The sequence below is a fragment of the Chryseobacterium sp. genome, assembly GCF_008014695.1.
In the GTDB taxonomy this organism is placed as follows: domain Bacteria; phylum Bacteroidota; class Bacteroidia; order Flavobacteriales; family Weeksellaceae; genus Kaistella.
The window spans coordinates 403,700-459,657 of the sequence record NZ_VOXE01000004.1 but is presented as its reverse complement, the minus strand read 5'-3'; the positions used below and the strand labels follow the sequence as shown (position 1 = coordinate 459,657).

Below are 55,958 nucleotides of genomic sequence, written 5' to 3'. Positions count from 1 at the left end.
AATACGCTAAACGTTAAAAATCAAAAAGAGATTCACATCAATCTTTACCACAACCAGTGTGAATTTTTTGCCCTGGATCATAAAAAAGTGGTCCTTTACAACAATCTCGATGTAAATTCGGAGGTCGATTTCCTTTATTTTATCATGTTTACTTTAAGCAAGATCGGTTTCGGAATTAATGAGACCCAGTTTTTCGTCTACGGCGAGACTACTGAAAACGAAACGTTCATCTCCGAACTCCGGAAATTTGTTAAAAACCTGAAAATCGTTTTTGACAATGTCCCGAATAAAAATTTCGTATTTTTATAGATTCAAAAGGTAATAACACTGTCCCACTATGGAGACATGACTTTTGAGATCATCTAACACAAAATTTCTTTACCATTCACGGTAAAAACAGCCTATGTATAGAATCATCAGCGGAAAATGGAAATCCAAAAGAATTGCCGCCCCTAAAAATTTCGATGTCAGACCAACCACCGACTTTGCAAAAGAAGCACTTTTCAGCATTATTGAAAACCGTTTCGGTATGGACATTACCTCCAGTTCAGTACTTGACTTGTTTGCCGGAATCGGTTCCATTTCTCTGGAATTTACTTCCCGCGGCTGTCAGGACGTGACTTCAATCGAAATGAACGCCAGACACGCAGGATTCATCAGTTCTACCGCTACCGAACTGGAAATGGATAAGCAGATCAATGTACAGCGCGGCGATGTTTTTGAATATCTGAAGAAAAACAGAAAACGCAAATCATACGAAATCATTGTAGCGGATCCTCCATTTGAAACAGAACAAAATAAATACGAAGAACTGATTTCTCTTGTTCTGAACAACCCGTATTTAAAGCCAAATGGCCTATTTATTCTGGAACATCAGAGCAGAACAAAACTCGAACACCCAAATCTTCTGGACACCAGAAAATATGGAAACGTGAGTTTTTCTTTCTTTAAAGCGAACGAACCTAAATCTGAAGAGGAAGTGGATAAGGAGGAACCAGAAAATTCTGATGCTAAAAGTCACGATCAGCCTTCAGAAATCTAAATTTTAAAATTCGCAGTTCCCATTGCGGAATTCTACAGCGTTTTCAGTTCCAGATCAATCGTCCTTCCGAAGAATTTCTTTGAAATTTTTTCAAAGTTTTTTGTAAGATCCGATAGGTAGAAATGGTATTTCGGTTTCGGATTGTTCCCGTTGAGCAGCTGGTGTTTTTCCAGAATAATTTTCAGCTGACTGGCGACGATGTTCGGTGAATCAATGACGCGCACACGGTTCCCGTAATACTGTTTGATCTCATCAATCAAAAGCGGGTAATGTGTACATCCTAAAATCAGCGTTTCAATATTCTTCAGCTTGCGGTTACTCAGGTAATTGTAAATAATCGCGTTGGTAATCGGGTGGTTTTTGAAACCTTCTTCAATGGCTGGAACCAAAAGCGGCGTCGCGAGTTCATCCACTTTGATGAATTTATTGTGTTTGCGGATCGATTTTTTATAAAGCCCTGAATTTACGGTAGCTTTCGTCGCAATTACGCCAACATTATTGTGAATTTCGTAGGAAACTTTTTCAGCAACAGGGTTGATCACATCAATCACCGGCACCTTTTCCGCTACAATTTCCAGAACTTCCTGCAGCGCATTTGCTGTCGCCGAATTGCAGGCAATAACAATGGCTTTGCAGTTTTTTTCCAGTAAAAAGTTCGTAATTTTTGTCGAGTATCCAACAATTGCTTCGCGCGACTTGTCGCCGTAAGGAAGGTGTTTGGTATCGCCGAAATAAATCAGATCTTCATGCGGAAGCAGCCGCTTGATTTCCTTCGCTACGGTTAAACCGCCGACTCCGGAATCAAAAATTCCGATTGGCTGGCTGGCGGAAAGATGACTGAAATCCTGTTTTTTCTTTTTCAAAGGGAAGAAGTTTAGATGCAAAAATAGTCATTTCTGACGGTAAAAAAGAGGTTAAATTTACGGAAACAAAGATGAAATTTTCAAAGTAAAAATTTAAACCATAAAAAGATCCGACGCGATTCCGTCAGCCATGAACCAATGTCTTTCCGGTATTTTCAGATGGTTGTTTTCGGTGATTAGAATTCCGTCTTCCACTTTATTCTGGATGTCTTTTTGAAATCTTTCCAGCATTTCGCTGCTGAATTTTTCTTTCATGGACGCCAAATCTACTCCCCAGAAAGTCCTTAAACCAATCATGAGCATTTCATTGAACTGATCTTTTTCTGAGAGAATTTCAGTTTCTTTTGGAATCCGGCCGTGATTTAATTGATCAATGTAAAGCTTATTGTTCGCAATATTCCAGCTTCTTTCATTTCTGCCGTTGTAGGAATGTGCAGACGGACCGATTCCGAGATATTCCTGATATTTCCAGTAAGCAGAATTGTGTCTGGAATGAAACCCCGGTTTTCCGAAATTCGAAATTTCATAATGATCAAAACCGTGATCTTTCAAAAAACCCGTCATATAATAAAATTCCTGATTCTGCTCTTCCTCTTTCGGCGCCTGAATTTTATTCTGAATAATCCACTGGTTCAGCGCGGTTTTGGGCTCAACGGTGAGCGCATAAGATGAAATGTGAGGAACTTCCAGTGCGATTGTTTTATTCAGGTTCTCCTTCCAGATTTCGAAACTGGAAGTTGGTGAACCGTAAATCAAATCGATGCTGATGTTTTCAAAACCGTAATCCTGTGCGCGTTTAATGGAAGCTTCCGCTTCGGCGGCGTTATGAGCACGGTTCATCATTTTAAGATCTTCATCAAAAAAACTTTGGGTACCAATCGAGAGACGGTTGATTGCTGTCCCGGCCAACTGTTGAAGGAAATGTTTATCAAGATCGTCAGGATTGGCTTCCAGAGTGATTTCAATATCAGAATCGAATGTAAAATACTTCAGAACTGCATCAATAATAGATTTCAGGTCATCAACCTCCAGTACAGAAGGAGTTCCCCCACCGAAATAGAGGGATTTCAGGTTTCGGTTTTCCAGTTCATCTTTCCGCAGAAAAATCTCTTTTTTCATGGAAGCAATCATCTCCTCTTTAAATTTTAAAGAAGTGGAGAAATGGAAGTTGCAGTAGCTGCATTTCTGTTTGCAGAAAGGAATGTGGAGATATATCATAAAAAAAGCTCCGAAAACCGGAGCTCAAATTTATTTAAAAATAAGCGAATATTAATATCTGAACCCTCTTCTGTTGATAAAGTTGTCGAAATTAAGTCCAACACCGATCATGAAACTGTTCCCGCCGTAATCCTGAATGTCGGAAAGTCCGATGTTATAAGTGGCGCTGAACACGTAACGGTCAAGTTTTGCCTTGATCACTGGTGCGATACTCAAAGTCTGGTTATCGAATCTGTTCTGAATATACCGGTAACTTGCTCCGGCTGAAAACGAATTGAACTCGTTATGAACGGTTGCCATTAAGTTTCCGTCGATCATTATCGAAGAATTGGTATTTAAATTCACCAAAACGGATGGAGTAACATACATGTTTTCAGCAAAATGCCAGTCGTAGCCAAGATTTAAAAAGATTTTAATCGGAGAAGGCTCAACTGCATTCACAATAGACTGATCGTTGTTCAGTGCAATGTCATTTACGGAAGCCCCACCAAAAACGTTGCGGTATTTAGCAGCAACTCCAAAATTGGCATACACCATAAAAATATCGCTCTGTTCGCCCTGAAGAAGCGGGTCTGAACCGTTTTCTGTATTGATCGCTGAATAGTCGAAATTCATGCTGTAGGCAGTAACACTTGTACCGAATGAAAACTGATCCTGTCTTTCTCCTTCATCGCTTAACGGAATGAAGTAAGAAGCACCGGCAGTAACACCGTTTGCTGAAATCGGACCGTTGGAATCCCGGAAAAACTGTAAACCTGCACCGACACGGTCAAAAACATTGGCATGAATACCAATAGACTGCACATTTGGAGATTCGCTAAATTTAGAAAATTGTTTCTGATAATTCAGGTTCACATGAAAATTATCAGTTTCCCCATAATGGGCTGGATTGAATAAAAATTCACCATCCATAAGATATTGCTGGTAGTATGGTAAGGTCTCCTGCGCGTGGTATGCAGTGGATAACAAAGTCATACATACAATAGCATATAATTTTCTCATAACAAATCTTGATTTCAATTGAACAAATATAAAAAAAAACTTTAAATAATGTCAGTTTTGCAAATAATTTCTCCATTTTTTTATGGCTTCCTCCATATCGTTAGGCATCGGACTCTCGAAATACATTTCTTTTTTGGTCGTGGGATGAATGAAGCCTAAAGTATGCGCGTGGAGTGCATGTCGGGGTAATATTTCAAAAACGTTGTGTATAAACTGCTTGTATTTTGGCAGGTTGATGCCTCTTAACGGGATATTTCCCTCATAGCGTTCATCGTTGAATAAAGTATGTCCGATGTATTTGAAGTGAGCCCTGATCTGATGGGTTCTCCCGGTTTCGAGTCTGCATTCCACCCAGGTCATGTACCTGAAACGTTCCAGGACTTTATAATGCGTTACGGCATGCTTCCCGATTGTTTCATCCTGAAAGACGGCCATCTGCATTCGGTTTTTCAGGTGGCGCGCCAGATTGCCGCGGATCGTTCCTTCATCTTCCGCAACATTTCCCCAGACGAATGCCCAGTAAATGCGTTTTGTTTTTCTGTCGAAAAACTGTTTCGCGAGATAACTTAAGGCATATTCATTTTTCGCCACGACCAAAAGCCCGGACGTGTCTTTATCAATTCGGTGAACCAGACCTACCCGGTCCAGATCTGATTTTTGATTATTTTTTTCGAAATGGAAAGCCAACGCATTGACCAAAGTCTTATCCCAGTTTCCGTGACCCGGATGAACGACCATTCCGGCTTCTTTATCCACAACAACCACATCGTCATCTTCATATACGATCCGGATTGGAATGTCCTGTGGAATAATGTGGTTTTCACGTGGAGGGTGTGCCAGCAGTACCGAAATTACATCGCCCGGTTTTACGCGGTAATTCTGTTTAACCGGTTTGCCGTTTACCATTACATTTCCGGCTCTGCAGGTCTGGGAAATTTTATTTCTTGAAGAATTCTGACGAAAGGTGATCAGGAATTTATCGATTCTGAGAGGTTCCTGCTTTTTATCGACTGTAATATTCAGATGTTCATATAAACCGCTGCTTTCTCCCTCGTCGGTTTCCGCATCCAGCATTTCTTCATCTAAAAATTCTTCATTCTCGTCTTGCATTTCAATTTTCTTTAAACAAATAGGGCTTTTGGAAAGTACCGTTATTCTATCACCAATTTCTTCGCCTTTGGTTTTTCTGCTGGAGCAGGCGTTTTTGTTGGGGTACTTGTAGAAGTTTTAGGGGGTGTAGTTCCAGTATTTTTTGGTTTTTCCTCAGCTTTTGGTTTGGTTTCAGCCGGTTTTGTCTCCGTTTTTTTAGTCACAGCCGGTTCTGTAGGAACCGGTTCGGTGTAAGCGGGAACTTCTTCATATCTGATCGGTGGAAGGGTAGTGTCGATCTTTATCCGGTAGATGGCATTGAGCTGCGAGATTTTTCTGCCCATTTCAGCAGGAGTTTTTTTGCTGGCCCAAATGTCGATCTGCATTCCCTGATCACGGAGATCAAAAGATGCCGGATCCTGATAATATACGATGTCGGAATCGTCGCTTCCTCCGTCTTCATGCTCTACCAAGCCGATTTCAAAAAGATTGTTGGCGATAATGGCTTTGGCTTCCTGCACAGTTAACCCAACGAGATTGGGAACTGCAATATTTCTTCTCGGTCCTGCACCGATTACCAGATCAATGGTGGTAAATCTCGGAAGTAAAGTTCCGGGTTTTAGGGTAGATCCGTTGAGCATCATCCTTAAAACCGCATCTCTCTGTATACTTGGTTCAAAAATAGTGTCTCCGACTTTAAGGCCTACCTGTTCAAGCTGTCTGAAGGCTAAGCCTTTGTAACGGTCGATAATATCGGGCACGGAAACCGGAGCATAGCTTTTTGGATTCACCCTCAACATTACTGTTCTACCGTTTTTTACGCGGGAACCCGGAGAAGGGTATATTTTTAAAACCTGAAGCGGCCGGTATCTTGGATCGTATTTAAAACTGTCGACCTCATAATCAAGACCGGAATCTTCCAGAATCTTTATAGCATCATGTACTGATCTGTTGATGACGTTTGGAACAGGAATTTCTTTACCGTGATTGGTATGGTATTCCAGCCAACGGAAAGTGAGCCAGACTAATCCCACGAAAATAGCTGCAGCAACAATAAAATTCACCAAAACCTTCCAGTGGAAAAGCGATTTAAGCATAATCTGAAATCTTATAAATGTAAGGGCAAATATAGGTAATAATTTTAAAAACGTCTTTTTTGAAACTTAATTTCAGGGAATTGTGCAGAATTTATCGTAAAAATAAAAATCATCACCCAAAATCATTTAAATTTGCCTCTATTCATAAAAATAAGCCATGGGCAAGAAAAATATAGCCGTTGTGATGGGCGGTTATTCCGAGGAATACAAAGTTTCCCTTAAAAGCGGGCAGCTCATTTTTGATTCTCTGGACCGAGACCTGTATAATGTGTATAAAGTGGTCATTCTGAAAGACGAATGGTATTTTGTAGACGACAGGGCACAGAACATCCCAATTAATAAAGCTGACTTCTCGGTAAAGCTGGAGAGCGATTACGAGGTGAAGTTTGATGTGTGTTTCAATATCATCCACGGAAGACCAGGTGAGAACGGTGAACTTCAGGCATACTGGGATACTGTTGGCCAGAAATATACCGGTTGTGATTTCTACCAGAGTGCTTTAACATTCAATAAAAAAGATACGCTTGCCGTACTTTCAAAATACGGAATTCCGTCAGCAAAAAGTGTTTATTTAAGAAGCGGTGAATCTTTTGACGAACATCAGATCATCGAAGACCTTGGACTTCCGCTCTTCGTGAAACCAAACCAAAGCGGTTCTTCGCTTGGAATCACCAAAGTAAAAGAGAAATCGGAATTTAAGAAGGCTGTAGCTTTTGCTTTTGCCGAAGACGATGAAATTTTAATTGAAAGTTTTCTGGATGGAATGGAAGTTTCCGTCGGAGTGCTTGATTATAAGGGCGAAACAATTGTTTTGGGCATTACCGAAATTGTTCCGCACAAAGAATTTTTCGATTATGAAGCGAAATACGAAGGTGCTTCGGAAGAAATAACACCCGCAAGAATTGATGATGAAACACGCAGAAAAGTGGAGGAAATTGCCATTAAAGCGTATGAATCTTTGGGAATGAGCGGTTTTTCCAGAAGCGAATTTATCATCATGAACGGCATTCCGTATATGTTGGAAATGAATACCAATCCCGGTTTTTCACCGGCTTCCATCCTGCCGCAGCAGGCGGCAATCTATGGCATTTCAATTAAAAATCTTTGCGGAGACGAAGTGGAAAAGGCTTTGGCAAAAAATAAAAATAAATAATGAGAGTTGCTGTATTTCCGGGTTCATTTGATCCCATCACCCTTGGACATTACGATATCGTGGAAAGAGCGACCCCGCTTTTCGACAAGATCATTATCGCCATCGGGCAGAATTCGCAGAAAAAATACATGTTCTCCCTGGAAGAACGGATGGAATTCATCAAAAGGACTTTCGCGCATTTTCCGAATGTGGAAGTGGACCATTTTGAGGGTCTCACCATTGATTACTGCCACAGTAAAAATGTCAATTTTATCTTACGGGGATTGAGAAATCCGTCAGATTTTGAATTTGAGAAGGCCATCGCACAAACGAACAGAGAACTGACGAAGGATAATAAGATTGAAACTATTTTCCTCCTGACTTCTGCGAGCTATTCATTTATCAGCAGCAGCATTGTGAGGGAAATCCTGACTTTTGGCGGCCATTATGAGCTGATGGTTCCGGAAGCAGTGCGCGTGTTCAAAAACAAATAAAATCTTGGAGGTTCACGAAAATTTTAATTTCGTTATCGAAATTCTGGGAACGATCTCTTTTGCAATGTCGGGAAGTTTTGCGGCCATGCAGAAACGCCTTGATCCTTTCGGGGTTTTGATTATCGCTTTTGTAACTGCAGTAGGCGGCGGAACGGTAAGGGATCTGCTCCTGGATGTTCCCGTCTTCTGGATGCACGACTTAATCATGTGTACTGTGATTTTCGCCACTTGTATACTCTCGATGCTCTTTAAATCCATTGAAAAAAAGTTTCAGGTCACTCTTTTTATTTTTGACAGTTTCGGGTTGGGACTTTTTACGATTGTAGGAATCCAGAAAGGGCTGAATGCTGATCTGCATCCCTTAATCTGCCTGACCTTAGGGACCATTACCGGCTGTTTCGGCGGAATCATCCGCGATATCCTGCTGAACAGAATTCCATTGATTTTCAGGAAAGAAATTTACGCCACGGCGTGTATTGTAGGCGGAATGGTTTTTATGTTTCTGGCGGAATTTACATCACTTTCTTACACTTTTATCCAGATATTCACCATCCTTCTTATTGTAGCGATCAGGACTCTGGCCGTAAAATACCATTGGCAGATGCCGAAGTTTTATGGAGTGGAGCAGAATTCGGAGATGTAATTGGTAATAACAAAGAAAAAAGAGCCAAGCATTAATAATCAAGAACCAAAAAAGGCAAGAAAAAACAGTTGAAGCGAATTCTTTTGCTTCTTTTCGGCGCTGGCTTCGCTCGCGCCTCTTCACAAAAAAAATCCTGAATTTTCAGGATTTTTTTATTCATAATTGAGGGTTTATTCTAAGAGAATTTCCCGCGCTGTCTCATATTAGGGTTGTGCATGTGTTTCTGCATCGACGGCATTTTCAGCTGGTCTTTCATCATTTTAATTTGGTCCGTCATCATTCCGGCGGAATCCAGTCTTTTTGCTTCTTCAAGGAGTTTAATTGCTTCCTGTCTTCTCCCTTTCTGCATCGCACCGGCAGCAATATTCAGGGTGGCCATGGCGCGGTCATGTTTCATGTTCAAACCGTATTCAAGGGCTTTTTTCATGAAAGGTTCCACTTTTTGCGGATTTTCCTGGGCCAAAGTCAGACCCTGAAGATAATAATAGTAACCGTACTGCGATTTATGCAACTGTGACTGATAATTGTTGATTTTGGTAAGCCAGGAGGCGGCTTTTGCCATATTCTGTTTTCTTAAAAACCAGAAAGCGATAAGGATGTATTCGTTTTTGAAAAAAAGGAAAACAGGAATGGCTGAAAGGATTACCACTACGATTCCCCAACCGATATTCCGGTTCATCATCAGATAAACTCCGGCGGCGATCATCAGCGCTGCAATAACGAATTTTATGTATTTGTTCATTGTTGAATTTTATGAGTGCAAAGATAATAATTTGGGTTGGAAGACGGAAACTGAAATCCTGAAGTTTAAAAAGACCTTAAAGTTTTTCTTTTCTTTCATACGTTTGGAAACAGAAATTATATCCGTTTTTCTCGTCTTTTTCGTGACAGGATTCTTCAGTCTTCTGCCAGATTTTCCCATCGATTTTTGGGAAAAACACGTCTGCTGCAAGGGTCGCATCAACTTCGGTAACTGCAAGTCTGTCTACTAAATCTATTGTCTGTTCATAGATTTTTCCACCACCGATAATGAAAACTTCTTCGTCTATTTTTTTTGCAAATTTCAGGGCTTCCTTAACACTTCCTACGATCAGGATGCCTTCTTCGAACCAGTCTTTCTTGCGGCTTATGACAATATTGGTGCGGTTGGGCAGAGGTTTTCCGATGCTTTCATAGGTTTTTCTCCCCATAATAATCGGATGTCCTGTGGTCATTTCCTTAAAATATTTCAAGTCCTTCGGAAGATGCCAAAGCAACTGATTATCAGCTCCAATTTCATTGTTCTGTCCCATTGCCACTACAATCGTCGTCATTTTTCTTAAGTTTTCACAAATTTACTACATAATTTGTATATTTGATATCGAATTTAAACATTAAAAAAAGATAAACTATGAAAAACAGAGGTTGTATGAGCGCCGGAACCATCGGTATTGCGCTCCTTGTGATTGCCGCGATAATATTCTTCTGGGGCAAGAACGGATATAACAATTTTACGACAAAAGAACAGAACGTGAATACAAAATGGTCCAACGTGGAAACCGTTTACCAAAAACGAGCGAATCTGATTCCTAATTTGGAAAATACAGTGAAATCATATTCCCAGTTTGAGCAGGAGACTTTAACCAAAGTTATTGAAGCACGTTCAAAAGCCACCTCTATAAATGTAGATCCTACAAACATGACGGAAGCGGATATGGCAAAATTCCAGGCTGCACAGGGTCAGTTAACAGGTGCATTAAGCCGATTGATGGCTGTTGTGGAAAGTTATCCGAATCTCAAAGCAGATCAGCAGTACATCAACTTCCAGAGAGAATACACGGCGATTGAAAACAGCATCCGCAGCGAAACGGTTTATTATAATGAAGCCGCACAGGATTACAATACATCGATCAAAACTTTCCCGAACAATATTCTGGCGAATTTTACGAACTTTAAAGAGAAACCTTATTTCAAAGCAGCAGCAGGGGCTGAAAAAGCACCTGAAGTATTTACGAATTAATGAGTAATTACCTTACCAATATTCAAATGGCTTCCCTTGTGGAAGCCATTCAGTCGGCCGAAGACCATTCCACAGGAGAGATCAGGGTTCATCTGGATTCCTCTACCGACGGAAACAACGCAGAGATTGCCTTTGAAGTGTTCAAAAGACTTTGCAGGAATAAAACGGCTGAGAAAAATGCCGTGCTTTTTCATGTGAATTTTGACCAGCATTATCTGACGATTATTGGTGATGAAGGCATTCACGCAAAAGTGCACCAGAGTTTCTGGGACCGGATGCACGACCGCATTACGACGGAATTTTCGAAAGAAAACTATTTTGAAGGGCTGCGGAATGCCGTTCTGGAAACCGGTTTCGAACTCAAAAAACATTTCCCGGTATCGGGAGAAAATCCCAATGAACTGTCGAATGAGATTACCTTCTCTTAAATATATTTTTACGGTTTTCATCCTTGGCCTGAACCTTTGCGTTTACGCCCAGAATATCCCTAAAAAACCGGCAGTACTGTATCCGGTTTATGATCAGGCCGATCTTTTGACTGCAGACGAAGAAGAGCTGCTGAATCAGAAACTCATTAAATTTGCCGATTCGACATCTGCCGAAATCGAAGTCATTATTCTTCCTAATGCAGGTGGTGAAGATGTAAATTATCTGGCTACGATGTACGGCGAAAAATGGGGAATCGGAGAGAAGGAACAGGATGACGGAATTGTTTTTCTGATCGCTGTTGAAGACCGGAAGTTCGCTATACAGCAGGGACGGGGCGTTGAACGCTATCTTACCGCTTCAGTAGCCGGACAGATTCTGGATTATATTGTGACCCCGAATTTCAAGCAGGGACTTTATTACGAAGGAATAAACCGCGGAACTACTGCATTGATGGAAGTGGTTCAGGGAAAATTCAAACCTATTGCCAAAGAAACTTCTGATGAAGGCGGCTTAAGCATTTTCCAGCTTGTACTGATCGCTTTTGTAGTAATGATTATTTTGAGTTTTCTTTTCAAAAATAAAGGCGGCGGCGGAAATGGTGATGATGACGATGTGATCCTGTCACGACGTGGAAGACAAACTTTTCCGGGAGGATTTTTCCCTTTCCCGGGCAGTTTTGGAGGCGGTTTCGGTGGCGGTTTCGGCGGCGGATCCGGAGGAGGAGGCGGTGGCTTTGGTGGTTTCGGTGGCGGCGGAAGTTTCGGTGGCGGCGGTGCTTCCGGCGGATGGTAAAGGAAAAGTAAACATTTTTCAAATAAATTAAAATCAGTCATTTTTGGCTGATTTTTTTTAAAACCCCCACCCACTTATAGCCCGGATCGCAATGGAAATCCTTTTTTGAAAAAAAAGATTGTAATGAAGAGCCGGACTGACGGTGAAAGGAAGCCAAAAACCCTTTGCTCCTAAAATATTTTTTGTTATTTTTACTCAAATCCCGAAATTCTTGAAAAACACGCTTGTTATTTTTGCCCATCCCTATCTCGAATATTCATCGTCGAATGTGGAACTCATTAAATTTTATGAGAAAAAGCAGCATTTTACGTTCAGGGATTTGTATGAAGATTATCCGGATTTCCATATCGCAGCATTCCGCGAACGCAAGAGACTGACAGAATACGAAAGGATCATTTTTCATTTTCCCCTCATTTGGTTTGGCGTACCACCATTGCTGAAGCTATGGATTGATGAGGTTTTCGATATTAAATGGCTGACTGATGAAGAAAAAAACCCGATGAAAAAAATGGAAGCATTTATCCTGATTACCGCCGGAGGAAAAGAAGAATCCTTCACGAAGGAGGGTACTTACGGTAAAACAATTGAAGAAATGCTCACCGGCTTTCTTTTAAGTTTAAAAATAACCGGAATGAACGTTCATGAGGTCATGAAGGTGTTTGAAGCCGACACGCTCACAAAAAAAGATATGATCCACCAAAAACAGAAATTTCTGGAACTCTTAAATAACTAAAAATGGAAACATCTGTCGCAATGAACGCCTTGATCTTTCTTGGAGCAGCCATTATTATGGTTCCTCTGGTAAGGAAATTGGGGCTGAGTTCCGTAATCGGTTATATTTTGGGTGGTATTATCGTGGGTCCATTCGTCCTAAAACTCACCGGCAGGGATTCTGAAGATATAATGCACGCAACCGAATTTGGAGTGGTGATGCTGCTTTTTCTGGTGGGTTTGGAGCTGGAGCCGAAAAAATTCTGGGCGATCCGGAAAAAAATCCTCGGATTAGGGTTGAGCCAGATGCTGCTCACGATCGTAATTCTTTTCGGAATTTTTTATGTGGCCAAATGGAGACCGGATCAGGCTTTGGTGGCTGCGCTCTGTTTCGCCATGTCTTCTACGGCTATTGTTTTGCAGACGTTAAAGGAAAAAGACATTTATCGGACAGACGCGGGTCAGTCGTCTTTTTCGATCCTGCTTTTTCAGGATATGGCGGTCATCCCGATTCTGGCTTTGCTGCCGCTTCTGGCGAATCAAAAAGGGAGTGATGAAGCCCAGATTCTTCTGCAGTATCTTCCGGACTGGCTGCAGCCTTTTTCCATTATTTTCGGTGTTGCTTTGCTGATATTTCTAGGAAAATATATTTTTGTTCCGTTCCTGCGTTTTGTTTCCCGAACCGGCATGAATGAACTGCTTACTGCTTCCTCTTTGTTTTTGGTCATCGGAGTTTCTGAACTCATGGTTGCAGCAGGTTTAAGTGCGGCTTTAGGCGCTTTTCTTGCCGGTGTAATGCTGGCCAACAGCGAATTCCGCCACGAGCTTGAAAGTCAGATTGAACCATTCAAAGGTTTGCTTTTGGCGGTATTTTTTGTAAGCGTAGGTTCCACCATTAATTTTTATGTGATTCAAGAAGATCCCATCTTCATATTTACTACGGCATTTCTCGTTTTATTTGTGAAATTCGCGGTCCTTTTTGCGATCGGTAAGTTTTATAAAATGAAAATCGACCAGCGGTTCATCCTTGCGTTTGCACTTTCGCAGATTGGGGAATTTGCTTTTGTTTTAATCAGTTTCTCCACCAATATCTATCTGATAAGTCCACAGCTAAATGCACAACTTCTGGCCATTACCGCTATTACCATGTGTATTACGCCGCTCCTTTTTCTGGTGTATGAGAAATTTCTGGAGCCCAGATTTCAGAACAATTCCACTTCGGATGAAACCGATGAAATTGATCCTGTAAAAGAACAGAAGGTAATTATTGTCGGCTTTGGCCATTTTGGAAGTACTGTCGGAAGGCTGCTGCGGGCAAACCGAATTGAAGCAACTGTTCTTGACCATGACCCGGATCGGGTAAGTCTTTTACGGGAGAATGGCTTTAAAGTGTATTTCGGAGATGCCACAAAACCCGGAATACTGCGTTCTGCAGGCGCTGCAACGGCTGACTTGCTCGTGATTTGTCTGGATGATCCGGAAAAAAATAAATTCGTGATTGAGTATGCCCGTAAAAATTTCCCTCAGCTGAAGATTTTTGTACGCGCTAAAAACCGTTTGGATGCCTATGATTTTCTGAATAACGGTGTTGAAAATATCTACCGCGAAACATTAGGTACCGCGGTAGACATGGCGGTTGATGTTCTTCAGGCTACAGGAATGCGACGTTATGCAGCGCGCCGAATGGGCAACCGCTTTCTGATTATCGATAAGGCTTCCACCCGCAGACTTGCCAAGGAACAGAATAAGGAGCACGTAACGTTTACGATGAAACAGTCTCTGGAACTGGAAGCGCAGCTTCTGGCGGATGACAATATTTCCTTTGATGAAAACCGGTGGGCAGATATTGAGGATTAAATTTTGATCACAAGAGGCGGTCAGAAATTATTTTTTTGGTTTCCGTTTCAGCATTTTTTCTCCGAAATAATATACCACCAAAAATCCTATGATGAAAATCGAAAGGCGGGAAAGGATATCTCCCGTTCTGGAATAAAATGTGATTTTATCGTACAGATTTATTTTGGCGAAAAGCGCGGTTTTATCCAAATACAAGGTGTCTGCTAAAACATCTCCCTTGGCATCGATATGCGCCGAGATTCCGCTGTTTGCCGAACGTGCAATTTCCCGTCTTGTCTCGATCGCTCTGAGTTTTGCGTACGCCATTAGCTGCTCATGGCCCTGAGAAACGCCCCACCAGGAATCATTTGTCATAATCGCCAGGAAATTGGCGCCTTTTTTAACATAATCACCAACAAATTCGCCGTAAATGCTTTCGTAACAGATGATCGGAGCCAGTTTTCCTTTATTGTATGGATTGGAGAAAACTTTTCTTTCTTTATCGATTCCAAGTGACGTATTGGTTCCTCCTAAATCAAGCATTGCATTTCCCAAAACAGGTTTCAGCACCCTGATGTAAGGGAAAATTTCCACGCCGGGAACAAGTTTCGCTTTGTGGTACACTTCAATTTTTTGGTTCGGGATGATCTGTACTGCAGAATTATAGCTGTCGACAAAAGTTCCGTCTGAAAGCTGATAAGCAGTTTCAGATTTTTCGCCGGGGTTGCGGTAAAATTTATGAGAAGAAATTCCCGTGGCGAAAACTGATTTCGGGTGTTTTGCCAGAAAACCTTTCACGGTATTCAAAAGCAGACTTTGTTCAAAACCTGTTTCAGAAATCGAGCCGAAGCCCGGAATTGAAGTTTCAGGCCCAATGTAATAGTCAATCTGACCTTTCGAATTTTCTTCTGCCAGTTGCAGAAGATCATTCAGAATCGTAAGGCTGTCTTTTGAATATTTCTCGGTGTAAGGATCGAGTTCCGGCTGAAGAAGCAGAACATTTACCGTACCGATCGGTTTTTCGTCAAAAGTATGGTATTGAATAAGTGAAATCAGCATCGGAACACCAATCAGACCCAATAAAATGGCAACATTTTTAAGCAGAGCCTTCTGTTTTCTGCCGGCTTCCCAAATTCGTAAAGTATAGAATGCAAAAACATTCACGATCAGGATCCAGAAACTTCCGCCGGTCGACCCGAAAGTGTCGTACCATTGGATGAGTTTGGGATAATCAGCGAAAACATTCCCGAAATTCAGCCAAGGCCAGGTCAGTTCCCAGCTCAGGTGGAGTTTTTCAAAACACATCCAGATGGCTACAAAAAAAACAAGCCCGAAATAGGTTCCTGCCGCGTTTTTATACCAGTGATAAAGCTGGAATGTGAAGGCCATCAGAAGAGCATTCACCAAAACCGGTACTACCACGGCGAAAAGCGAATGAGTTCCGTCAGGATTCATGGAATTGTAGAGCCAGCCAGTGGTCACAATGTTCCAGATGATAAAGGTTAGATAAGAAATCCCGAAAACCATCGACCCTTTCCGCTTGAATTTCGAAAATTTCGAGATTTGGTGTTCCACCATCAGTAACGGAACCAGCGCAAAAAATATAAGGAAAGGAATGCCGTAAGTGGGCCAGGAAATGCTGAGTAAAACTGCGGAAATTAAAGCCGGAACCAGGTATTTCATAAGGAAAATTAAAGGGCAAATTTACTTCAAAATATGTGAAGGCAAACATGCGGCCAAACAAAAAATGATTAAATTATTCTTAATTAAGATTATCTGCTCAGTTCTTCCGACCGTTTTTCCGCGGCCAGAATCCCTTTGCGCAAGATCCCTTTCAGACCATTGTCGTCGAAGGTTTTCAAAGCCGCTTCTGTAGTTCCTCCTTTTGAAGCCACGTCGCTGATGAGCTGTTCCAGATTTTTTTCGGAATTATTCATAAGGTGATACGCGCCCAACATGGTTTGCTTGACAAAAAGTTTTGCCATGTTTTCTTCGATGCCCATTTCGGTTCCGGCTTTTATCATTGCATCAACAATATAATAAAAATACGCTGGGCCGCTTCCGGAAAGCGCGGTAACACCGTCCAGAATGTTTTCGTCTTCCATGTAAACGGAGCGTCCTGTGGAGTTCAGAAATCTTTCGATCTGCATCAGTTCACTGAAAGAAATTCCTTCTGCGGCAGTGTAGCCGGTAATTCCCATCCCTAAAAGCGAAGGCGAATTCGGCATTGCGCGGACTACTTTCTGATGACCGAAAAGTCTCTGAATTTTTTCGATTTTAATTCCGGCCATGATCGAAAGGAGCATCTGTTTCTCGTTGAATCGGGGAATGTGTTTCGCAACAAAAGCAAAATCCTGCGGTTTCACGGCAATAATGACCAGATCGGCATCCAGTTCCGTAATTTCATCGAAAGCGGTAATCTTTGACCCAGGGAATTCCTGCGTAAGTTTTGCGATTTTGTCTTTATTTCTGGTGATGAGGTGAAGATTTTCAACTTTTATCAGTTCATATTTCAAAAAAGATTTTGAAAATGAGATCCCCATATTTCCTGCTCCTAATACTGCTATTTTCATTTGTTTGATTTAAGAAATCTATTTTCCAAAGATAGTTGATTTTAGATCTGCGGATGATGGATATCGAGTGCTCCACATCCGACATGATAAATTTATTTACTAATTTTAGAGATAGTAAGTGATTTATATTGCCCAAATTCCTTAACGATAATCAATTTAAAAATGAAAGGCCTGTATTTTCAAAAAGGAATCTTGTTCTTTTCCTTTTTCCTTTCGGTTTTTGTCAACGGTCAGGTTTTTATTAGAGATTCTGACCAAAAAGTATTGGATTCTATTCCGATGTTGCATCAAGGAAAGCAAGTGGTTCTGAAGAAATCAAATTTTAATGATTATCATTCGGCAGAAGCTGACAAAGTCATTTTTGGCGACAAATTAGTTGATTTTTATATCCACCAGGACACTTTAATTTTTTTTGATAAAGTAAAAGAAATTGAGTCTGTAGAACTTTTCAGAATCAATACCAAAAGCAGGAAGGAAAAAAATATTAAAAGCCGTAAAAACGGTGCAGCCCTCTCTGAATTTTTTCTTCGGCAGCAGGTGGCCACCTTCGTTAAAATCAACTCCACAAAAAAAACGTTTATTAAATCAATTACGGTATTTCCTGAAATTCTTGGAAACCCGAAAGGTATTTTACAAATTCAAATTGTTCCAAATATAAATGGTGTTCCTGACTTGAACGCACCGATTCTTACTTTTGATAAAAATCTTGATGAGGTAAGCTTGAAGAAGTGGGAAATTAGATTACCAAGAATTATTAAATATCCACAAAACGGATTTTTTCTGGTGTTTTATTTGAAAAGCGGTGAAAAACAGAACATTACTTTGAGATTGAATAAGGATTCAGAGATGCTTTTTTACTATCCGCAATCCCAGGAATGGAAAAGTTTGAACTTTAATGGATACCAGTTCCAAATAAAAGTTCTTCAGTAAATTCCACATCATTTAAATGATATTCACCTCCCTTTCCAATTCAATCCCGAATTTATCTTTCACCGAATCAATAATCATCGTTGAAAATTCATAAATCTCTTTCCCGGAAGCGTTTCCGGTTTTGTTAACAATGACGAGTGCCTGAAGTTCGTGAGAAGCTACATTTCCAATCTGTTTTCCCTTCCAGCCGCACTGTTCGATGAGCCAGCCGGCAGGAACTTTGACCCAATTTCCGTTCGGATAGTTAGGCATTTCCGGAAATTTTTTCTGAACTTTCAGAAACTGTTCCAGAGGAATGGTAGGGTTTTTAAAAAAACTTCCGGCATTCCCAATGACTTTCGGATCGGGAAGTTTACTCTGGCGGATATTGATGACCGCTTTTGAAACCTCCTGAATGGTGGGATTTGCAATGCTGAGTTTCTCAAGTTCCGATTTGATGGCACCGTAGTCGGTTCTGACGGTATGGTTTTTTGAAGTAAGCTTAAACGCCACCTCAAGAATGACGTATTTCCCTTTTCCTTCCTGCTTGAAAATGGAGTCGCGGTAACCGAAACGGCATTTTTCTTTGTCAAAGACTTCCACTTCCAAATTTTCAAGATTCAATACTTTGCAACTCACGAAAGTATCTTTGATTTCTGTTCCGTACGCACCGATGTTCTGCATGGGTGAAGTTCCCACATTTCCCGGAATCAGCGACAGATTCTCGAGTCCGCCGTAATTTTTGGTGAGGCAGAACTGCACGAACTTATGCCAGTTTTCACCGGCTTTTGCCTTGACCAGAACATGATTTTCATCCAGAATTTCTTCAGAAATCCCTTTTAAATGGAGTTGAATGACCAAACCGTCGAAATCTTTCGTGAAAAGAATATTGCTTCCGCCGCCCAAAAAAAGGAGTGGGAGGGTCGAAGTGTTATCATTTTTGAGGATTTCAACAAGTTCTTCCACCGAAGATACCTCCGCAAAATATTTTGCAGAAACATTAACGCCAAAAGTATTGTAATTTTTTAATGGGAAATTTTCCTGGATCGTCATTGCGGTTTATTGATTGATTATTCCGGCTGAAGCTGGGCCTAAAATCAGAAAACGGGCAAAAGCCCGTTTCTGGTAAAATTACAAGCTAAACTCAATTCTGTATTTCTGAAGCGCGTCATTCAGCAGTTCAACACTTCGTCTTAAATCTGCTTCTTTCAGGACATAAGCAATACGCACCTGTTTTTTGCCGAGTTCCGGATTGCTGTAAAAACCGCCTGCCGGGGCGATCATCACCGTTTCTTTGTTGTGTGAATAATGTTCCAGAAGCCACTGTGCGAATTTCTCGGTATCATCTACCGGAAGTTCGGCAACGCAGTAAAACGCACCTTTCGGTTTCGGACAGATCACGCCCGGAATTCCGTTCAGTAAATCCACCAAGACATTTCTGCGGTGGGTATATTCTTCGCGCACTTTTAAAATATAAGCGGTATCATTCTGATGTGCGGCTGCGGCGGCAATCTGTCCTAAAAGAACCGGAGAAAGCCTTGCCTGAGCAAAAAGCATGGCAGCATCATGAATTGTTTTCGAACGGGTAATCAGGCAGCCGATTCTTGCGCCGCACATGGAATATCTTTTCGATTCTGAATCGATGACGATGCAGTTTTCGGCAATTTCAGGAAATTCGAACATCGAAATCTGCTGTTTCCCGTCGTACACATATTCGCGGTACACTTCATCAGAAATAATCACGATGTCATGTTTCAAGGCGATGTCTGCAAGTTGCTGAAGTTCTTCACGTGTGTAAAGGTAACCGGTTGGGTTTCCCGGATTGCAGATGATGATGGCGCGTGTTTTCGGTGTTATTTTTTTCTCGAATTCTTCAATTGGAGGAAGTGCAAAACCTGTATCGATTGTTGACGGAACTGCTACAACCTTTACATTGAATGTATTGGTAAAACCATTGTAATTGGCATAGTACGGCTCAGGAATAATGACTTCATCGCCGTCATCACAAAGCGTGGAAATCGCAAAGTTAAGCGCCTCAGAACCACCGTTGGTCACGATGAAATCATCAGTTGTCAGATCCGAAAATCCAAGGGAATGGTAATAGTCTTTCAGTGCCGTTCTGTATTCCAGATTTCCTTCAGAAAGTGCATATTCAAGAACTTTAAGGTCGATGTTCTTGAGCGCATTCATTGCCGTTTCAGGAGTCTCAATGTCGGGCTGCCCTATGTTGAGGTGATATACTTTCACTCCTCTCTGTTTTGCCTGAATGGCATAAGGAACGAGTTTTCTTACAGGTGAAGCAGGCATATGGGCTGCTCTGTGTGAAATTTTCGGCATTTTTTTGAAATTTTTACAAATTTAGGGATTTTTGAGGAATCAAACCATTTAAAAGAGCGCGTCTGACCTGAATTTATTGACGTAAAATGAAGAAGCCGGAGAATTTCTCCGGCTTCATAAAAAAATTGATAATTAAATTCTATCAATATCAGCTCCCAAAGCTTTCAGTCGGCCGTCGATATTTTCATAGCCGCGGTCGATCTGTTCGATATTATGAATGACTGATTTTCCTTCTGCAGAAAGTGCTGCGATGAGCAGGGCATTTCCCGCCCTGATGTCGGGCGATATCATCGTCGTCCCGCGAAGAGGCGATTCGTGATTCAGACCAACCACCGTTGCGCGGTGTGGATCGCAAAGGATAATCTGCGCGCCCATATCAATGAGTTTATCAACAAAGAATAAACGCGATTCAAACATTTTCTGGTGAACGAGTAATGTCCCTTTCGCCTGGGTAGCCACCACGAGAATGATAGAAAGTAAATCTGGTGTAAATCCCGGCCAGGGCGCATCAGAAACGGTAAGAATAGAACCGTCGATAAATTTCTGAATTTTATACTGTTCCTGAGCAGGAATCATAATATCGTCACCACTCTGTTCCAGCTGAATTCCCAGTTTCCTGAACGTGTTCGGAATGACCCCTAGTTGATTCCAGTTCACATTTTTAATGGTCATTGCAGATTTCGTCATCGCCGCAAGGCCAATCCAGGAGCCAATTTCCACCATATCCGGAAGCATCGTATGTTCGGTGCCCTGCAAAGAGGTAACGCCTTCGACCGTTAAGAAATTGGAGCCGATTCCCGAAATTTTTGCGCCCATTCTGTTGAGCATATCGCAAAGCTGCTGAAGATAAGGTTCGCAGGCTGCATTGTAAATTTTTGTCGTTCCTTTTGCTAAAACAGCCGCCATTACAATATTCGCGGTTCCAGTGACAGAAGCTTCATCGAGCAGAATGTATTTTCCGCGAAGTTCCTTTGCTTTCAACGAATAGAAAAATTTGTTTTCGTCGTACTGAAATTCGGCGCCGAGTTCCACGAAACCGTGAAAATGGGTATCAAGACGCCTTCTTCCGATTTTGTCGCCACCCGGAGTTGGCATATATGCTTCTCCAAACCGCGCAAGCATCGGACCTAAAAGCATAATGGAACCGCGGAGTTTTGAGCCGTCTTCTTTAAAATCATCCGATTTTATGTACTCGAAATTAATTTCATCGGCTTTGAACGTGTAATCGCCGTGAGCGTTTTTGGTGACTTTAACACCGAAATCGCCCAGGATTTCAATCAGCCTGTTGACGTCCTGAATATCGGGAATGTTCTTTATCCGGACTTCATGGTCGGTTAAAAGGACCGCACATAAAATCTGAAGCGCCTCATTTTTTGCACCCTGCGGAGTGATTTCTCCGTGTAACTGTTTTCCGCCTCTTATCTGAAATGAACCGCTCATTATTACTTATTTCTGTTTTTTGGGTTGCTGTTGTAATTGCGTCTTTTATTCTGTGGATTATTCTGACTGCTGCTCTGGTTTCTACCGTTGTTTTTGGTGTTTCTGTTGGCAGAATAGTAGATTTTGCTTTTATCCAGCGAATCAATGCCTGTTAAATCGAGTCTTTCTCCGGACAGTTCCTTTAAATGTCTGAAAATAACGTCGTCCTGCACGTGTTCCTTGTTATAAACATTGTAGGATTTTTTCATGTTATTGGCAATCACCTGAATAAGTGCATCTTTTTCATCGCCTTCTTCGAGTTCTATGGCCATATCGATGAGCTGAAGGATGCTTTTCCCGTAAAATTTGTAGTCACCTTGAAGTTTCGGATATTCCATTCGCTTCGGCTTTTCTCTAAGTTCTTCTATGGTAGGGAATGGATAGGGAGCATCTACATCCAGATCATAGTTCGAAAGGATGAAAAGATGGTCCCAAAGTTTATGTTTGTAGTTTTCCTCGTCGCGCAACTGGGGATTTCTCTGGCCCATGAAATCGATGATGCCTTTGGCCATTTCATTGCGTTCTTCTTTTGTTGCAAGTTCTTTGCAGTGTTCCACGAGTTTCTGTATGATTCTTCCGTATTCCGGTAAATTGAGATGATTTCTGTCGGTGTTGTATTCCATAGCTGCAAATATAAGATTTTGGGTTGGATTTTTCCGGAAGGTGAATTCCGTGCAGGGTGTTGTAAGAATTTGTTTTTGTTTGGAATTTCGGCGGCGGCGAAGCCGCCGCCGAAAAAGAGTTACTGCATTAAATTTAAATATTTTTTAATTCAAGAGCCTTTTTCTATAAATTTGTGTCTTTCCTGCTCGGTAGGGAGTCTGCATGTTTCAGGGGAAATTTGTTTTCTGTTCTTTGCTACCAAATCATAAATCTGATCCGAGAAAAACCTCGGGAAAATATTCAGTTTTGCTAAAAAACCGCAGGTACCTCCTAAAATCTTCGCGATTTTTAATACCGCTTCCGATTTTACCAAATAATAAGAATCAGGCTTCCACAAATATAGAGTGTTGAACTGCTTTTGCTCCAGTCCTCTCTCTTTCAGGAACTGTTGTCCGAAATCTGACTGAAGTGCAGAAAAAAGAAATTCGTCTTTTTTATCTTTTTCAAGGATCCACTGTACCCACTGATTGCAGAAACCGCAGTCGCCGTCAAAAAAGATATAATATTTCGAAAGATCTGTCAATTTAATCTTTTTCGCTTTGTTCAACAGGTAGATTATTGGCCATTCTGGTTTCTGTTGCAAGTTTTTTGAAATAAGATATCATTTCAGCATACTGTGCGTCGGTAAATTTGGCTTCAGGATGCCCAAGAACATAAGATTCCAGCGGCATTTCCCTTTTCTCCAGCATTTCCACCGCTTCATCGAGTTTATGAGCCTGTCTCTTGGGTTCATATGTGGCGAAAGTGGAAAAATTAAGATGGCTTCTGCCTTCTTCAATATGATTCTGCAGAAACCAGGCAAGAGGCTGAACATTAGAATACCACGGATATTTGGATTCGTTGCTGTGACAGTCGTAACAGCCTGCTCTGATGAGCTTGGCAGTGCTCTGCGGCGTGTTTTTAATGGTCAAAAAATCCATTTTTGGAGTGCTTGGCGGATTTGTTTTATCGATTCGGAAAAACTGAATAATCACGAAAATAACCAACAGAACAACTAAGACTTTTTTCATATTTGAAATTTCAGGTGAATTTACAAAATTTAAGCGATCCAAAGGTAATTTTGTGGCTCATTTCGCCTTTCCATAAGTAACCGGTTTAGTTTGCGGCAAAAAGCCTATCTTTGCAAAAATTTTTGGGCTTCAAAAGTTGAAGTAACCCATTAATAATTACATTATTAAACAAAATTTGATGAGCAATATCGTTGCAATCGTTGGGCGCCCCAACGTAGGAAAATCGACCCTTTTTAACCGTTTTCTCGAAAGAAGAGAAGCCATTGTAGACTCCACTTCAGGGGTTACAAGAGACCGCCATTACGGCAAATCCGACTGGAATGGTGTGGAATTCACCGTGATTGATACCGGTGGCTATGAAGTAAATACCGAAGATGTCTTTCAGGAAGAAATTTCAAAACAGGTTCAGCTCGCCATCGATGAGGCTACCTCTATTATTTTCATGCTGAATGTGGAAGAAGGCCTGACTGATACCGACCAGGAAATTTTCGAAATGCTTCGCCGTTCCAACAAACCCATTTATGTAACCATCAACAAAGTGGATTCAGCAAAAGAAGAACTTGCCGCCACCGAATTTTACCAGTTGGGAATCGAAAAATATTTCACGCTTTCTTCGGCAACCGGTTCCGGAACAGGAGAATTGCTGGATGATATCGTAAATGAATTCCCTACAACCGATTATAAAGATCCTTTTGAAGGCCTGCCAAAAATTACGATCGCTGGAAGACCGAATGTGGGGAAATCTACTTTAACCAACGCGCTTCTTGATAAAGAACAAAATATCGTAACCGATGTTGCGGGAACTACAAGAGATTCCATTCAGACGTTGTACAATAAGTTCGGACATGAATTTGTTTTGGTCGATACAGCGGGAATGCGCCGTAAAGCCAAAGTAAAGGAAGATCTTGAATTTTATTCCGTGATGCGTTCCATCCGTTCCATCGAATATTCAGATGTGGTCATCATTATGGTGGATGCCACTTTGGGTTGGGAATCTCAGGACATGAATATTTTCGGTTTGGCACAGAAAAACAGAAAAGGCATTGTAATCGTGGTGAACAAGTGGGATTTGGTTGAAGATAAACACACCAATACCACCCGTGATTTCGAAAATCAGATCAAAGATAAAATCGGACAGTTTACCGATATTCCGATTCTTTTCATCTCCGCTTTAACGAAACAGAGAATTCTGAAATCGGTAGAAGTGGCAATGGAAGTCTATGAAAACAGGGCTAAGAAAATCAAGACCTCAAAACTGAACGAAGTAATGCTTCCGGTTTTCGAACACACGCCGCCGCCTGCAATTAAAGGGAAATATGTGAAAATAAAATACTGCGTCCAGCTCCCGACTCCGAGTCCGCAGTTTGTATTCTTCTGCAACCTTCCGCAGTATGTGAAGGAAGCGTACAAAAGGTTTACCGAAAACCAGCTGCGCAAGCAGTTCGGCTTTACCGGAGTACCGATTGAAGTCTACTTCCGCCAGAAATAAAACATCAGCCTTTCAGATTTTTCTGAAAGGCTTTTTTTTGAAATATTTTTTTAACGAACTTTGCCTCATATTAACTGCTATGATTACCGTTTTATCTGATAATTTTTCCCTGATCAATACCTGGATCAACGAACTTCGAAATGTAGAACTGCAGAACGACCGCATGAAGTTCCGCAGAAATATGGAAAGAATCGGCGAGATTGCCGCTTTCGAGATCAGCAAAGGCCTGGAACAGAAAGAAATTGAAATTACGACACCTCTTGACAAACTGAAAGTAAAGGAAATTGCCGTTCAGCCGGTTATTACAACGATTTTAAGAGCTGGGGTTCCGTTGTTTCAGGGAATTTTAAACTATCTCGATAAAGCAGACTGCGGTTTTGTGGCAGCGTACAGACAGCACGACGCAAACGACTATTTCTCCATCAAACAGGATTATTTAACATGTCCGAATATCGACGGACGACCTTTAATTGTTGCGGACCCGATGTTGGCGACCGGCGCAAGTCTGATTGAGGCCATTAAAGACCTGCTGAATCATGGAAAACCCACTCAACTTCACATTGTCGCCGCAATAGCTTCCCGGCAGGGGGTAGAAACAATACGGGCTGCCTATCCTGAAGCCAAAATTTGGGTTGGAGTCATTGATGAAAATCTGACGTCAAAAGGCTATATCAGTCCGGGGTTGGGCGATGCAGGAGATCTCAGTTACGGCGAAAAACTTCAGCGGTAAGCTCCTTAATCCAGCGCCATTACCAACACCGAAATTTTATTTTCTCCGGCTTTCAGAAGTTCCCACGCAACGGAACTCATCGTATTGCCGGTGGTGAAAACGTCATCGATGATCATAATGTGTTTTCCGGAAACGGGTTTTGTCACTGAAAACAGGTAATCTGTTTCTGCACGCTCCAATTTAGCTCTTTTCGCCTGTGCTTTACGGTAAAAATTTCTTTTGATTAGATGATGATCAAAGGGTATCTTAAAATTCGCCGACAGCGTCTCTGTAAAAAGATGAAGCTGGTTATAACCTCTTTCCCTGAGTTTTTTAGGATGGAGCGGCACTGTAACCATCAAATCCGGTTTGCTTTCTCTGAAATCAATTCTTTCTGAAACCCAATTTGCCAGTATTTTTCCCACTTTTTCGCGTTTTCCGTATTTCAGCTGATGAACGATCTTGCGGCTCAAACTTTCTTCTTCAAACTGCATCAGCGCAAAAGCATGTTCTACCGGAAACTGAAGTCTGCAGGATTCTGTTAGTAAATTATTTTCGCAGAAATCGTGATGGGTAAAATGAACTTGCTCAACACAAAGTGCACAGACCAGTTCGTCAGCACTGATGATTCGGTTGCATTCCAGGCAGCGGTTCGGGAAGATAAGATCCAGAAACATGATTTTGTTTGTATAAAATTACATCATATTTTTAAAATTACATTGGTTTGAGACTGTCCTTCGAAAGCACTCGGCTTTAAAAAAACATTATCTTTGCACCATGATACGCATTACCAAGATTTTTACTTTCGAAACCGCTCATGTTCTCTATAATTACGACGGAAAGTGTAAAAATATGCACGGACATTCCTATAAACTTTTCGTGACCGTAAAAGGAAATCCCATCAACGATCTGGATCAACCCAAAAACGGAATGGTAGTGGATTTTGGCGACATCAAGAAAATCGTGAAATCAGAAATTATTGATCTTTGGGATCACGCGGTTTTGATAAACGCGGTTTCTCCACACAAAGAACTGGGTGAAGATCTCGAGCAGAAAGGTCATAAAGTGATTTTCTGCAGTTACCAGCCGACCTGCGAAAACATGCTGTACGAAATCGCCGAAAAAATAAAAAACAAACTTCCCGGCGAGGTGTCTCTAGCCTATTTGAAACTCCACGAAACCGAAAATTCCTATGGTGAATGGTTTGCTGAAGAAAATTAATTTAAATGCAGATTGTGACTTAAAATCGCCTAAAATAGTTGTTACTTGTGTGGAACATTTGTGAAATTTGTGTTTGAAAAATGAAAATAAGTTTAGAAGAGGGTAAAAAAATATATTTCGCTTCCGATCAGCATTTTGGGGCTCCGAATCCAAAGGATAGCAAGGTTCGGGAAGAGAAATTCATCCGCTGGCTCGACGGGATAAAATCTGATGCCCAGGTTTTATTTCTTATGGGTGATCTTTTTGATTTCTGGCATGAGTGGAACCACGTAATTCCGAAAGGATACGTCCGTGTTCTGGGGAAACTTGCGGAGCTCAAAGATTCCGGAATTGAACTCTATATGTTTGTCGGCAACCATGATCTGTGGATGAAAAATTATTTTGAAGATGAAATTGGCTGCACGGTATTTTTCGATAAGCAGTACTTTGAAATCAACGGAAAAAACTTTCTTCTGGCGCATGGCGACGGACTCGGTCCGGGCGACAAAGGGTATAAAAGGATGAAAAAGCTTTTTACGAATCCTGTGGCACAATGGGGTTTCAAATGGCTTCACCCTGATATCGCCATGAAAGTAGCGCTGTATTTTTCCCAAAAAAACAAAATGATTTCCGGAGAAGAAGACAAAGAGTTTCTGGGCGAAGACAAGGAATTTCTCATCATCTACTCCAAAGAAAAACTTAAGACAGAAAAGATAGATTATTTCGTTTACGGTCACCGCCATCTTCCGATGGTTCTTGATCTGGAAGGAAATTCCAAATACATTAACCTTGGCGACTGGATTTCTTATTTTACGTACGGTGAATTTCAACTTGATTTTGAGCTGAAAACTTTTGAAAATCCAATTAAAGTTGATACCAATGCTTAACATTTTTCAGATAAACACGGAAATGCAATTCCAACAGAAATGTCTGGAAACTTTCCGCTATCAGTACGAGAATGTGGAGGTCTACCACAAATTTGTTGACTATCTGAACATTGATCCGTCCACAATTCAGGAAATCAATAAAATTCCTTTCCTGCCGATTGAAATGTTCAAAAACCACCAGATTTTAGATCAAAACTTCAGGACTGATCTGTATTTCCAAAGTTCTGGAACGACTCAGAAGAACCTTTCCAAACATTGGATTGCCGACGAAAATCTCTATCAGCATAGTATTTTAAAAGGTTTCAGACAGTTTATCGGAAATCCGGAAGACTATATCTTCCTCGGACTTTTGCCGAGTTATCTCGAAAAACAGCATTCATCCCTGATTTATATGGTTGATTTTCTTATGAAGAAATCGGGAAAACCGGAAAACGGTTATTTTCTTTATAACCACGCAGAATTACAAGAACTTTTAAATAAACTTTCAGCAGAAAATAGAAAGGTAATCCTGTTCGGCGTTTCATTTGCGCTTCTGGATTTTCTGGATTCATCTTCAGTAGAAAGTCAGACGCTGCAATTTTCGGAAAATCTCACGATCATTGAAACCGGCGGCATGAAAGGCCGAAAGGAGGAAATGACGAAAGATGAACTCCTGAAAATTCTTCAAAACGGTTTTGGTACCGACCGGATTTATTCCGAGTATTCCATGACCGAACTGCTTTCACAGGCGTATTCTCTGGGCGATAATATGTATGAAAGCCCAAATTGGATGCGCATTTTGGTCCGAAATACGGAAGATCCTTTTTCGTATGTGGAAGACGGAAGAACCGGCGCCATCAACATTATTGATCTGGCGAATATTCATTCCTGCAGTTTTATTGCAACCCAGGATCTGGGCAAAATCCTTGTGGATTCTGAAATTTCTCACGATGCTGAGACTGACAGCGTTTTTTTGAAAAAAAAGTTTCAGGTTTTGGGCCGCATCGATCATTCCGATATCCGCGGCTGCAGTTTACTGGTGTCTTAATTTTTAACCGAATGCTAAAAGTAGAAGAACTTACTTATAATTTCATTGCTCAGTTTTACGATTTCGAGAAAGATCTGGTGCTGACCAACCATTTCCATTCCGATTGGGAAGCCGATATTCTGGTCATCAGTTCCGAAGGTTTCAGTCACGAATTCGAAATCAAGTTTTCGAAAAGTGATTTCAAAAATGATTTCAAGAAGAATTACCAGAATGCCAAAACGAAGGAAAAATTCCTGAAGCACGATAAAATTTCCTGTGGCGACTACATCTGCAATCAGTTCAGTTTTCTTTTGCCGATGGGAATGATTGAAGCCGATAAAATCCCCGAACATTGCGGAATCATTGAGTTTTATCACAATCCCGATTCCTGGGAAACCACTTTTTTTGAAGTCCGGAAACCTAAAAAAGTGCATGAAGAGAAATTCTGGAACCTTGTAGACAAAGATTTGATGCTGAAAATGATGGCGCGGAATTACTATTTCAAAAAACTGGAACTTAAAGGGAAGCGCGAAGAACTGATTCTGCCGCCTCCAATTCCTCAGAAAAAGTGATAAATTTTTCCCGTGACTGAACTTTGAAAAATCGCAGCACTGATTTTGATGTAGATTTACCCAAATAGCGCATCATGAACTCAAATAAATTCAAAATAATTCTTTGGTCAGTCGGAATCCTGATGATCATTTTCTTAGGTGTTTTTCTTTATCAGCTTTCCAGCTCTGAATCGGCAAATTCCATGATGATTGTTCTGATGTTGCTTTTGGGCCTTATTTTAGGAGGAATAATTGCCTTTTTAGCATCGCGAAAGATGGCTTCTTCTCCGCCCGTGATTACAGAAAGTTCGCACACGATTGCCGAAAGCATGCGCAAAGTGTTTAAAGTGGTTTCGGCAGAAGGACACTTCAACGAAATCTACAACTACGAAGAAACCACCAAACTGCTCAATTTTATTCCTTCCAAAAAGAAAGCTTTGGTCATTGTTCAGGCAAAAGTCCTGGTGGGTTATGATTTCGAGAAATTCAAATGGGAAGTCGACGAGCAGAACCGACGCGTGAAACTCCTTAATTTTCCGCCTCCTGAAATTCTTTCCACTGAAACCGATTACAAATATTACAATATTGAAGAACAGTTTTTCAATCTTTTCAGCAAAGATGACCTGGCCAAAATCCAGCAGAATGGCAAGCGACAGGTGATTGAAGCTGCAAAAAAATCCCATCTCCCGGAAGTGGCGGCCGAACAGATGAGAATGTTGCTTACCGAACTTTTGGAAGGTAAAAATTTTTTCCTCGAAAATTCTTCGAAAATAACGGAAGGCAAAAATCAAATGGATTACAAGCCCATGAATACGAACTCGTAGAGAATTTTTCAACAATAAAAACTGATTTCTTCATCTTTAAGGCCATTTTTCAGGTGTTAAAATAAACGTAAGGCCATAAATTTCTTTTCCGTACTTTTGCACCTCGAAATTACTCACTGTTATTACCCAATTTATATGTTGTCAGTTCAAGGTCTAGGTCTTCATCATTCAGGAAACTATCTCTTTCATAACGTCAATTTTACCATCAAAAAAGATGATAAAATCGGTTTGGTAGGTAAAAACGGTGCGGGAAAATCAACACTTCTTAAAATGCTGACCGGCGAAATCAACTTCTACGAAGGGAGTGTGGTTCCCGATGGCAATATTTCGGTGGGTTTTTTGAAGCAGGATCTTGATTTTGTGAAAGGCCGAACGGTTTGGGACGAAACCATGCAGGCTTTTGAGCAGATCAATGCCATGAAAAATGAACTGGATGAGGTGAACCATCAGCTCGCCACCAGAACCGATTATGAAAGTGCAGCCTATGAAGGTTTCATCAACAAAATGACCGAACTGAATGACCTTCTTATGCATTACGATGCCTATAATCTGGAAGGTGACGTCGAGAAAATATTACTGGGTCTGGGTTTTAAGGCAGATGATTTTCATAAAATTACTGACGAATTTTCAGGCGGATGGCGAATGCGGATTGAACTGGCGAAACTACTGCTTCAGAAGAATGATCTGATGCTTCTCGATGAGCCTACAAATCACTTGGATATGGAGTCCATCATCTGGCTCGAAAGTTTTCTCAAAGAATATCCGGGAGCGATTGTTCTCGTGAGTCACGACAAGCAGTTCATGACTTCCGTCTGCAACAGGACTTTTGATATCAACAACAAAAAAGTCGACGATTACAAAGCCGACTATACCAAATATCTCGAACTCAGCAAGGAGAGAAAGGAAAAACTCATTCAGGCCAAGAAAAACCAGGATGTGGAGATCAAGCAGATGGAAGACAATATCAACCGTTTCCGGGCGAGTGCCACAAAAGCTTCTTTTGCGCAGTCTTTGATCAAAAAACTCGATAAAGTGGAGCGGATTGATGTGGACAACGAGGACGTTTCCAAATTCAACATCCGTTTCGTACAGTCCGTAATTCCGGGAAAAGTAAATTTTGAAGCCAAAAAACTGGGAAAATCCTACGGCAATAAAAATGTGTTCGATAAAGTGGACTTTTTTGTAGAACGCGGCGACCGGATTGCGCTTCTCGGCCAGAACGGTCAGGGAAAAACTACTCTCGCGAAAATTTTAGCCGGAGAAATCACCGATTATTCTGGTGAATGGAATCTTGGACACAACGTCAATATTGGTTATTTTGCCCAGAATCAGGAGGAAGTTTTAACACCGAATAAAACGGTGCTTGAAGAAGCGGAAGACGCCGCGACTGAAGATACGAGGCCAAGAGTCCGCGATTTGCTTGGAAGTTTCCTTTTTCAGGGTGAAGATGTGAATAAAAAAACCAAAGTGCTTTCCGGTGGTGAACGGAACAGGCTGGCTCTGTGTAAACTGCTGCTGAGACCGTTCAATACTTTGATCATGGATGAGCCTACGAATCACCTGGATATCCAGTCGAAGGAAATTATCAAACTGGCGCTTCAGAAATTTGAAGGAACGCTGATTGTGATTTCTCATGACCGGGAGTTTTTACAGGGCTTATGCGACAAGATTTTTGAATTCCGAGACGGAAGGATGAAGGAATTCCTCGGAAATATCGATGAATATTTGGAATTCCGTCAGAAAGAAAGCATCCGCGAAGTTTCCGCAGAAAAATCGAAACTCAGCGAAATGCGCAACGAAGTTGCAGTTGAAAAAACGATGGAGAAACCTGTAGAAGTGAAGCCTGTATTCGTCAGCAAGGACCAGAAAAATATCCAGAACAAGATTAAAAAAGTAGAGGAAAAAATTGCCGAACTGGAGCTGAAAATTGAAGAACTGGAAGCCGGTTTCACAACCGAAAACCCATCGGAAGAAAGACTGGAGCAATACCAGCAGAAAAAAACCGACCTTGACCTCGCTTTGCAGGAATGGGAATATTTAGGCACTCAAATTGAAAATTAAGATTTAAATTTGCAACGTGAAGTCAAAGCAGTCTTACAGAAATATATTTTCATCATGTTGTGTGGTGCTGTATCTTTTTGTGGCGCTGTTTTCGCAGAATTTCCACAACCATGGCAGCGGTTTGGTGTTTAAGGACTTTAATTTTAAAAAATCCGAAAAAACCTATACTGAAAACCATTTGGGACAGGAATTTTCCGACTGCCTGTCCTGTCACTTTCTGCACGACGGATTTACCCTGATTCCGGACGGATTTAAGCTTTCTCTTAACACTTCCGAAGATTTCAGGAAAGAAATATTCGCTTATCAACAAAGATTTTCCGTTCTGGAAATCTTTAACTTCAACCTCCGCGGTCCGCCCTCCAATTTCATTTAACCACTCATTTTTTTGAAAAAATGATGCGCAAAGCTTTCTGACAAAGCCTTTGCATTTTCGTATTTATTCAATTCAAAAATTATTTAAATGAAATTCATCATCAATCTGGTGTTCCTGTTTTTAGGGTTCATCGTTATAAGCGCACAGCAAAATTTTAAAATTCAGGGAAAAGTCATCGACTTCCACGACAAAGTTCCTTTAAAAAATGCCATAATCACAATCGGAAATCTTACTGCAAATTCAGATGACAGCGGAAACTTCAGTTTCAGTTCTGTTAAAAAAGGCACTTATCAACTTACGGCATCCCATCCCGATTGCGAGACTTTTTCTGAATCCATAACTGTTGACCGGAATCTGGAACTTACTTTAAATCTTGAGCATCACATTTCCGAAATCGAAACCGTAACGCTTCACGGCAATCATAAAAGCCGCGATGCTTTAGTCATTAAAACGCTTGATAGAACTCAAATCAGTAGGAATTCAACGGAAAATTTGGGAAATCTGCTTTCCGGAATTTCAGGAGTCGGAGCCTTAAAAACGGGCAACAGCATTGCAAAACCAATTATTCACGGCCTTTATGGCAGCCGGATTTCCATCCTCAATAACGGGGTGAAAATGGCGGAACAGGAATGGGGCGTGGAACACGCGCCGAATATTGATGTTGCGAATTTTGAACATATTGATGTCATTAAAGGAGCTTCTGCGCTCAAATACGGCAGCGATGCCGTTGGCGGAGTCGTGTTGCTCATTCCCGAAACTTTCAAGAAAATTGATACCCTGAAAGGTGCTGTAAACCTTTCAGGAATTTCCAACGGCCGTGGCATCGGCGTGGACTTAAATGTCGTAAAGACATGGGAAAGCGGCTGGGCTTTAAAAACGAATGGCGCATACAAGAAACTTGGCGATCTTCAAACTCCGGATTATGGACTGATGAATACCGGCATGAATTTCAGTTCCTTCGGATTTGCAGTCCAGAACAATAGCTTTTTGAGGGGAATTTCTTTCGATTACAGCCTTACCAACCAGGAAATCGGGATATTCCGGGGTTCTCATATCGGCAATCTTGAAGATTTTTACAATGTTCTGCAGTCCGATGTTCCTTTATATCAAAGAGATTTTTCCTATTCAATTGATAATCCGAAACAGGAAATTCAGCATCATCTTGCCAAAATTTCTGCTTATAAAAGGTTTGAAAAATTCGGGAAAGCTTCTTTTGATTACAGCTTCCAGTACAATCACCGGAAAGAATTTGACCTGAGAAGAGGAGAGTTGTCGGAGATTCCGTCGCTTGATCTGGAACTGTTTACGAATCAGATTACCTTCAGTGATTTAATCGAAAGACAGAACTGGGATTTGGAAACCGGTATCGATTTTATTTATCAGTATAATTATTCGACGCCGGAAACACAGGCAAGGCGCCTCATTCCAAACTACACCAAATATTCCGGCGGAGTTTATTCTGTCTTCAAATACCGAATAAATCCGAAAATTAATGTGGAAAGTTCGCTGCGGTACGATATCACAAAATACAGCGTAAAAAAATGGTATGATGAGAGCGACTGGACCAATCTTTATGCTAATGATTTCCAAGAATTTTATGAAAAAACAGAGGGCAACAGGGTTTTTACAAAACCTGAATTGGATTTCCGAAACTTTTCCTTAAGTGCAGGAATTGAATATCACCCTTCCGAAAAACTCAACCTGAAACTGAATTACGCCAAAGTCAGCCGCACGCCCAACATCGCTGAACTTTTTGCCGACGGGCTCCATCATTCCGCTTCGGTTCTGGAATTGGGAAATATGCGCCTGAAAAACGAAACCGGTAACCAACTAAACCTGAATATTGCTTCAAAAATTTCTGTTCTGAACGGTTTGGAAATTTCGGCAAATCCATATCTGTTTCTAACGGAAAATTTCATCAATCAGATTCCGACGGGAATTCAAAATACGATCCGTGGCGTTTTCCCGGTCTGGAGTTATGTGCAGATTAATGCAAGAATGTACGGCTTTGACCTGGACGCGAATTTAAAAATCAATGAAAATTTCACTTATAATGGTCGGTTTTCATATGTCAACGGCCAGGATCTGACCAATAACCAGCCGCTGATTCTCATGATGCAGCCGAACTTCTCCAACAGTCTTGAGTTTTCAAAAAAAGAATGGAAAAACTTCTATATCAAAGCCGAAAATCAAACTTTTCTGCAACAAAAAAGATTTCCGGTGTACAACCCCGTAATTACAATTTTTGAAAACGGCGTGGAAGTAGAGAAAGTCCTTGATCTGTCAACTCCGCCGCCCGCTTATTCATTGTGGAGCCTGCAGACAGGTTTGGATTTTAGCCGTCATTTTTCAGCCGGACTGAAAGTGACGAATCTTTTTGATAAAAATTACCGTGATTACCTGAACAGATTGCGGTTTTTCTCAGATGAAACAGGAAGAAATTTCATCCTTAACCTTAAGTACAACTTTTAAATAAAATTGACATGAATTCCATAAAAAGAATACCGTATTTCCTGCTCATCCTTTTTGCTGTACTTTCAGTAAGCTGCTCCAGAGCCGATGAAAATGAGGATGTGCTTTCTCAGGAAGATATTTCCAACATCATTCTGAAAGTAAAAGACGATGCCACCGGAATCACCGCTACGTATAATTATACCGTGAACTCGGTGACCGTTCCCGAAATCAAACTTACCGACGGGAAAACATACACCGTAGAAACGGTTTTCAAGAACGGAAACGAAGACGTCACTCAGGAAATCATCAGTGCGCTCGATGAACATTTTTTTGTATTCGCTTTTCAGGGTGCACAGATCAACCTTACACGAATGGACGATATCATCCGGGCCGACGGAAACAGAGTGGGCTTCAAAACCAAATGGACAGTGATAAAAACAGTGGATTCTGCGGCTCCTGTTCTGGAGTTTAAAATCATTCATGATGCCGCATCGGTAAATGAAAACCAGAACGGATTTGCTTTTGGAACGGTTGTGGGAGGAGAAACCGATGCAATGGCCGTTTTTCGATTAAACAACTGATTTTTAACTTTTTTTATCAGTTTTTACCCCTTAACTTCTAAAAAAATTCATATTTTTGCAACCTAAAATTTCAATAAACAACAATGAACGTTACAGCGACAAACCACGATGATGTAAGCGCGTTACTTACAGTTACCTTAGATAAAGCAGATTATAAAGAGAAAGTTGAAAAACAGCTGATTAATTATGCTAAAAATGCACAGGTTCCGGGATTCCGAAAAGGAAAAGTGCCGTTAAGCATGGTGAAAAAACAGTATGAAGCGGGAATTGCTTTTGAAGAAATCAACAAGCAGGTTTCTGAGGCGCTGAACAGTTATGTAAACGACAATAAACTGAAATTGGTTGGCCAGCCGGTTCCACAGGCTGTTGATGATTTCGATTATAATGCAGAGCAGTTGTCTGTAGGTTTTGAAGTTGGATACGAACCGGATTTCAAAATCGATCTGGCGAAATATGAAGCGCCGCACTATATCATTGAAGCTTCTGACAAGGAAATCGGGCTGAGCATTGAAAACATGCAGAAACGTTTCGCAGAGCAGGTTCCGCAGGATAAAATCGGTGCAGATTCCTATATCGCTCTGGAAATTCACCAGGTTGTTGAAGAAAATGCAGACGGAGCACACAACCATCCGCCAAAGAATTTAACCATTGATGCTGAAAAGAAAGAAGCTTTCAAGTTGGTTGAAGCTTTAAAAATGGATGAATCAGTTAAAGTGTCCCGAGAAGATCTACAGAAAAATGAAGACCTGGCAAAAGAACTGGGCTTCAGCAAAGAAGAAACAGAGCACCTTCACCATAAAGAAATTGAAGTAAAAGTGAAAGATTTCTACGGTCTGAAACTGGCTGAACTGGATCAGGATCTTTTCGACAAAGTTTATGGCGAAGGAAACATCAAATCTGAAGAAGAACTGAAAGCAAAGGTGAAAACTGAGTTGGATGAGTACTTCCAGCAGAATGCTGATGTTCATTTCGTAAACAAAGTTCTGGAGCAGGTAAACGAAAAGGAAGAAGTTAAACTTCCGGAAACGTTCCTGGTGAAATGGTTAATGTTCAGCAACCAGAACATTAAAGATGAAAATCAGGCAAAAGAAATTCTGGAAGCAGAAAGAAATCAGCTGAAATACCAGATCATCGAAGGTAAACTGATGAATGACAACGAAATCAAACTGGAATATACAGATGTTTTGGGGCAGGCAGAACTGATGGTGAGAAACCAGTTGGCGATGTACGGAATTCACCACCTTTCTGATGAAGAAATTCAGAAATATGCGGTTGAAATGCTGAAAGATCAGGAACAGGTTCGCCAGATTTCCTCGGAAGTGGGAATGGCAAAACTGAAAGACGTGATCCTTGAAAAATCTACAAAAAAGGAAACCAAAATCACGCACGATGAGTTTTTGGAAGAAATAAAGAAGTAATTTTCACTTCAAATAAAAATCCGTCCCGAATTTATTTCAGGACGGATTTTTTTTATCCCTTAATCAGTGCTTAATAACTGAAATATTCAAAATTTTCGTTGGAAGTCAGGTAATTTTCGAATTCATGCAGCTGCTTTTCATTGATGTGGAGTTCCAGGGTCATCAGAATGCTTTTCCCTTCTTTTTCGAGTGCAATCTCTTCCAGACCGCGCACCAGCCGTCTGATTTCATTGATAATTTCACTTTTTTTGTAAAAATCGGCTGAACTGATCTGGATTTTAAGAATTTTATTATGGTTTTGGGGGAGATAATTTTTAATCAGGAATTTCGCTGAATAAATAATGATCATCGCGGAGATCAGGAATGTAAAAGCCATATAAATTTCGCCGAAGCCAATCGCCATTCCTATTGCGGCGGCTATCCAGATAATTCCAGCAGTAGTGAGACCGTAAACATTGAATCCTTCCTTAAAAATAACGCCTGCGCCTAAAAACCCGATCCCGCTTACAATATAGGATGCAATCCGGGTAGGGTCGCCATCTCCGGCCAATTTATAGGAAAGAATTGTAAACAGCGTGGAACCGAGACAGATTACTGTAATGGTTTTTAAGCCGGCCGATTTATCCTTCATTTCGCGCTCAGCGCCAAGAATAATCCCGACGATAATGGAAAACACGGCTTTATAAATATCGAGAATTTCAAAATGTTCAGACATTTTTTATTTTAAAGGTAAGAAATTTTCAGGAATTGTACTCGCGGTTCCATTCTTCAGCGGCATCACAAAGCGTTTGATAAAAAGCTTCACCATATTTTCTGGTTAAAGGCGTTTTAAGGAATTTGTAGATGGGAACCTTCAGTTCTTTTCCCAAAACGCAGGCAGGGTTGCAGATTTCCCACTCGTGGTAGTTAAGAGCGGTAAAAGTGGAGTATTCGCTTACCCGAATCGGGTAAAGGTGACACGAAATCGGTTTTTGCCAGTCTACTGCGCCATCTTCATATGCCTTTTCGATCCCGCATTTGGTGATTCCCCTTTCATCAAAAATAACATAAGCGCATTCTTCGCCGTTTACCATTGGGGTAACAAAATCGCCGTCACTGGGATCAACAGTCCAGGTGCCCTGCTCTTCGAGGGCTTTTACGCCTTCGGGCCTTAAATACGGCTTTACTTTATCAAAAATACGGTCAAGGATTTCAGTTTCGTTCCTGTCGAGCGGCGCCCCCACATCTCCCGCAACGCAGCAGGCGCCTTTGCATCTGCTTAAATTACATACAAATTCTTCGGAAAAAATTTCCTCGGAGATTAATTTGTTTTCGATCTGAATCATTGGGGTTTAAATATTAAAATTAAAAACTTGGAAAATTTTGAAAAAAATCAGAGAAAGGATGATGACCCAAAGCCCTGCCTCTTTAAGTGCATATTTGTTTAGGAATTTCAGCATTCTGCTGAGGATGATGGAGGCCGGAAGTGCAAGCAGCAACAGGTATTCATAGTCCGTTCCCATATAAAGCACAATCGTAATGAGCTGTGCGAGCAAAAACACGAGTAAAAAAGTGTATTTGAATTTGCTTACCGGACTTTTTTTATTGAAATGTTTGAAATGATCCGTGACCGAAAGCAGCAATAGCAAGGCTACCGGCGAGAGCCAAAGTAGTCCGTTGATGTTCTTTGAGATTTTAAAATCATAAAACGGGAAATAAGCTGGACCCCACGAATTCATTTTCAGAAAATAGGCAATTCCGAAGTAGGAAAGGGCAATGAGAAGTATTCCGAAAAACAGACGGAAAAAATGCAGGCCAATTCTGTCGGAAGTGCCGATGATGTGAATGATGACAAAAATCGACATTGGCCAGGTTGTAGGTAAAAAGATAAAATTCAACGCCAGAAGTGCTCCAACCAGAACATAGGAGTTTTTGCGCACCGTCATTTCCACATCTGTTAAAAGCAGCAGAATAATTGAGTTGGTTACAAGGGTTACTGCAATTCCGATATCCAGATCGCCCGGATAAAAGGCAAAAATAAAGGCGGTATATAAAAACAAGGGAAGATGCGTGAGATAATTCAGGGCAATGGCATTGAAACAGAAATACCCGAGCGCCACACCCACAAATGTGATAACCGCTGAAAATATGTCTAAAGTATTGAAATCCACAAAATTAACACCAATTACCACGAAAAGAAGAATGCCGATATACACCGGAATGGAAAAAATATTGCTTTCTTTTGAAAGTAATCGAAACATTTTTTATAAATTTGTGCAAAGTTAATTTAAAAAGGAAAATAATGACGTCTTTATTTCTGCTCATCAGTAAGTTTTTCAAATGGTCTTTCGGCTTTTTCGAGTTCGCGGGAAACTTTGTAAACTGGATTTTATTCTTTCTCGCAACAGCAATGTTCTGCTACTGGTGCTACGTTTTGGTATCCCGATTGGGAGGCGACAGAGACAAGGATTATTTTTCTCCAACCGAAGGTCATAACCCTTATTATGATCCTAAAATTTACAAGAAGGACAACTGATTAATTGATAAGTATATTGATAATAATAATCCCGGAATTTAACAGTTCCGGGATTTATTTTTTTAGGCTGTTCTGTTAAATTTAATGAATCGGAATCACCAGAACGGGTAAGGTGGAACGGCGCGTAAGTTCTTTGGTTAAACTGCCAACGAAAACATCGTAAATTCCACTTCTGCCGTGGGATCCCATCACAATATAATCCGCATTTTTTTCCTTTGCATAATCCAGGATAATATCTCCAGCAATGCCCTGTCTCAGCAGGTGTTCACATTCTATGCCTTTCTCCATAATGCGTTTTTCAATTGCATTCAGGCGGATGAGTTCCTCCTTGATTTCATTTTGCTCTACTTCCGGAAAATACTGAAAGCCCATATCACCGATCGCAAAACCGATATCAGCAGGCGCAACATGGATCAGAAATATTTTTCCTTTTGTTTCCTGGGCAAATTTCAGGGCACCGTTTACAAGCCGATCGGTAGCATCTGAAAAATCAATCGGCAAAACTATGTTTGTCATGTGTTTAATTTTTGTTCTTTAAAATTACAAAAGTTTCTTATACCGTCAAACACATTTTACTGAATTCTGAAATCCAGTACTTTCTTTTCTTCCAGATAAGCTTCCAAAATATCATTTTCAGAGACTTTTCCAACTCCTTTAGGGGTGCCGGTGAAGATGAGGTCACCAACTTTGAGCGTGAAATACTGTGACACAAAAGCGATGATTTTTTCGGGGGAGAAAATCATGAGTGAAGAGTTACCGTCCTGAACTTCCTCCTTGTTTTTAAGCAGAGAAAAATTCAGGTTTTTCATATCGAAATCACCTTTGCTGTAAAAATCAGAAATTACTGCGCTGCCGTCGAAACCTTTTGCCAATTCCCACGGAAGGCCTTTCGTCTTCAGCTGGCTCTGTAGATCCCTTGCTGTAAAGTCAATCCCGAGGCCGATCTCATCAAAATAACTGGAAGCACTGGCTTCCTGGATGTATTTTCCGCCCTTAGAGATTTTCAGAACGATTTCCAGTTCATAATGTACATCATTTGAAAATTCCGGAATGTAGAAATCCGAACCTCTCTTCAGGACCGCCGTGTCGGGTTTCATAAATATTACCGGGTTTTCCGGGATTTCGTTTCCCAGTTCCCGGGCGTGTTCAGCATAATTTCTGCCGATGCAAATGATCTTCATAGGTAATCGTATTAAATATTTTAAAGCTTGAATTCGTTATTGCAGTAATAGCAATGGTAAAGGTTGCTTTTTGACTTAAGCGGCAATCCTAAAAACAGCAGAGAAATCCCAAACAGCCCGCCGGGATTTTCGTCGCGGTACAGGTGATTGGAGCCGCATTTCGGACACGTAAAATCAAATTCCGGAGTGGGAATCGTGTGCTCAACCTCCAAATCATGTACTTCGTCCTCTAAAAATTTTTTTAAAATTTCCTCAGCTTTTTCTCTGTCATGGTCAAAAACCTGCAGCTGAATTCCGCCCAACGCCTGCGACAGCAGCCAATCTGACTGAATCGTCTGCTCATTGGCTATAAAACTTTGAAGGCCATGATCGGCCAGAATCTGTTTATCGCGGTTAGCTTCGATGCTGTTGCTGTAGTATTTAAATTTGACGAGTGAGGGCATGAAATATTTTATAAATAAAAATTGTTTTAGAACTTACTTCTCAGCTGGATTCCCGTCAGAACTTTCTTCGTGTACAGCGGAAAATCAGCGTTCTGGATCCATCCGTAATAACCCAGATCTTTCTGGAAAACGTCTTTAACACGATGTCCTTTGTATTTTCCGAAGCTGAAAATCTCTTTTCCGTCTTCATCAAAAGCAATGAACCCAGCCAAATCAGCAAATTTATGGTGATGCGAAAATTCGCTCAGCCCTGCGATTTCATTCGGAAGTTCATCGTAATGGCCCACCTGCGCATCCAGCACTTCAAAGGTGGCCAGAACATCCGCTTCGGCTGAATGCGCGTTCTCCAGATCTTTTTTGCAGTAAAACCTGTATGCCGCGGTAAGATTTCTCGGCTCCATTTTATGGAAAATCGTTTGCGCATCGATGAGTTTGAATTTACTTAGATCAAAATCGACTCCGGCGCGAAGCAGTTCTTCCGCCAGAAGCGGAACATCAAAACGGTTAGAATTGAAGCCACCTAAATCTGTTCCGGCGATCATTTCCATTACTTTCGAAGCAATTTCACTGAATTTCGGCGCGTCTTTTACATCATCGTCGCTGATGCCGTGAACGGCGGTGGATTCTTTCGGAATGTACATATCAGGATTCACGAGCCAGGTCCTGCTTTCGCGGGAAGCATCCGGATGTACTTTCAGAATGCTGATTTCCACGATCCGGTCTTTCGCAACATTGGTTCCGGTAGTTTCTAGGTCAAAGATACAGAGCGGTTTATAGAGTTTGAGATTCATTTATTTGATTTGAAAATGCGGTAATTTGAGAATGCGGCGATTATTTAAGCTGTCTCTGGAATATCAGTGATATTAAAATATAGTATAAGATGACCAGCGGAATTCCAACGGTTCCGAAAATAATTAAAATCAGGATGGCGCCAATGAGTAACGCAATTTTGGGATAATTGTCTGCCAGTTTCATCGACTTGAATTTCATTGCGATCATTTTAATGGGACTCACCAGAATCCACGATGAAATAGCAACCAAAAGCATTAATAACCCGGAGTTTTCAAACAGAAATCCAAAACTTCCGTTTTCCTGAAAGGCATAAAATAGTCCAAAGATCAATATTGTGTTTGAAGGCGTGTTCAGACCTTTGAAATAGTAAGTCTGTTCCTCATCAAGATTAAAGATGGCCAGCCTCAGACAGGAAAAAACGGTGATGAAAAGCCCAAAATATTTGGTTTCAAAAGGCATCTCGATTCCGAAAACTTGGTTTCCGAAAGGTTCCAGCGCTTTAAACATTACAAATCCGGGCAGTAAACCGAAACTCACCATATCGGCAAGTGAATCGAGCTGCGCGCCCAAATTCGAGTCTGATTTCATTGCGCGGGCAATAAATCCGTCAAAAAAATCCAGAACCAGCGACAGAATAATGCACAGGGCCGTGATTTTGTAGTTTCCGCTGAGGAGATGGATTACGCCGATGCTCCCCGAAAAAAGGTTGGCGAGCGTAAAGGCATTGGCCAGATTATTTTTGATAAAATTCATGATTCTTCTGTAAGTTTCAAATTTAGTTTTCTTAATTGAAAAAGCCATCCAAAAAGAGAAAAAACTGCAGTTATTAACGTAAATAGAAGCGAGGCAGACACTGAAACAGTTGGATCAAAACTGAAATAGTGAGACGCCTGCAAAAAAAGCATTTCCCGCACCCCGATTCCTGCAAACGAAATTAAACTGAGCACAGAACTGGCCAGAAAAACAATTGAATAAATGATATAATGACTCCCAATGCCCATACTTTTCAGGAGAAATACAAAACACAGCATCTGCAGCATCTGGATCAGCAACGAAACGCCGAAGCCTTTCCAAAATACAGGCTGAAAAGTAGTAAAATATCTTTTCGTAATGAAAAATGTGAGCAAGATTCCTGTGGCAGCCGCGAGTAAGAATAATACGGTCCATTGCAATTGAAAAAGAGTGGCGGAGAAAAGAAGAATCAATACGCAGATGGCTAAAAGACCGCTCAAGCGGTCATTGAAAAGGGCAGAAGTGAGGGTTTTGGCACTCCACCCGAACTTTTTATGCAGAAGATAAATTTTATATGCATCGCCGCCGATGCCGCCCGGAATAAAAAAATTATAAAACATTCCGAGAAAATAAAGTTCGAGATTGCTGCGGAAACTCAGATGGAATTCCCTGGTTTTCAGGAACAATTCAAGTCTTTTTGCCGATAAAACCTGGGAGGCCAGAAAAAAAACCGCCGCCAGAATCAGCCAGAAAACATGGACTTTTTGCAGAACTTCACCTACCTCCGAAAAAGGAATTTTTTTGAAAACAAAATACAGCAAAGCCAGACTCACCCCAATTTTAACAGAATTGAGGAGGATCTTTTTAAGCCGGGACTTTTCCAAAACTCGTGATTTTTCTGATGTTGAAAGGTCTTTTGCTTTGGGATTCGTAATAGGTTTTCATGAGCATGTCGATCACAATTCCGGTTGTAAAAAACTGGATCCCGATGAAGACGAGCAGAACGCCTAAAATCAGAAGCGGCCTTCCACCAATATCATTTCCCAGTAATTTAACTACTAGTAAGTAAGCGTTTATGGTCATTCCGAGTAAAAAGGCTGCCAAACCGATGTTTCCGAAAAGGTAAATCGGTTTGGAAAGGTATTTCTGGTTAAAAAGAACCAAAAGAAGATCGTTGATGACTTTAAAAGTCCGGTTCATGCCATATTTGGAAACGCCGAACTGTCTTGCATGATGTTTTACCGGCATTTCAGCAATTCTGGCGCCGTTCAGATGGGCCATCAAACTGATGAAGCGGTGATTTTCGCCGTAGAGATTAAGGTCTTTGGCGGTTTCGTTGGTAAAGACTTTCAGCGCACAACCCTGATCTGAGATATTGAGTTTTGTGGATTTTTTAATGATGAAATTCGCGATTCTGGAAGGAATCGTGCGGACGGACGAATCCTGCCGTTTCTGTCTTTTTCCGACCACGAGGTCGTAGCCGCCTGTTTCTAATAGGTTTACCATAGCAGGAATATCCGACGGATCGTTCTGCAGATCACCGTCGAGCGTGATGATATAGTCTCCCGTTGCAAAGTCGAAGCCCGCCATCATGGCTGAACTTTGTCCGTAATTTTTTTTAAGTTCAATCAGCACAACGTTCGGATCGTTTTTCTCTTTGATTTCCTTAACGGTTCGGTCAGACGAATGGTCATCAATCAGGATCAATTCATACTGGAAATCCTGCATGGATTCCCGGATCCGATCGATCAGGATCCCGGCATTTCCCTCTTCATTATACATTGGAATCACCAAAGAGTAGAATTTATTATAATCCATTCGTATGTGTTGATTTATTAAATTTGCAGCAGAACTTCTGCAAAAATACAAAAACTAATTTTCTGATGACTCAAAATCAACTGCTTTCCAAAAGACAAATATTTCTGCTGTTTGTGGGGTTTTCGGTGGTGTATATTTCCGGAATGTTCATTCCCTTGATGGAAAATGATTCTGCGCAGCATGCAACTATGGCCATGAGAATGGCGCTGAATAATGATTTTCTAAATATTTTCAAAGGCGAAAATCCTTATCTGGATAAGCCGCACTTGCATTTCTGGCTTTCAGCTATTTCAATGAAAATTTTCGGGATCAACCATATTGCCTATCGGATTCCTGCACTTCTGTGTCTGTGTCTGGCGTGTTTTTCCACCAAAAAACTCGCAGATCTGCTGTATGCCAATGAAAACCTGAGTTATCTGGCATCGCTCATCTTTCTGTCGGCACAGACGATTATTCTGTCGGCACATGATGTTCGGACTGATGCGGTGTTAACGGGTTTTATTATTTTTTCGGTGTGGCAGTTTGTGAAATTCATCAAGACCCAGAACACAGGCGCTGCGTTGCTGGCAGGATTTGGAACGGCAATGGCTTTTTCTTCCAAAGGCCAGATGGCCATCGTCATAATTGGTTTTTGCATCTTGGCATATCTGCTGTATTCCAGAGACTGGAAAAAGTTTTTCAATCTGAAAATATTGCTTGTCGGACTCGCTTTCATCATTGGAATACTGCCGGTTTTATATGCGTATCATCATCAGTTCGGGAATAAAGGGATTGAATTTATCCTCTTCAACCAAAGTGTAAACCGCCTGAACGCGACCGGATTTGAGGAGACAAGTCCCGATTATTTCTTCTTCTTCCATACTTTGCTTTGGGCCTTTCTGCCTTTTTCACTGGTTTTTTATGTGGGGGTTTTTCAGAAATCTGCGTTTTTCATCAAAAACAGGTTCAGGAAAATTGACGGTGTTGAATTTCTGACTCTCGGTGGATTCTGGCTCGTCATGCTTCTTTTCAGCGCTTCAAAATTCAAACTTCCGCATTATCTGAACGGACTGATCGGGATTCTGGCTGTACTTACCGCAGCATATCTCTTTGAAATATACAGGAGAAATCAGGTCAGAAAAATAAAAGTTTTATACATCATTCAGCTTGTGGTAATTTTCGGAAGTATTCTCGGAATAGGCCTGCTCATTCATTATTTTACGGGGATCCCGAACAAAGTGATGTATGGATTTACTGCTTTAATCTTCGCGTACCTGCTTTTCAGGATTTTTGTAAAGGAAAATCCTTTCAGGAAATATGTTTTTATGTCCCTGCTTTTCGGTGTGGCGGTGAATTTATTCCTCAACACGCAGTTTTATCCGGTACTCACGAGATATCAGGGTGGTCTGAAGCTGGCGGAATTTGTAAATGAAAATCATCTCGAGAAGGAAAGAATCCTGATGCTGAAAGGCAACGAAACCTGGTCTTTCGATTTTTACACCCAAAGAAACACGCCGCGTATCGAAGAAATGGACCTTAAAAAGGATGATTTGCTCGTCATCTCAAGAGAGGAACTTGCAAAACTGAACAGAAATTACCTCATTCTTGATGCTGAAAATCATTTCAGGATCACAAGGCTTTCCCTTAAATTTCTCAATCCCGATAAAAGAGCAGCCCAACTGGATCTGGTGTATCTGGTGAAAATTTTAAACTGAATGCAGAATTCATTTTTAAATAAGTCGCACGAAATTAATTCACCGATGAATTAAATTTGACATTTAACTTTTTTTAGTTACTTTTATCCAACATTAAATTAAAACTTTACAAAATGAAAAAAATAGTTTTCGCTTTTGTTGCCTTATTTTTCGCAACATTGTCTTATGCCCAGATCGAAGGAAAATGGAAAACCATTGATGATGAAACGGGAAAGGCAAAATCCATCGTGGAAATCTCAAAGAGATCCGACGGTAAATACTACGGTAAAGTTTTGCAGCTTTTAATCAAGCCTGAACACGACACTTGTATTGACTGTAAAGATGACCGGAAAAACAAGCCAATCTTGGGAATGGAAATCATCCGCGGACTTAAAAAAGACGGAAACGAGTTTACCGGCGGAACTATTACCGATCCAAAAACCGGAAAAACTTACAAATGTACCATCACCAGATCAGGCGACAAACTGAATGTAAGGGGTTATATCGGCTTCTCACTGATTGGAAGAACCCAGACATGGCATAAAGTAAAATAACCGAAAATATTTCTGACCACACCGAAGCAACTCCCCCAGAGTTGCTTTTTTGGGCCTTATCCTTAAAATTCCCAAAAAATAATTACTTTTGTACCCTAAAGTTGAGATACATTATGAAGGAATATACTTTTCGGGAAGTGATTTGTCAGGCCATGAGTGAAGAAATGCGCAAAGACGAATCCATTTATTTAATGGGTGAGGAAGTTGCGGAATACAACGGTGCTTACAAAGCTTCGAAAGGAATGCTGGATGAGTTTGGTGCCAAAAGAGTGATTGATACTCCAATTGCCGAGCTTGGTTTCACGGGAATCGCGGTAGGTTCTGCCATGAATGGCAACCGTCCGATTGTGGAGTACATGACCTTCAATTTCGCATTGGTGGGAATCGATCAGATCATCAATAATGCGGCAAAAATCCGTCAGATGAGCGGTGGACAATGGAACTGCCCGATTGTATTCAGAGGTCCGACTGCTTCGGCAGGACAGCTCGGAGCGACTCACTCCCAGGCTTTTGAATCATGGTTTGCGAACACCCCGGGTCTTAAGGTAGTTGTACCTTCGAATCCATATGATGCAAAAGGTTTACTTAAAACCGCTATTCAGGATAATGATCCCGTGATTTTCATGGAGTCGGAACAGATGTATGGCGACAAAATGGAAATCCCGGAAGAAGAATATTACATTCCTATCGGAAAGGCCGATATTAAAAAAGAAGGAAAAGATGTGACTTTGGTTTCCTTCGGTAAAATCATGAAGCTGGCCATGCAGGCTGCAGAGGACATGGAAAAAGAAGGAATCTCTGTGGAAGTGATCGACCTTAGAACCGTGCGTCCGCTGGATTTCGATACCGTTCTGGAATCGGTGAAGAAAACAAACCGACTCGTAATTCTGGAAGAAGCATGGCCTTTCGGCTCTGTATCGTCAGAAATCGCGTACATGGTGCAGCAGAAGGCATTTGATTATCTGGATGCTCCGATCAAGAGAATTACAACGCCCGACGCTCCGGCTCCGTATTCGGCAGCACTGTTCGCAGAATGGTTCCCAAAACTGGAAAAAGTAAAAGAAGAAATCAAAAAGGCGATGTACCTGAAAGCATAATTAACTCCCGAAAGGGAGTTTTTTATTTTCAGGATTCATTAGTGCAGAAAATTATTTAAGGACTTATTTTTTTACTCTACATTTGCCCCTACAAAAAAAGATAAAAAATGTCTGAAATAACGGAAGGAGGTCATCATTTTGATACCAAGAAACTTACGGCAGTAGGGGTGCTGGTTTCCTTAGGAATTGTTTTTGGAGATATTGGTACCTCGCCGCTCTATGTAATGAAGGCGATTGTGAATGCCCGTAAAGATGGTGCATCAATGCCTTTTAACGAGTATATTGAAGGAGCACTTTCCTGCATTATCTGGACGCTCACGCTGCAGACCACCATTAAATATGTGGTCATTGCTCTTAGAGCAGATAATAAAGGCGAAGGCGGAATCCTTTCTCTCTATTCCCTCGTTAAGAAACTCAAAAAAAAATGGCTTTATGTCGTCGCGATTATTGGTGCAGCCACGCTGGTAGCAGATAGTGTCATTACTCCATCACTTACGGTAATGTCCGCCATTGAAGGACTCAAAATTTACAATCCAAATACTCCGGTGGTTCTGATCACCTGCGGAATTCTGTTTATCGTTTTCGTCGTGCAGCAGTTCGGAACGGCCTCCATCGGGAAACTTTTCGGACCGGTTATGGTACTCTGGTTCCTTGTACTGGGAGTTTTTGGTTCCATTCATATTTTTGAACATCTTGAAATCCTGCGCGCTTTCAACCCAATATACGCCTATAACTTAATTACCCACTCACCCAGTGCCATTGTGATCATGGGAGCAGTATTCTTGTGTACAACAGGTGCGGAAGCGCTGTATTCCGATCTGGGACACTGTGGGAAGAAAAACATACGAATCAGCTGGATTTTTGTTAAAAGTATGCTGATTCTCAATTATCTGGGACAGGGCGCCTGGCTGCTTTCCAATTATCACAAGGTTTTTCAGGGAATCAACCCATTTTTCGGCATTATGCCGGAATGGGCAGTGCTTCCCGGTGTCATCCTTGCAACAGCTGCGGCCATTATCGCCAGTCAGGCAGTGATCACGGGTTCTTTTACGATGTTTTCCGAAGCCATGTCGGTAACGTTTTGGCCCAACCAGCAAATCGACTACCCTTCGGGCGTTAAAGGGCAGATGTATATTCCCCGAATCAACTGGGGACTGATGGTCTTCTGTTTCATCGTGGTGATGTATTTCCAGAAATCTGAATCTATGGAAGCTGCTTACGGACTTACGATTACCATAACCATGCTCATGACCACGATCCTGTTGTTTTTCTGGCTCAGCCGCACACGGGTGAACAAATTTATGGCTTTGGGTTTCGTTGCGGTGTATCTCTTCATTGAACTGGGGTTCTTTTATGCCAATGTAATCAAATTCTTTGATGGCGGCTGGCTGACGATGGTTCTGGGTGGATTCATTGCGGTATGTATGTATGCGTGGTATAAAGGACGGCAGATCAAAGCGAAATTTATCAAGTTCGTGAAGCTGGAAAAATATGTCTCCACGATCAAAGACTTGAAACTCGACGAAACCATCCCCAAATATTCTACCAATCTTGCTTTTCTGAGCCGCGCGAAGCGCGAAGACGAGATTGAAGCCAAGATTATATATTCCATTTTGAGGAAACAGCCGAAAAGGGCAGACCATTATTTCATCCTGAACATCGTAAATCAGGAAGATCCATATACCTTCAAATACACAGTAGATGAAATTATGCCCGGAACGATTTACAGAATTAACTTCCTTCTCGGGTTTAAAATAGACAGGAGGATCAATGACTATTTTGATCAGGTGCTTGAAGACATGATGGAAGACGGCACCATTCCTTCGCGAAGCAGTCATCCGTCTTTGCGCGCGCACAATATTCCACCGGATCTTCGGTATGTCATCATCGACAATACCTATATCAACGATGCGTTGCTCACGGTGAAAGAAAAAATCACCCTCAATATCTACAATTTTGTGAAGTATATCGGAAGCGATGATTTCAAAGCCTGGGGCATCACCGCACACAATGTAGTGGTGGAATCGGCGCCGCTGCTGGATCAGAAGGTTGTCAGCAAAAAAATTCAGCAGGTGGAATTCCGTCATTACCATTCTTGATGGAGTCGGGAACGTTTTGAAAGAACCCCGAAAGGCTGCCACCGGACATTAATAAAAAAACAATAAATTTGTATATAATTTATTTGGATGAATGCAAAGCAGAGGGAACTCAATATTACAACGATAAAGGAAGTCTTAAGGCAATACCTGCAAGAGAAGGGTTTCCGAAATACTCCCGAAAGATATACGATTCTGGAGGAAATCTACATGATGGAGCATCACTTCAATGTGGATGACCTTTATCTGCTCATGATGCAGAAGAAATACCATGTTTCCAAAGCCACGATTTACAACACCATCGAGATTTTTCTGGATGCAGGGCTTATCCGCAAACACCAGTTCGGGGAAAAAACGCTTACTTCTTCTTCCTACGAAAAATCCTATTTCGACAAGCAGCACGACCATTTGGTTATTTACAGAACAGGATCCGATAAGGAGATCGAAGAGATCATTGAGTTCTGTGACCCGAGGATCCAAGGCATCAAGGAATCCATCGAGAGTGCATTCGGGGTGACGATTGATTCGCATTCCCTATACTTTTACGGAACCAAAAAAAATTAATGAAAAAGCTTCTCGTTCTTTTTCTTTTCATCAATATCAGTGCTTTTGCACAGATCATCACCCAGCCGCAGGAGCCGGCCGTGAAAGACCCTTTCTTCACCGCTCAGAATCCGCCGCAGCAGGGCGAGAAAGTGAAGCTCATCCATTCCGATTTCTTTCAGAAAACACCGGAAAAATACGCCGGAAATCCATTTTTCTCCGGAAACGTTCAGTTCAATCATCAGGGTTCGGTGCTTACTGCAGATGTCGTGATCCTTTATCAGGACCAGAACTTTGTTAAAGCCATCGGAAACGTAAAACTGCAGAACGCCGACGGTTCGGTGATTACTGCGGGAGAAATGGAGTACGACGGTAATTCCCAGAAAGGCATCGCGCGCAAGAATGTAGTGCTGACGGATCCGAAACAGACGATCAAAACCGAAACGCTCTATTACGACAGGCTTTCCAACCAGGCGTATTTCAATACCGGCGGAACCATAGCGGATGCTACGAATGTGATGTACACAAAGTCGGCAAACTATAATCTCAATACCAAGATGATCGACTTTACCGGAAAGGTGAAGATCGATAATCCGGAATATATTGTGGAGGGAAGCAGCATCAAACAGAACCAGAACACGAATACCGCGGAATTTTTCGGACCTACCACCATTACAAACCGGAAGAATCCTGCCAACTACGTCTATACCGAACTGGGGACTTACCAGATGAACTCGAAAGAGGTGTACCTGAACAAAAACTCCCGCATCCATTACAATGGAAAGATACTCACGGGCGACAAAATGTACTACAATCAGTTCACTGGTTTTGGCAAAGGTACCGGCAACGTCACCCTCCGCGACCCGAAGGAAAACCGGTACATCAAAGGCGGCTACGGCGAAATTTATGAGAAGAAGGATTCAGCCATGATGACCGAGAAACCCTATGCAGTAAAGATCCTCGAAAAAGATTCCATGTATTTCTCGGCAGACAGGATCCTGGCCTACCAGAAAGCCGGAGAAACCGATCCAGCTGAAAAGAAAAGTTTCCTGCGCGCGTACCGCAAAGCCCGCATGTACAAATCGAATATCCAGCTGCGCGCCGATTCCCTGACCTTTAATGAAACCGACGGTGTAATGCACCTCTTCGGAACTCCTATCGCGTGGAGCGGAGCCAAACAGGTGACGGGTGACAAAATTGAAGCGTATTTTGATACCGAAAACGAATACATCGATTCCCTGAAGGTGATCGGCAATGCATTTGCCATCAGCAAAGCTGATTCCCTGAACCTGAAAGATGAATTCAATCAGGTGAAAGGCAAACTCATGACGGTGTATTACGAAAAGAACGAAGTGCGGCTCGCTAAAGTCATCGGCAATGCACAGGCCATTACATATGCCGACGATCAGAACGAAAAAACCAAAAAAGTGGAGCGTATTGGCGTGTCACTATCCACATGCGGAACCATCGAAGCCGCCTTTGAGGAAAGCAAGGTTCAGATCATTTCCTGCAACATCGGCGCGAATACAGACATTTATCCAATGAGCAAGATCTCCCGCGAGAAACGCTTCTTCCCTGATTTCAACTGGAATACAAAAGACCGGCTCCGGAAGTGGGAAGACATCTTCCTGGATACGCCCAACTATGAAGAAATAAAGTACGAAGCCAGCAATCCGCTCTTTGATGCCGCCCAAACAGAAGCCGAAAAGGCAAAGGCCGCGGAGGAAGCGAAGAAACCGAAACGGGTGCGGCGATAGGACTCTCGTTTTGCTAAATAATTCCCCAATTAAGTAGGTAAATGTGTATAGAATGATGAATGCTATAATAAAAACAGTAATTTGTCTTTCTGCGCCGTTTTCATTAATGATGCCCACTAAGAATTTAATACAGCAATAAGCAATTGCCAGAATAAGAACTGGTTTAAAGAATCTTTTCCATATTGTATAAAAAAATCTTTCTGTCGATGATTGTAGCGGGAAATTAGGTCCATTATATTTTCTAAAGATAACAAGTTTTCTAGAAGATGAGACAGTCCTTACAAAATCATACTCAACTGCACTCTTTTCCTCGCCTCATCCACTTCGGTGACTTTTACCTGAACATGTTGATGAAGTTTCACGACTTCGTTCACATCCGACACAAAACCTTCCTTAAGTTGGGAGATATGCACGAGTCCGCTTTCCTTGATGCCGAGATCCACAAAACAACCGAACGCTGTAATGTTGTTCACGATTCCGGGAAGGATCATACCGGTCCTGAGGTCTTTGATGCTTTTGACTGTCGGGTCGAACTCAAAAACTTTGGCAGCTTTCCGCGGATCGAGACCGGGTTTTAGAAGTTCCTTCAGGATGTCTTTGATTCCCAATATCCCGATGGTTTCGGTCACGTATTTTTCCGGGCTGATCAGGGCAATCTTTTCTTTATTTGCGATGAGGTCAATTGTTTTCAATCCCAGATCTTTTGCCATTTTCTCCACAACAGGGTAGGCTTCAGGATGAACGGCAGAATTGTCGAGCGGGTTTTTACCGTTTGCAATCCGCACAAAAGCTGCGGCCTGCTGAAAGGCTTTTTCGCCGAGCCGTGGAACCTTTTTGAGTTGTTTGCGGTCTTCGAAGGCACCGTTTTCGGTACGGTAATTCACAATATTTTCCGCCATCTTTTCACCGATTCCGGAGACATAACTCAGCAGCGGTTTGCTCGCTGTATTCAGGTTGATGCCTACGGAATTCACACATTTCATTACGGTGGAATCGAGTTCGTTTTTAAGCTGCGTTTGATCCACATCGTGCTGGTACTGACCAACCCCAATGGATTTTGCATCGATCTTCACAAGTTCCGCCAGCGGATCAGATAGCCGTCTGCCGATGGAAATCGCGCCACGAACCGTCACATCGTAAGATGGAAACTCCTCTCTTGCAATTTTACTCGCCGAGTAAACCGACGCGCCGGCTTCCGAGACCACAAAAACCTGCGGCGGCGTATCGAAAGCAATTTTCTTGATGAAGAACTCCGTTTCGCGGCTTGCTGTGCCGTTCCCGATTGAGATTGCCTGAATATTATAGGCATTTACCATCGACCGGATTTTTTTCATCGCCATGCCGGTTTCGTTTTGCGGTGCGTGAGGATAAACGGTTTCGTTGTGTAGCAGATCACCTTTTTCGTCGAGGCACACGATCTTGCACCCGCTTCGGTAACCGGGATCGATCGCCAGAATTCTTTTCTCCCCCAAAGGCGGCGCTAAAAGAAGCTGCCGGAGATTGTCGGAAAAAATGGAAATGGCTTTTTCGTCGGCCTTTTCTTTGGCTTCCTGTAAGGTTTCATTTGAAATGGCAGGTTCGAGCAGTCTTTTGTAACTGTCTTTAATAGCCAGTGAAATCTGGTCCGCGCATTCATTTCGGGATTTAAGAACCGCCTGTTCGATAAGTTCAATGGCTTCTTCTTTGTCGATTTCTGTTTTGGTTTTCACATAACCTTCAGCTTCCGCTCTGAGCATGGCCAGAAGACGGTGCGAAGGAATCCGGCTCAGGCTTTCTTCCCACTCAAAATACTGCACATATTTCTGTGCAGCTTCTTCCTCTTTTTTGGCTTTCACCACTTTCGAAGTGAAAAGCGCTTTGCGCTGGAACAGCCGTCTGAGATTTTTACGAACGTACATATTTTCGTTGATCCATTCGGCCATAATGTCTCTGGCGCCCTGAAGTGCCTCTTCAACAGAAGGAACCTCATCATTCAGGTATTTTGTGGCCAAATGCTGAAGATCATTTGAATGCTGGCTCATGATAATTTTCGCCAACGGTTCCAGTCCTTTTTCTTTCGCAGCATCAGCTTTTGTTTTCCTCTTTTTTTTGAAAGGCAGATACAGATCTTCCAGTTCCTGAAGATCGAAACTGTCTTCAATTCTTTTTTTCAGGTCCGGAGTCATTGCGTCCTGTTCCTGAATGGATTTCAGGATGCTTTCCTTTCTTTTGATAATTTCCTCGAACTGGGCATTGAGTTTAGCGATCTGTTCGATCTGCACTTCATCAAGGTTGCCGGTCGCATCCTTCCGGTACCGGGAAATAAAGGGAATGGTGCAGTCTTCGGCGAGGAGTTTCAGCGTTGCACTGATGCTTTTGTCAGAAACAGAAAGGGATTTTTGGATAAAACCGGTGGGAATCATTGGCATTTTTTGGAAGTGCTAAAATAGGGAGATTTATTGAGCCAGTATAGCCGTTCCCTTTAGAATAGAAGACAGCAGTCATTTATTGTTGGGGGAACAGACTCGATCCACATGAAAGCAAAGCGCTAGCTTTAAGAATTCTGAATGGCTGCATAGACAGAATAAATGAACGTTCATTCTTTTTTGTTCTACCTTTGTTCCATCAAAAAGAAAGTAAAATGAGGGTATTGTTTTGGGTAATCGTAAGCATTCTTTTGGCTGTTTTAATGATGGCTTCGGGTGTTTATCATTTGTGGAATCCGGAATTTTATCTGCCGATTGTTCCGTCCTTTTTGCCTTTTCCGCTGGCAATTGTTTATCTGTCCGGAATTGTAGAGCTCCTTTTGGGGATTGTTACCTTATTCCTCAATCAAAAATATACCAAATACGGAGTGTTCGGCATTTATGTGTTGATGGTGATTTTCATGCCGCTTCATGTTACGGATGCGCTCAGCGACCAACCGGTGATCGGAAGTCCTATGGCCGCTTATATAAGATTGGTTTTTCAGTTTCTGTTGATTTGGTTGTCCTGGAAATCCTACAAATTTACATCGCTTGCAAAAGCAGAATTGAAACATGAGTAAAAAAGAAAAAATAACGGACAAGAAAACAGCACTGTTAAATGCAACGCTGACTTTGGTGAGTAACCACGGCTTTCACAATGCCCCCATGTCGAAAATTGCAGGTCTTGCAGGCGTTGCTCCGGCTACGATCTATCTTTATTTTGAAAACAAACAGAATCTCGTCAACGAATTGTATCTGGAAGTGAAAAAATCCTTCAGCAACTGTGCTTTTGAGGGATACAACAGCGAACTTTCTGTAAAAGATGGTTTCGAAATCATTTGGTTCAATATCGCGAATTATAAATTAAGTCAGATCAAGGAAGCGAACTTTTTATCCCAGTGTGATAACAGTCCGATGGTTGGGGAAGAAATCAGGGTGGAAGGATTAAAACATTTGCAGCCTCTTCTTGATTTATGGAAAAAGGGGAAGGACGAGGGAATTATTAAGCCGCTTTCAGACTATGTTTTATACGCTTTCAGCATATATCCGCTGTCTTTTTTACTCGAAATGCAGGAAAGATCGGCCTATACTTTAAGCGAAGAATCAAAAGCGCAGACTTTCAGGGCGGCCTGGGATGCAATCAAGGTGTGAAGATCCTGCTAAAATCATTGTAAAATTTTAAATTGAAAATCAGAAATATGAATAATTTTAAATACAGAAATCCAACAAAAATATTGTTTGGTAAAGGTCAGATTGAAAATCTCTCCACAGAAATTCCGGCCAACTCAAAAATTTTAATGCTTTACGGCGGTGGAAGCATCAAGAAAAACGGCATTTATGAGGAGGTGAAAAAAGCATTATCAGGTTATGAAGTCCTGGAATTTGGCGGCATTCCCGCAAATCCTGAATACAGCATTTTATTGGATGCCTTGAAAGTCATT

At 41.6% G+C, this 55,958-nt stretch carries 60 protein-coding genes (2 of these 60 running past the window's edge); 33 read left to right on the top strand and 27 right to left on the bottom strand.

The genetic code is table 11. The annotated features are described in order from the left end of the window. Positions 1 to 309 carry the end of a DUF3822 family protein gene (locus tag FUA25_RS13100; protein WP_147757362.1) on the top strand. Its footprint begins 408 nt before the window's first position, so the window shows 309 of its 717 coding nt (coding positions 409-717); the start codon falls outside the window, past its left edge; its stop codon occupies positions 307 to 309. 94 nt (positions 310 to 403) lie between these two features. After that, a complete protein-coding gene (gene rsmD / locus FUA25_RS13095) occupies positions 404 to 1,042 on the top strand; it encodes a 16S rRNA (guanine(966)-N(2))-methyltransferase RsmD (protein ID WP_147757361.1) in 639 nt (212 codons plus the stop codon). Between the two features lie 32 nt (positions 1,043 to 1,074). Here rsmD and murI read toward each other — a convergent pair whose 3' ends face one another. The 5 genes from murI to FUA25_RS13070 form a co-directional block, all read right to left on the bottom strand. Further along, positions 1,075 to 1,905: a glutamate racemase gene (murI, locus tag FUA25_RS13090; RefSeq protein ID WP_147757360.1), complete on the bottom strand. Its 831-nt coding sequence runs from the start codon at positions 1,903 to 1,905 to the stop codon at positions 1,075 to 1,077. Positions 1,906 to 1,998: 93 nt separating this feature from the next. After that, a complete protein-coding gene (gene hemW, locus FUA25_RS13085; RefSeq protein WP_147757359.1) occupies positions 1,999 to 3,123 on the bottom strand; it encodes a radical SAM family heme chaperone HemW in 1,125 nt (374 codons plus the stop codon). 51 nt (positions 3,124 to 3,174) lie between these two features. After that, positions 3,175 to 4,125: a PorP/SprF family type IX secretion system membrane protein gene (locus FUA25_RS13080; protein WP_147757358.1), complete on the bottom strand. Its 951-nt coding sequence runs from the start codon at positions 4,123 to 4,125 to the stop codon at positions 3,175 to 3,177. A gap of 51 nt (positions 4,126 to 4,176) precedes the next feature. Further along, on the bottom strand, positions 4,177 to 5,235 hold the full coding sequence (locus FUA25_RS13075; protein ID WP_147757357.1) for an RluA family pseudouridine synthase: 1,059 nt from the start codon (positions 5,233 to 5,235) through the stop codon (positions 4,177 to 4,179). Between the two features lie 41 nt (positions 5,236 to 5,276). Then, positions 5,277 to 6,311, bottom strand: coding sequence for a PASTA domain-containing protein (locus tag FUA25_RS13070; RefSeq protein ID WP_147757356.1), 1,035 nt, complete (start codon positions 6,309 to 6,311; stop codon positions 5,277 to 5,279). A gap of 157 nt (positions 6,312 to 6,468) precedes the next feature. Here FUA25_RS13070 and FUA25_RS13065 point away from each other — a divergent pair, with 157 nt between their 5' ends. Genes FUA25_RS13065 through FUA25_RS13055 form a run of 3 tightly spaced genes read left to right on the top strand, consistent with a single transcriptional unit; the run spans position 6,469 to position 8,580 of the window. Continuing rightward, on the top strand, positions 6,469 to 7,464 hold the full coding sequence (locus FUA25_RS13065) for a D-alanine--D-alanine ligase (RefSeq protein WP_147757355.1): 996 nt from the start codon (positions 6,469 to 6,471) through the stop codon (positions 7,462 to 7,464). Next, complete coding sequence (gene coaD / locus FUA25_RS13060) at positions 7,464 to 7,937, top strand: pantetheine-phosphate adenylyltransferase (protein ID WP_147757354.1); 474 nt, start codon at positions 7,464 to 7,466, stop codon at positions 7,935 to 7,937. Before FUA25_RS13065 ends, coaD begins: the two co-directional genes overlap by 1 nt. A gap of 4 nt (positions 7,938 to 7,941) precedes the next feature. Next, positions 7,942 to 8,580 (top strand): trimeric intracellular cation channel family protein, encoded by a 639-nt coding sequence (locus FUA25_RS13055; protein ID WP_147757353.1) that lies wholly within the window; start codon positions 7,942 to 7,944, stop codon positions 8,578 to 8,580. 175 nt (positions 8,581 to 8,755) lie between these two features. On the opposite strand, the gene FUA25_RS13050 is transcribed toward FUA25_RS13055, so the two are convergent. Together FUA25_RS13050 and FUA25_RS13045 are read right to left on the bottom strand one after the other, a co-directional pair. Further along, complete coding sequence (locus FUA25_RS13050; RefSeq protein ID WP_147757352.1) at positions 8,756 to 9,322, bottom strand: DUF2892 domain-containing protein; 567 nt, start codon at positions 9,320 to 9,322, stop codon at positions 8,756 to 8,758. A gap of 76 nt (positions 9,323 to 9,398) precedes the next feature. Next, positions 9,399 to 9,893, bottom strand: coding sequence for a dihydrofolate reductase (locus FUA25_RS13045; RefSeq protein ID WP_147757351.1), 495 nt, complete (start codon positions 9,891 to 9,893; stop codon positions 9,399 to 9,401). 77 nt (positions 9,894 to 9,970) lie between these two features. Here FUA25_RS13045 and FUA25_RS13040 point away from each other — a divergent pair, with 77 nt between their 5' ends. The 5 genes from FUA25_RS13040 (at position 9,971) to FUA25_RS13020 (ending at position 14,368) form a co-directional block, all read left to right on the top strand. After that, complete coding sequence (locus FUA25_RS13040) at positions 9,971 to 10,579, top strand: LemA family protein (RefSeq protein WP_147757350.1); 609 nt, start codon at positions 9,971 to 9,973, stop codon at positions 10,577 to 10,579. After that, positions 10,579 to 11,007: a TPM domain-containing protein gene (locus tag FUA25_RS13035; protein ID WP_147757349.1), complete on the top strand. Its 429-nt coding sequence runs from the start codon at positions 10,579 to 10,581 to the stop codon at positions 11,005 to 11,007. The genes FUA25_RS13040 and FUA25_RS13035 overlap by 1 nt, the downstream gene beginning before the upstream one ends. Beyond that, positions 10,988 to 11,800 carry a TPM domain-containing protein gene (locus tag FUA25_RS13030; protein WP_147757348.1) on the top strand — a complete coding sequence of 271 codons (813 nt, stop codon included), beginning with the start codon at positions 10,988 to 10,990 and terminating at the stop codon, positions 11,798 to 11,800. Before FUA25_RS13035 ends, FUA25_RS13030 begins: the two co-directional genes overlap by 20 nt. A 211-nt stretch (positions 11,801 to 12,011) precedes the next feature. Beyond that, entirely contained in the window at positions 12,012 to 12,533 is a 522-nt protein-coding gene (locus FUA25_RS13025; RefSeq protein WP_147757347.1) for an NAD(P)H-dependent oxidoreductase, read from the top strand. 2 nt (positions 12,534 to 12,535) lie between these two features. Continuing rightward, a complete protein-coding gene (locus FUA25_RS13020) occupies positions 12,536 to 14,368 on the top strand; it encodes a monovalent cation:proton antiporter-2 (CPA2) family protein (RefSeq protein ID WP_147757346.1) in 1,833 nt (610 codons plus the stop codon). A gap of 27 nt (positions 14,369 to 14,395) precedes the next feature. Here FUA25_RS13020 and lnt read toward each other — a convergent pair whose 3' ends face one another. Together lnt and proC are read right to left on the bottom strand one after the other, a co-directional pair. Next, complete coding sequence (gene lnt / locus FUA25_RS13015) at positions 14,396 to 16,030, bottom strand: apolipoprotein N-acyltransferase (RefSeq protein ID WP_147757345.1); 1,635 nt, start codon at positions 16,028 to 16,030, stop codon at positions 14,396 to 14,398. Between the two features lie 89 nt (positions 16,031 to 16,119). Further along, positions 16,120 to 16,920, bottom strand: a complete 801-nt coding sequence (gene proC / locus FUA25_RS13010; protein ID WP_147757344.1) for a pyrroline-5-carboxylate reductase — start codon at positions 16,918 to 16,920, stop codon at positions 16,120 to 16,122. Positions 16,921 to 17,082: 162 nt separating this feature from the next. On the opposite strand from proC, the gene FUA25_RS13005 reads away from it, so the two are divergent. Further along, a complete protein-coding gene (locus FUA25_RS13005; RefSeq protein ID WP_147757343.1) occupies positions 17,083 to 17,850 on the top strand; it encodes a hypothetical protein in 768 nt (255 codons plus the stop codon). A gap of 12 nt (positions 17,851 to 17,862) precedes the next feature. Here the strand turns inward: FUA25_RS13005 and murB are convergent, their stop codons facing one another. From murB to FUA25_RS12975, 6 genes are all read right to left on the bottom strand, one after another. Further along, a complete protein-coding gene (gene murB / locus FUA25_RS13000) occupies positions 17,863 to 18,882 on the bottom strand; it encodes a UDP-N-acetylmuramate dehydrogenase (protein ID WP_147757342.1) in 1,020 nt (339 codons plus the stop codon). 78 nt (positions 18,883 to 18,960) lie between these two features. After that, a complete protein-coding gene (locus FUA25_RS12995) occupies positions 18,961 to 20,166 on the bottom strand; it encodes a pyridoxal phosphate-dependent aminotransferase (protein ID WP_147757341.1) in 1,206 nt (401 codons plus the stop codon). 132 nt (positions 20,167 to 20,298) lie between these two features. Continuing rightward, positions 20,299 to 21,606 (bottom strand): UDP-N-acetylglucosamine 1-carboxyvinyltransferase, encoded by a 1,308-nt coding sequence (gene murA, locus FUA25_RS12990; protein ID WP_147757340.1) that lies wholly within the window; start codon positions 21,604 to 21,606, stop codon positions 20,299 to 20,301. Positions 21,607 to 21,608: 2 nt separating this feature from the next. Then, positions 21,609 to 22,268: a DUF4290 domain-containing protein gene (locus tag FUA25_RS12985; protein WP_147757339.1), complete on the bottom strand. Its 660-nt coding sequence runs from the start codon at positions 22,266 to 22,268 to the stop codon at positions 21,609 to 21,611. A 149-nt stretch (positions 22,269 to 22,417) separates the two neighbouring features. After that, on the bottom strand, positions 22,418 to 22,831 hold the full coding sequence (locus FUA25_RS12980; RefSeq protein ID WP_147757338.1) for a thiol-disulfide oxidoreductase DCC family protein: 414 nt from the start codon (positions 22,829 to 22,831) through the stop codon (positions 22,418 to 22,420). A gap of 1 nt (position 22,832) precedes the next feature. Continuing rightward, on the bottom strand, positions 22,833 to 23,318 hold the full coding sequence (locus FUA25_RS12975; protein ID WP_147757337.1) for a heme-binding domain-containing protein: 486 nt from the start codon (positions 23,316 to 23,318) through the stop codon (positions 22,833 to 22,835). A gap of 178 nt (positions 23,319 to 23,496) precedes the next feature. On the opposite strand from FUA25_RS12975, the gene der reads away from it, so the two are divergent. Next, positions 23,497 to 24,807: a ribosome biogenesis GTPase Der gene (gene der, locus FUA25_RS12970; RefSeq protein WP_147757336.1), complete on the top strand. Its 1,311-nt coding sequence runs from the start codon at positions 23,497 to 23,499 to the stop codon at positions 24,805 to 24,807. 79 nt (positions 24,808 to 24,886) lie between these two features. After that, the gene (gene upp / locus FUA25_RS12965) at positions 24,887 to 25,537 is read left to right on the top strand and encodes a uracil phosphoribosyltransferase (RefSeq protein WP_147757335.1); all 651 of its coding nucleotides are present in this window, start codon (positions 24,887 to 24,889) and stop codon (positions 25,535 to 25,537) included. 5 nt (positions 25,538 to 25,542) lie between these two features. Here upp and FUA25_RS12960 read toward each other — a convergent pair whose 3' ends face one another. Further along, on the bottom strand, positions 25,543 to 26,193 hold the full coding sequence (locus FUA25_RS12960) for a ComF family protein (protein ID WP_147757334.1): 651 nt from the start codon (positions 26,191 to 26,193) through the stop codon (positions 25,543 to 25,545). Between the two features lie 100 nt (positions 26,194 to 26,293). On the opposite strand from FUA25_RS12960, the gene FUA25_RS12955 reads away from it, so the two are divergent. From FUA25_RS12955 to FUA25_RS12910, 10 genes are all read left to right on the top strand, one after another. Further along, the gene (locus tag FUA25_RS12955) at positions 26,294 to 26,737 is read left to right on the top strand and encodes a 6-pyruvoyl trahydropterin synthase family protein (protein ID WP_147757333.1); all 444 of its coding nucleotides are present in this window, start codon (positions 26,294 to 26,296) and stop codon (positions 26,735 to 26,737) included. 80 nt (positions 26,738 to 26,817) lie between these two features. Then, on the top strand, positions 26,818 to 27,603 hold the full coding sequence (locus tag FUA25_RS12950; RefSeq protein ID WP_147757332.1) for a UDP-2,3-diacylglucosamine diphosphatase: 786 nt from the start codon (positions 26,818 to 26,820) through the stop codon (positions 27,601 to 27,603). After that, positions 27,596 to 28,630 (top strand): acyl transferase, encoded by a 1,035-nt coding sequence (locus FUA25_RS12945; RefSeq protein WP_147757331.1) that lies wholly within the window; start codon positions 27,596 to 27,598, stop codon positions 28,628 to 28,630. Before FUA25_RS12950 ends, FUA25_RS12945 begins: the two co-directional genes overlap by 8 nt. Positions 28,631 to 28,641: 11 nt before the next feature. Further along, positions 28,642 to 29,181, top strand: a complete 540-nt coding sequence (locus FUA25_RS12940; protein WP_147757330.1) for a hypothetical protein — start codon at positions 28,642 to 28,644, stop codon at positions 29,179 to 29,181. 74 nt (positions 29,182 to 29,255) lie between these two features. Next, positions 29,256 to 29,984, top strand: coding sequence for a DUF4230 domain-containing protein (locus FUA25_RS12935; protein ID WP_147757329.1), 729 nt, complete (start codon positions 29,256 to 29,258; stop codon positions 29,982 to 29,984). 135 nt (positions 29,985 to 30,119) lie between these two features. After that, the gene (locus FUA25_RS12930) at positions 30,120 to 32,045 is read left to right on the top strand and encodes an ABC-F family ATP-binding cassette domain-containing protein (protein WP_147757328.1); all 1,926 of its coding nucleotides are present in this window, start codon (positions 30,120 to 30,122) and stop codon (positions 32,043 to 32,045) included. Positions 32,046 to 32,061: 16 nt separating this feature from the next. Next, positions 32,062 to 32,418 (top strand): hypothetical protein, encoded by a 357-nt coding sequence (locus FUA25_RS12925; RefSeq protein WP_147757327.1) that lies wholly within the window; start codon positions 32,062 to 32,064, stop codon positions 32,416 to 32,418. A gap of 87 nt (positions 32,419 to 32,505) precedes the next feature. Further along, positions 32,506 to 34,890: a TonB-dependent receptor gene (locus FUA25_RS12920; RefSeq protein ID WP_147757326.1), complete on the top strand. Its 2,385-nt coding sequence runs from the start codon at positions 32,506 to 32,508 to the stop codon at positions 34,888 to 34,890. Between the two features lie 11 nt (positions 34,891 to 34,901). Next, positions 34,902 to 35,453, top strand: a complete 552-nt coding sequence (locus FUA25_RS12915; RefSeq protein WP_147757325.1) for a hypothetical protein — start codon at positions 34,902 to 34,904, stop codon at positions 35,451 to 35,453. 83 nt (positions 35,454 to 35,536) lie between these two features. Beyond that, positions 35,537 to 36,871, top strand: coding sequence for a trigger factor (locus FUA25_RS12910; protein WP_147757324.1), 1,335 nt, complete (start codon positions 35,537 to 35,539; stop codon positions 36,869 to 36,871). Between the two features lie 70 nt (positions 36,872 to 36,941). On the opposite strand, the gene FUA25_RS12905 is transcribed toward FUA25_RS12910, so the two are convergent. The 3 genes from FUA25_RS12905 to FUA25_RS12895 are packed head-to-tail and all read right to left on the bottom strand — an operon-like array spanning position 36,942 to position 39,111. Beyond that, entirely contained in the window at positions 36,942 to 37,586 is a 645-nt protein-coding gene (locus FUA25_RS12905; RefSeq protein ID WP_147757323.1) for an MgtC/SapB family protein, read from the bottom strand. A 25-nt stretch (positions 37,587 to 37,611) separates the two neighbouring features. Then, on the bottom strand, positions 37,612 to 38,196 hold the full coding sequence (locus FUA25_RS12900; protein WP_147757322.1) for a DUF3109 family protein: 585 nt from the start codon (positions 38,194 to 38,196) through the stop codon (positions 37,612 to 37,614). Positions 38,197 to 38,202: 6 nt separating this feature from the next. After that, complete coding sequence (locus FUA25_RS12895) at positions 38,203 to 39,111, bottom strand: DUF6427 family protein (RefSeq protein ID WP_147757321.1); 909 nt, start codon at positions 39,109 to 39,111, stop codon at positions 38,203 to 38,205. 41 nt (positions 39,112 to 39,152) lie between these two features. Here FUA25_RS12895 and FUA25_RS12890 point away from each other — a divergent pair, with 41 nt between their 5' ends. Then, positions 39,153 to 39,386, top strand: a complete 234-nt coding sequence (locus FUA25_RS12890) for a hypothetical protein (RefSeq protein ID WP_147757320.1) — start codon at positions 39,153 to 39,155, stop codon at positions 39,384 to 39,386. An 81-nt stretch (positions 39,387 to 39,467) separates the two neighbouring features. On the opposite strand, the gene FUA25_RS12885 is transcribed toward FUA25_RS12890, so the two are convergent. Genes FUA25_RS12885 through FUA25_RS12855 form a run of 7 tightly spaced genes read right to left on the bottom strand, consistent with a single transcriptional unit; the run spans position 39,468 to position 44,352 of the window. Then, on the bottom strand, positions 39,468 to 39,902 hold the full coding sequence (locus FUA25_RS12885; RefSeq protein ID WP_147757319.1) for a universal stress protein: 435 nt from the start codon (positions 39,900 to 39,902) through the stop codon (positions 39,468 to 39,470). Between the two features lie 56 nt (positions 39,903 to 39,958). Then, positions 39,959 to 40,567 carry a fumarylacetoacetate hydrolase family protein gene (locus tag FUA25_RS12880; protein WP_147757318.1) on the bottom strand — a complete coding sequence of 203 codons (609 nt, stop codon included), beginning with the start codon at positions 40,565 to 40,567 and terminating at the stop codon, positions 39,959 to 39,961. Between the two features lie 20 nt (positions 40,568 to 40,587). Continuing rightward, positions 40,588 to 41,010, bottom strand: coding sequence for a DUF2007 domain-containing protein (locus FUA25_RS12875; protein WP_147757317.1), 423 nt, complete (start codon positions 41,008 to 41,010; stop codon positions 40,588 to 40,590). Between the two features lie 26 nt (positions 41,011 to 41,036). After that, the gene (locus FUA25_RS12870; RefSeq protein ID WP_147757316.1) at positions 41,037 to 41,801 is read right to left on the bottom strand and encodes a 3'-5' exonuclease; all 765 of its coding nucleotides are present in this window, start codon (positions 41,799 to 41,801) and stop codon (positions 41,037 to 41,039) included. Positions 41,802 to 41,841: 40 nt separating this feature from the next. Beyond that, positions 41,842 to 42,555, bottom strand: a complete 714-nt coding sequence (locus tag FUA25_RS12865) for a CDP-alcohol phosphatidyltransferase family protein (protein WP_147757315.1) — start codon at positions 42,553 to 42,555, stop codon at positions 41,842 to 41,844. Further along, positions 42,552 to 43,418, bottom strand: a complete 867-nt coding sequence (locus tag FUA25_RS12860; RefSeq protein ID WP_185146715.1) for a lysylphosphatidylglycerol synthase transmembrane domain-containing protein — start codon at positions 43,416 to 43,418, stop codon at positions 42,552 to 42,554. The genes FUA25_RS12865 and FUA25_RS12860 overlap by 4 nt, the downstream gene beginning before the upstream one ends. Next, entirely contained in the window at positions 43,399 to 44,352 is a 954-nt protein-coding gene (locus FUA25_RS12855; protein ID WP_147757313.1) for a glycosyltransferase family 2 protein, read from the bottom strand. The genes FUA25_RS12860 and FUA25_RS12855 overlap by 20 nt, the downstream gene beginning before the upstream one ends. A gap of 65 nt (positions 44,353 to 44,417) precedes the next feature. Between FUA25_RS12855 and FUA25_RS12850 the strand changes: the two genes are divergently transcribed. The 6 genes from FUA25_RS12850 (at position 44,418) to FUA25_RS12825 (ending at position 52,072) form a co-directional block, all read left to right on the top strand. Further along, positions 44,418 to 46,046 carry an ArnT family glycosyltransferase gene (locus FUA25_RS12850; protein WP_147757312.1) on the top strand — a complete coding sequence of 543 codons (1,629 nt, stop codon included), beginning with the start codon at positions 44,418 to 44,420 and terminating at the stop codon, positions 46,044 to 46,046. Positions 46,047 to 46,159: 113 nt separating this feature from the next. After that, the gene (locus FUA25_RS12845) at positions 46,160 to 46,579 is read left to right on the top strand and encodes a DUF2147 domain-containing protein (protein WP_147757311.1); all 420 of its coding nucleotides are present in this window, start codon (positions 46,160 to 46,162) and stop codon (positions 46,577 to 46,579) included. 113 nt (positions 46,580 to 46,692) lie between these two features. After that, positions 46,693 to 47,676: a pyruvate dehydrogenase complex E1 component subunit beta gene (locus FUA25_RS12840; protein WP_147757310.1), complete on the top strand. Its 984-nt coding sequence runs from the start codon at positions 46,693 to 46,695 to the stop codon at positions 47,674 to 47,676. 107 nt (positions 47,677 to 47,783) lie between these two features. Continuing rightward, positions 47,784 to 49,775, top strand: coding sequence for a KUP/HAK/KT family potassium transporter (locus FUA25_RS12835; protein ID WP_147757309.1), 1,992 nt, complete (start codon positions 47,784 to 47,786; stop codon positions 49,773 to 49,775). An 87-nt stretch (positions 49,776 to 49,862) separates the two neighbouring features. After that, positions 49,863 to 50,336: a Fur family transcriptional regulator gene (locus tag FUA25_RS12830; protein WP_147757308.1), complete on the top strand. Its 474-nt coding sequence runs from the start codon at positions 49,863 to 49,865 to the stop codon at positions 50,334 to 50,336. Beyond that, on the top strand, positions 50,336 to 52,072 hold the full coding sequence (locus FUA25_RS12825) for an OstA-like protein (RefSeq protein ID WP_147757307.1): 1,737 nt from the start codon (positions 50,336 to 50,338) through the stop codon (positions 52,070 to 52,072). The genes FUA25_RS12830 and FUA25_RS12825 overlap by 1 nt, the downstream gene beginning before the upstream one ends. A gap of 278 nt (positions 52,073 to 52,350) precedes the next feature. Here the strand turns inward: FUA25_RS12825 and FUA25_RS12820 are convergent, their stop codons facing one another. Further along, complete coding sequence (locus tag FUA25_RS12820; protein WP_147757393.1) at positions 52,351 to 54,474, bottom strand: Tex family protein; 2,124 nt, start codon at positions 54,472 to 54,474, stop codon at positions 52,351 to 52,353. A gap of 218 nt (positions 54,475 to 54,692) precedes the next feature. Here FUA25_RS12820 and FUA25_RS12815 point away from each other — a divergent pair, with 218 nt between their 5' ends. The 3 genes in view from FUA25_RS12815 to FUA25_RS12805 are tightly spaced (at most 47 nt apart) and all read left to right on the top strand, a layout consistent with a single transcriptional unit that may run on beyond the window. After that, the gene (locus FUA25_RS12815; RefSeq protein WP_147757306.1) at positions 54,693 to 55,097 is read left to right on the top strand and encodes a hypothetical protein; all 405 of its coding nucleotides are present in this window, start codon (positions 54,693 to 54,695) and stop codon (positions 55,095 to 55,097) included. Continuing rightward, positions 55,090 to 55,668, top strand: coding sequence for a TetR/AcrR family transcriptional regulator (locus FUA25_RS12810; protein WP_147757305.1), 579 nt, complete (start codon positions 55,090 to 55,092; stop codon positions 55,666 to 55,668). Before FUA25_RS12815 ends, FUA25_RS12810 begins: the two co-directional genes overlap by 8 nt. A 47-nt stretch (positions 55,669 to 55,715) precedes the next feature. Beyond that, a protein-coding gene (locus FUA25_RS12805; protein WP_147757304.1) for an iron-containing alcohol dehydrogenase crosses the window boundary here: on the top strand, positions 55,716 to 55,958 show its 5' portion. Its footprint extends 918 nt past the window's final position; the window shows 243 of its 1,161 coding nt (coding positions 1-243); the start codon lies at positions 55,716 to 55,718; the stop codon falls past the right edge of the window.

Excerpts from the sequence above, each read along its gene's own strand:
- rsmD (WP_147757361.1), top strand. The coding sequence starts at position 404 with ATGTATAGAATCATCAGCGGAAAATGGAAATCCAAAAGAATTGCCGCC.
- hemW (WP_147757359.1), bottom strand. The coding sequence starts at position 3,123 with ATGATATATCTCCACATTCCTTTCTGCAAACAGAAATGCAGCTACTGC.
- FUA25_RS13080 (WP_147757358.1), bottom strand. The coding sequence starts at position 4,125 with ATGAGAAAATTATATGCTATTGTATGTATGACTTTGTTATCCACTGCA.
- FUA25_RS13075 (WP_147757357.1), bottom strand. The coding sequence starts at position 5,235 with ATGCAAGACGAGAATGAAGAATTTTTAGATGAAGAAATGCTGGATGCG.
- FUA25_RS13070 (WP_147757356.1), bottom strand. The coding sequence starts at position 6,311 with ATGCTTAAATCGCTTTTCCACTGGAAGGTTTTGGTGAATTTTATTGTT.
- FUA25_RS13065 (WP_147757355.1), top strand. The coding sequence starts at position 6,469 with ATGGGCAAGAAAAATATAGCCGTTGTGATGGGCGGTTATTCCGAGGAA.
- coaD (WP_147757354.1), top strand. The coding sequence starts at position 7,464 with ATGAGAGTTGCTGTATTTCCGGGTTCATTTGATCCCATCACCCTTGGA.
- FUA25_RS13050 (WP_147757352.1), bottom strand. The coding sequence starts at position 9,322 with ATGAACAAATACATAAAATTCGTTATTGCAGCGCTGATGATCGCCGCC.
- FUA25_RS13045 (WP_147757351.1), bottom strand. The coding sequence starts at position 9,893 with ATGACGACGATTGTAGTGGCAATGGGACAGAACAATGAAATTGGAGCT.
- FUA25_RS13040 (WP_147757350.1), top strand. The coding sequence starts at position 9,971 with ATGAAAAACAGAGGTTGTATGAGCGCCGGAACCATCGGTATTGCGCTC.
- FUA25_RS13035 (WP_147757349.1), top strand. The coding sequence starts at position 10,579 with ATGAGTAATTACCTTACCAATATTCAAATGGCTTCCCTTGTGGAAGCC.
- FUA25_RS13030 (WP_147757348.1), top strand. The coding sequence starts at position 10,988 with ATGAGATTACCTTCTCTTAAATATATTTTTACGGTTTTCATCCTTGGC.
- FUA25_RS13020 (WP_147757346.1), top strand. The coding sequence starts at position 12,536 with ATGGAAACATCTGTCGCAATGAACGCCTTGATCTTTCTTGGAGCAGCC.
- lnt (WP_147757345.1), bottom strand. The coding sequence starts at position 16,030 with ATGAAATACCTGGTTCCGGCTTTAATTTCCGCAGTTTTACTCAGCATT.
- proC (WP_147757344.1), bottom strand. The coding sequence starts at position 16,920 with ATGAAAATAGCAGTATTAGGAGCAGGAAATATGGGGATCTCATTTTCA.
- FUA25_RS13005 (WP_147757343.1), top strand. The coding sequence starts at position 17,083 with ATGAAAGGCCTGTATTTTCAAAAAGGAATCTTGTTCTTTTCCTTTTTC.
- murB (WP_147757342.1), bottom strand. The coding sequence starts at position 18,882 with ATGACGATCCAGGAAAATTTCCCATTAAAAAATTACAATACTTTTGGC.
- FUA25_RS12995 (WP_147757341.1), bottom strand. The coding sequence starts at position 20,166 with ATGCCGAAAATTTCACACAGAGCAGCCCATATGCCTGCTTCACCTGTA.
- murA (WP_147757340.1), bottom strand. The coding sequence starts at position 21,606 with ATGAGCGGTTCATTTCAGATAAGAGGCGGAAAACAGTTACACGGAGAA.
- FUA25_RS12985 (WP_147757339.1), bottom strand. The coding sequence starts at position 22,268 with ATGGAATACAACACCGACAGAAATCATCTCAATTTACCGGAATACGGA.
- FUA25_RS12975 (WP_147757337.1), bottom strand. The coding sequence starts at position 23,318 with ATGAAAAAAGTCTTAGTTGTTCTGTTGGTTATTTTCGTGATTATTCAG.
- der (WP_147757336.1), top strand. The coding sequence starts at position 23,497 with ATGAGCAATATCGTTGCAATCGTTGGGCGCCCCAACGTAGGAAAATCG.
- upp (WP_147757335.1), top strand. The coding sequence starts at position 24,887 with ATGATTACCGTTTTATCTGATAATTTTTCCCTGATCAATACCTGGATC.
- FUA25_RS12960 (WP_147757334.1), bottom strand. The coding sequence starts at position 26,193 with ATGTTTCTGGATCTTATCTTCCCGAACCGCTGCCTGGAATGCAACCGA.
- FUA25_RS12955 (WP_147757333.1), top strand. The coding sequence starts at position 26,294 with ATGATACGCATTACCAAGATTTTTACTTTCGAAACCGCTCATGTTCTC.
- FUA25_RS12950 (WP_147757332.1), top strand. The coding sequence starts at position 26,818 with ATGAAAATAAGTTTAGAAGAGGGTAAAAAAATATATTTCGCTTCCGAT.
- FUA25_RS12945 (WP_147757331.1), top strand. The coding sequence starts at position 27,596 with ATGCTTAACATTTTTCAGATAAACACGGAAATGCAATTCCAACAGAAA.
- FUA25_RS12940 (WP_147757330.1), top strand. The coding sequence starts at position 28,642 with ATGCTAAAAGTAGAAGAACTTACTTATAATTTCATTGCTCAGTTTTAC.
- FUA25_RS12935 (WP_147757329.1), top strand. The coding sequence starts at position 29,256 with ATGAACTCAAATAAATTCAAAATAATTCTTTGGTCAGTCGGAATCCTG.
- FUA25_RS12930 (WP_147757328.1), top strand. The coding sequence starts at position 30,120 with ATGTTGTCAGTTCAAGGTCTAGGTCTTCATCATTCAGGAAACTATCTC.
- FUA25_RS12920 (WP_147757326.1), top strand. The coding sequence starts at position 32,506 with ATGAAATTCATCATCAATCTGGTGTTCCTGTTTTTAGGGTTCATCGTT.
- FUA25_RS12915 (WP_147757325.1), top strand. The coding sequence starts at position 34,902 with ATGAATTCCATAAAAAGAATACCGTATTTCCTGCTCATCCTTTTTGCT.
- FUA25_RS12910 (WP_147757324.1), top strand. The coding sequence starts at position 35,537 with ATGAACGTTACAGCGACAAACCACGATGATGTAAGCGCGTTACTTACA.
- FUA25_RS12905 (WP_147757323.1), bottom strand. The coding sequence starts at position 37,586 with ATGTCTGAACATTTTGAAATTCTCGATATTTATAAAGCCGTGTTTTCC.
- FUA25_RS12900 (WP_147757322.1), bottom strand. The coding sequence starts at position 38,196 with ATGATTCAGATCGAAAACAAATTAATCTCCGAGGAAATTTTTTCCGAA.
- FUA25_RS12895 (WP_147757321.1), bottom strand. The coding sequence starts at position 39,111 with ATGTTTCGATTACTTTCAAAAGAAAGCAATATTTTTTCCATTCCGGTG.
- FUA25_RS12890 (WP_147757320.1), top strand. The coding sequence starts at position 39,153 with ATGACGTCTTTATTTCTGCTCATCAGTAAGTTTTTCAAATGGTCTTTC.
- FUA25_RS12885 (WP_147757319.1), bottom strand. The coding sequence starts at position 39,902 with ATGACAAACATAGTTTTGCCGATTGATTTTTCAGATGCTACCGATCGG.
- FUA25_RS12880 (WP_147757318.1), bottom strand. The coding sequence starts at position 40,567 with ATGAAGATCATTTGCATCGGCAGAAATTATGCTGAACACGCCCGGGAA.
- FUA25_RS12875 (WP_147757317.1), bottom strand. The coding sequence starts at position 41,010 with ATGCCCTCACTCGTCAAATTTAAATACTACAGCAACAGCATCGAAGCT.
- FUA25_RS12870 (WP_147757316.1), bottom strand. The coding sequence starts at position 41,801 with ATGAATCTCAAACTCTATAAACCGCTCTGTATCTTTGACCTAGAAACT.
- FUA25_RS12865 (WP_147757315.1), bottom strand. The coding sequence starts at position 42,555 with ATGAATTTTATCAAAAATAATCTGGCCAATGCCTTTACGCTCGCCAAC.
- FUA25_RS12855 (WP_147757313.1), bottom strand. The coding sequence starts at position 44,352 with ATGGATTATAATAAATTCTACTCTTTGGTGATTCCAATGTATAATGAA.
- FUA25_RS12850 (WP_147757312.1), top strand. The coding sequence starts at position 44,418 with ATGACTCAAAATCAACTGCTTTCCAAAAGACAAATATTTCTGCTGTTT.
- FUA25_RS12845 (WP_147757311.1), top strand. The coding sequence starts at position 46,160 with ATGAAAAAAATAGTTTTCGCTTTTGTTGCCTTATTTTTCGCAACATTG.
- FUA25_RS12840 (WP_147757310.1), top strand. The coding sequence starts at position 46,693 with ATGAAGGAATATACTTTTCGGGAAGTGATTTGTCAGGCCATGAGTGAA.
- FUA25_RS12835 (WP_147757309.1), top strand. The coding sequence starts at position 47,784 with ATGTCTGAAATAACGGAAGGAGGTCATCATTTTGATACCAAGAAACTT.
- FUA25_RS12830 (WP_147757308.1), top strand. The coding sequence starts at position 49,863 with ATGAATGCAAAGCAGAGGGAACTCAATATTACAACGATAAAGGAAGTC.
- FUA25_RS12825 (WP_147757307.1), top strand. The coding sequence starts at position 50,336 with ATGAAAAAGCTTCTCGTTCTTTTTCTTTTCATCAATATCAGTGCTTTT.
- FUA25_RS12820 (WP_147757393.1), bottom strand. The coding sequence starts at position 54,474 with ATGATTCCCACCGGTTTTATCCAAAAATCCCTTTCTGTTTCTGACAAA.
- FUA25_RS12815 (WP_147757306.1), top strand. The coding sequence starts at position 54,693 with ATGAGGGTATTGTTTTGGGTAATCGTAAGCATTCTTTTGGCTGTTTTA.
- FUA25_RS12810 (WP_147757305.1), top strand. The coding sequence starts at position 55,090 with ATGAGTAAAAAAGAAAAAATAACGGACAAGAAAACAGCACTGTTAAAT.